A 56,824-nucleotide genomic window follows, 5' to 3' on the forward strand; every position below is an offset into this window, starting at 1 on the left:
TTTTTTTCTGTGCGTCTTTACTTGGTAGCTCGCCTTTTTCGTTTTCTAAAACACGTGAATAACCCGTATTCACTGGATTTACATAAACAATATCGGCTACATCAAGCACTGAGTAAGGGTTATCTTTTACGCCATAAGGTTGAATAGGGTAACCTTCATCATCAATCTTTAATACGCGTGGGCCAGTATAAGCAAGGTGCATCCATACCGATGCTGAACCTGGTCCGCCATTGAATGAAATTAGCAGTGGGCGCTTTGTTCTATCGTCAACTTTGTCGCGCTCATAATAAGTATATTGTAGCGTAGCGACTGCATCGCCTTTGTCATCCCATACAGGCTGGGTGCCAGTGGTTGCTGTGTAAGAAAAACGATCACCGTTAATGCGCGCTTTATGCTCAGTGACAACGGTACTGTCAACATCAATACGACGCTGATTTTCAGTTGCAAAGCTTGCATGCGATAGGCTAAGGGTTAGCGCTGCGACTGAAAGGCTGATGATACTTATTAGTTTCATAATGGATCCTTTTTTTATATTTCAGCTATTAAAGATAATTTTAGGTTAAATAACAAAGTTAATGAGACTAGGTGCAGATATTAGTCGGTAAGAGGTAGAAGTTAAGCTTAGTTAATTTTTAACTGCGTATGCTTTTTACCTAATTTAGTGGGTTTGGATTTTGATTCGTAAGGTTATCGAGTATATTACTCGCCTAATTTATATTTGAGTTAAGCTTTAATGTACAAGGTGCATTGGGCAAAACACCCTGTTAAAGGGTAACTGAGACGTTTATGCAAAGAGTTTTAATTGTCGAAGACAGTAAGGTAGTACAGCAAGTACTACGACACCTAACCGCACATTATTTAAATGTTGCCGTTGACTTTGCTTGGACGTTTGCAGAGGCCAGAGAGTTTGTAAGTATTCATGATTATACCCTTGCTTTAGTTGACTTAACGTTACCCGATGCCCCAGATGGCGAAGTGGTAAAATATACGCTCGACAAAAATGTGCCAACGGTGGTACTCACATCTAAAATTGATGAGTATAAGCGCCAGCAAATGCTTGAGTTAGGCGTAGTTGATTACGTTATTAAAGATAATCGTGACTCCTACCATTACGCCGTTAAGCTTGTTGCCCAGCTATTAAGAAACCAAGGGTGCAAAGCCTTGGTTGCCGATGACTCTATGCTTAGTCGCTCTTTGATGAAGCAAATGCTTGAAAGGCAACTATTTAGCGTACAAGACGCCAATGATGGTGAACACGCTTTAAAAATTCTTAAAGCAGATCCTGAAATAAAATTATTGCTTACCGATTACGCTATGCCAACCATGGATGGATTTGAGTTAGTGAAAGCGGTACGCAATTTTAGAGGTCGGGATGACTTAGCGATTATTGGTTTATCTGGTGCAGGTAAACACGGACTTTCAGCACGCTTTATAAAATACGGCGCAAATGATTTTTTAACTAAACCATTTATGAATGAAGAGTTTCATTGTCGTGTATTACAGACAATGGAACAATTAGCGCTAATTGCAGATATAAAAGAAAGTGCGTATCAAGATGACCTAACAGGTTTGTACAACCGACGTTATTTTTACCAGTTCGCTGAGAAGTTACTAAAAGAGACATCGCGTAAGAATTGCTTAGCTTTATTAGATATCGACTTTTTCAAAGTAATTAATGATAAGTTTGGACATGAGGCGGGCGATCAGGCGCTTAAACAAATTTCCTCTTTACTACGAAGCTCTTTTAAAGACTTTACAGTGTCACGAGTTGGCGGTGAAGAGTTTGCAGTTGTGTTAACCGATGTCAATATAGAACAAGCTTATGCTTTGATGGATGCGTTTAGAGCGCGTATTTCTGCTTATGACTTTGTTATTAATGGTCAATCTTTCACCATTACGGTGAGTGTAGGCCTAACACATTTTAATAATGTGACTTTAACGAGTGCAATGCGCCTAGCGGACAAGGCTCTGTATCAAGCAAAAGATCAAAAACGAGATTGTGTAATACAACACAGTGAGTAACTTGCACCAGTGAAGTAAAAATGTAAATAAAACGCACCTTAATGGTGCGTTTTTTGTTTCTTTTATTTAACTGTTTTGTTTAAGTTGTTGTTTTTAATTATTTTAAAATAGTGGCATAAAGGTTGGATTATCAAGTCTAACAGGATAACAATAAGCGTCCGAAGGGGGCCACTATGAAAATGATTAGTGCAATAATAAAGCCATTCAAACTTGATGATGTGCGTGAAGCGCTGGCTGATTTAGGCATTGAAGGGATGACCGTTGTTGACGTCAAAGGTTTTGGTCGTCAGCGTGGGCATACAGAGCTATACCGTGGTGCAGAATACCAAGTTGATTTTATTCCAAAAATAAAACTCGAAATTGCTACTCGTACAGAAAATTGTGAACGTGTTGTTGAAACCATCACTAAAATTGCCTCAACGGGCAAAATTGGCGACGGTAAAATTTTCGTTTACGACTTAGATCAGATTGTTCGTATTCGTACGGGCGAATTCGATGAAGAAGCAATTTAAGGGGACACATGATGGAAAACACGATAGTAGAATTAAAGTTTTCGTTAGATACATTTTATTTTTTAATCTCAGGTATTTTAGTTATGTGGATGGCAGCAGGCTTCGCCATGCTCGAAGCGGGCTTAGTTCGCTCAAAAAATACCACTGAAATCTTAACTAAAAACGTAGCACTGTACGCCATTGCGTGTACCATGTTTTTGCTCGTTGGCTACAACATCATGTATGTAGATAATGCTGAAGGTGGCTTAGTACCTTCTATAGGCGCTTTGATTGGCACCCAGGCCGCGGATGCTGATCACTCTTTAGAGTCAGACTTTTTCTTCCAAGTTGTATTTGTTGCAACCGCGATGTCGATTGTGTCAGGTGCAGTTGCCGAACGCATGAAATTATGGGCATTCCTTGCATTTGCAATCGTACTAACTGGTTTTATCTACCCAGTCGAAGGATATTGGACATGGGGCGGAGGCTTCCTATCTGAAATGGGCTTTGTTGATTTTGCAGGCTCTGCAATCGTGCATGGCACAGGTGCTGCCGCTGCGCTTGCTGGTGTATTAATGTTAGGTGCTCGTAAAGGTAAATACGGTAAAAATGGTGAAATTTACCCAATACCAGGTTCTAACTTACCACTTGCTACACTTGGTACATTTATTTTATGGATGGGTTGGTTCGGCTTTAACGGTGGTTCGCAGCTTCTCATTTCTGATGCTGAAAATGCAACTGCGGTAGGTCAAATTTTACTAAATACTAATGCCGCTGCGGCAACGGGCGCTATTGCAGCATTATTTGTATGTAAAGTTTTATGGGGTAAAGCAGATTTAACCATGGTACTAAATGGTGCACTTGCTGGCTTAGTTGTTATAACTGCTGACCCACTTTCTCCTTCACCTGTAATGGCTTGTGTATTGGGTATTTTAGGTGGCTCGTTGGTTGTGTTTAGTATCGTAGCACTGGACAAGGTTAAGATTGATGACCCAGTAGGTGCAATATCAGTGCACGGTGTGTGTGGTATCTTGGGTATTATTTTAGTGCCAGTATCAAACGCTGATGCCAGCTTTGTTAATCAAATTATTGGTCTAGTGTGTATTTTAGGTTTTGTATTTGTTGCTTCTTTAGCTGTCTGGGTTGTGCTGAAAAAGACTATGGGTATTCGTGTTACCGAAGAAGAAGAGTTAAACGGTATGGATCAGCATGATTGTGGTATTGATGCATATCCAGAGTTTGTTTCTGTACGCAGTAACTAATAGCTCAAAATTGTAAAACTTCATTGTGTGTTCGAACAAAGCCCTAACATCTGTTAGGGCTTTTTTTGTATTGGGTACTCAATTAGAAGGGCAATAAAATCAGAAGTATCAGATAGGAATAATGAGTAATAGAGGCTATGCTTTGGTAGCTTAATATAAAACAACAAAGGACATTTATGGATAACAAATTAATTCTTATTATTTTATCGCTATTGTTACCACCGGTGGCGGTACTTTTAAAAGCAGGTGTGGGCAAACATTTAGTCATCAATATTTTACTGTGCTTTGTTTTATTTATACCGGCGGTCATTCACTCTATTTGGTTATGTACTCGCTAAATTTTGGCTGACTTTTTTGTTGAAGTCAGCATGGTGAAGCTACTTTCAGTTTCAGTTAATTTTACAGGTGTTAGGGTGCATGCTATGTGCTAAGCTCGCACCTGTAAATTAATTTCTGGAATATATAGCAACGTAATGGCCGATAAAAAAGAACCACGAACATCTAAAACCCCACCAAAGCGCTCTACCAAAAAGACAGCTAGTAAGGCTGCAAATACTGCAAAAAAAACCACAAAAAAAAGCGCAGTTAAAACACCGAATAAGCGTAGTCTCAGTTTTAAAGTTTGGTCTGTACTTTGGAAGCTAACTCTTGCTGGCATTGTGGCAATGGCGCTTTATTTAATTTATTTAGATGCAAAAATAACACGCCAGTTCGAAGGTAATAAATGGCAGCTTCCTGCTCAAGTTTATGCACGTGCTATGAGCTTCTATCCTGGACAATTTTTGTCAGCTCAAGAAGTGATTTGGGAACTTGATAGGCTAAATTACTCATCGGTTAATAAATTAAGCCGCACCGGACAATATATAAAAGCGGGCGATAGCCTTAAAATTTATCGTCGTGAGTTTGAGTTTTTTGATGGTCTTGAAGGTTCACAAGTAATTGAACTACGATTTGCTGGGCAGAAGTTGGCGACAATCAAAGACAAATTTGGTCGACGTTTGAATAGTGCGCGTTTAGAGCCCGTACAAATTGCCCGAATTGGTAATGATTCGAAACAAGATAGAGAGTTTGTTCCCCTAGATAAATTTCCTCGCATGCTTAAAGACACTTTACTCGTTGTAGAAGATCAAAAGTTTTATGAGCACCATGGCGTATCTGTGTTATCAATTATGCGTGCATTATACAGCAACATTAAAGCTGGTCGCACGGTTCAGGGCGGCAGTACGCTAACTCAGCAGCTAGCAAAGAATATTTACTTAACCCGTGACCGCACACTTATTCGTAAGTTTAATGAAGCACTTATCGCGTTGATCCTTGATTATCGTTATTCTAAGGATCAAATCTTAGAAGCGTATTTGAATGAAGTATACCTTGGCCAATCGTACAACCAAGGGGTGCATGGCATGGGTTTGGCATCTGAGTTTTATTTTTCTAAACCCGTTGATGAGCTTGAGTACGATCAAATAGCCTTATTGGTGGCTATGGTTAAAGGACCTTCTTATTATAATCCGCGAAGGTACAGTGAGCGTACGATGGAACGCCGTGATCTTGTTCTACGTTTGATGGTAGATAATAAATTGATAAATACGCGAGAATATCGTGCTTCACTAAAGCGTCCTATTGATATCGCGCCAATGAAAGACAGTTTACCTAAGTCCTATCCTGGTTATTTAGAGCTGGTGGATCGTGAGTTGAAACAACTCCTACCTGATCAGGATGTGCTTGATGCCGGCGTTCGAGTCTTCACCTATTTTGATTTACAAAAACAATCCGCGATGGAAGATGCCATTACAAAGAGCATTCCTTACCTTGAAAAACGCGAAACCACAGAGCAATTAGAAGCGGCTATGGTTTCAGTAAACGTTGAAAAGGGCGGGATTTCTGCATTGGTAGCAGGCCGTGATCCACGCTTTTTAGGGTTTAACCGCGTATTAGATACCAAACGTAATATTGGCTCTTTAGTTAAGCCCGCAGTTTACTTAACGGCGCTTGAGTCTCCTAATTATAACCTTGCAACTTTACTTGATGATTCACCTGTACAGGTGACTAATGAGCAAGGTCAAGTGTGGCAACCAGAGAATTTTGATCGCCAATATCGTGGCATGATGCCCATGCACAAAGCGTTTAGTAAAAGTATTAATATTCCTGCGGTCAATCTCGGTTTAGATGTTGGCGTTGACAATGTTGCAGGTACGCTTACAAAGCTTGGTGCCAAAGGGCATATAGATCAGTATCCTTCATTGTTATTAGGCGCTGTTGAAATGTCGAGTTTAGAGGTTGCTCAGCTTTATACAACACTTGCTGCAGATGGTGAGTATAGAGAGCTTACATCAATTTCAGCATTAACCGACTCAGTCGGAAAAGTACTTTATCAACATCAGGTTATTTCTGAGCCTCGATTTGATAAAGCGTCTGTATACATGACTAAATATGCCATGAAGCGAGTGACTAAAGATGGCACCGCTAAGCGCTTAAATGCGCACTTTCCATCAATTCAGTTAGCCGGTAAAACAGGCACCAGTAACGATTTGCGTGATAGTTGGTTTGCAGGCTTTGATCAAAGCACTGTTACTGTTGCATGGCTTGGCCGTGATGATAATAAGAGCACCGGCTTGACGGGAAGTGTAGGGGCACTTGAGGCTTATATACGCTATCTTAAACCCCTAAATCCAGAATCAATAGCCGATACGCGCCCGCCGTCTATTCGCTGGGCTTTTGTGAGCGAAGAGACCGGTTTGCAAGCACCGCCAGGCTGTGGCAAAGTTATTCAGCTGCCACTTAGAGCGAGCGAATTTGAACCGAGGCCTCGGTGTCAGTATTAAACGCAGTTAATGTTATTTAGAGCATAAAAAAAAAGCCCTTACGGGCTTTTTTTATAGCAAAACAGGTGGATTAAAGTTTTGCAAATGCGCGTTCTGCAGCGGCGATAGTATCGGCAATTTCTTGCTCTGAGTGCTCAGAACAAACAAAGCCCGCTTCAAATGCTGAAGGGGCTAAATATACACCTTCTTCAAGCATCAAGTGGAAGAACTTTTTAAAACGCTCTAAATCACACTGAGTTGCTTGTTGGTAAGTGGTTACTTTTTCTTGCTCAGTAAAGAAGAAGCCATACATACCACCGGCGTAGTTAGTTGTCAGTGGAATGCCGGCTTTATTAGCAGCCGCTTCAAAGCCTTCACAAATTGCTTTGCTTTTTGCTTCAAGTGCATCATGTAGGCCATCAACATCTAATAATTCAAGCGCTTTTAAGCCAGCAGCCATCGCTATTGGGTTACCAGAAAGCGTGCCTGCTTGATATACAGGTCCTACTGGGGCAATGTAATCCATAATCTCAGTTTTACCGCCAAACGCGCCAACTGGCATGCCACCGCCAATCACTTTGCCTAAACACGTCAAGTCTGGCTTAATGTTGTAATACGCCTGTGCACCACCAAGGGCTACACGAAAACCAGTCATGACTTCATCAAAGATAAGTACTGATTTGTATTCGTCACACACTGTGCGCAGGCCTTCTAAAAAGCCTTCTACAGGAGGGATACAGTTCATGTTACCTGCTACGGGCTCTACGATAACACAAGCAATATCGTCAGCGTATTTTGCAAAAATAGCCTTAACTTCGTCTAGGTTATTAAACGATACAGTTAAAGTATGTTTAGCGAAGTCCTCAGGAATACCCGGAGAGTTTGGTACACCCATTGTTAACGCGCCAGAACCTGCTTTAACCAATAATGAGTCTGCATGACCGTGGTAGCAGCCTTCAAACTTAAGTATTTTGTCACGACCAGTGTAACCGCGAGCTAAACGAATCGCGCTCATGGTTGCTTCTGTGCCTGAGCTTACCATGCGTACTTTTTCAATAGATGGTACTAGCTGCTTTACTTTTTCTGCCATGAAAATTTCGGTTTCGGTTGGCGCCCCGTAGCTTAAACCATTTTCAACAGCGTCAAGTACCGCTTGTTTGATAGCAGGGTGGTTGTGACCCAAAATCATTGGTCCCCATGAACCAACGTAGTCAATATAACGGTTACCATCAGCGTCAAAAGTAAACGGACCTTGCGCTTTGGTAATGAATAGAGGCGTGCCGCCTACGCCGTTAAAGGCACGTACTGGAGAGTTAACGCCACCCGGGATTGATGCTTGGGCGCGGGCAAATAAATCTTGGCTAATTGTCATGAATATTCCTATTGAGTTTTCATGGTTTATTTTGAAATAAAGTATTGCTTAACTGTTACGTTTACGGCTAAACCAAGGTACTTCAACTTCATACTTTTCAACTTTGTCTGCAACATCTAATGTTAATGCAAATAACGCCATGCGAATTAGCACGCCATTTTGCACTTGACGGAAAATAGCAAGGTTATCATTACTATTTAAATCGTTGTCGAGCTCATTCGCTTCTAAGCGGCTGTCACGCGGTAACGGGTGCATTAACACTGAGCTTGGTTTACAGTGTGCGTTGTAAATTGATTGACTTATGCGGAAACCTCCGCGGTATTTATTGGCTTCTTCTTGCGATGGGAAGCGCTCTTCTTGGATACGTGTTTGATACACGATATCAGCTGCTAGGTTGCCTTCCATTTTATCAACGAGTTCAATCTTATGACCTGCATTATCAACAGCGTCTAAGATGTAACTTGGCATTTGTAAGCCATCAGGTGCAACCATTGAGAATTTTATATCTTTGTAATGACACAGCAGCTTAGACAGTGAATGAACGGTACGACCGTATTTTAAATCACCAACAAGCGCTATATGCATCCCATCTATACCTTGCTCAAAGCGATTTAGTTCACGCTCAATCGTTAATAAGTCGAGTAACGCTTGCGTTGGGTGCTCGTTAGGACCATCCCCTCCATTTATTACTGGAACAGAGCAGCCAGTTGCAAACTCAGCGACAGAGCCTGCATCTGGATGACGCATAGCTACTGCATCTGCGTAAGCCGAAATCACACGAGCAGTGTCGTAAAGTGACTCACCTTTAGCAAGGGCTGAGCTTTGCATACCTGTGGTTTCACGAACGAGCCCACCTAACAAATTAAAAGCCGTACCAAAGCTCACTCTAGTGCGCGTGCTTGGTTCAAAGAATAGGTTTGCTAAGATGGCGCCTTCTAATACATTGGTACGTTTTTGCTTTTTAGCATACGGTTCCATTTTTTTGGCTACTGCAAAAATACGTTCAATACAGTCTCTGTCGAGCTGATTAACAGAAAGAATATTTTCACCTTGGAAACTTAACATTGGGTTATTCCTATTACATTGAAATGGGGCGCGATCAACCATGAATCATGGGCACGCAATCGCGCGATATTATAACAAATTTTTTATAAACTGGGCTTAGTTACCGCTAAAAATACAATAACAAGTAGTAACAGTACTGGCAGCTCATTGAAAATACGATAAAAACGATCAGTGCGTCTATTTCTATCGTGTTTAAAGTCAGCCAATAACTTAAAGCAGTAGGCATGGTATGCATATAAAATTATCACCAGTACTAATTTGTAATGTAACCACATGCTGTATTTAAACCATTCGCGGCCATATTCTACAATCATCAGGACACCAAAAATAGTGGTTAAGAACGCAAAGGGAGTCACAAAAAACAGTAGTCGGCGTTCCATTATTTTAAGCATTGAGCTGCAGGATTTTTCTTCAGTCATTGCGTGGTAAACAAATAAACGAGGCAAGTAAAATATGCCCGCAAACCAGGCTATCATAAAAAAGACATGTAAAGCTTTATAGACAAGTAAGGCACTCATAGAGATCTCTTTAATTGATTATAATAGTGTATTTCGTATCGTTAGAATGTGGCGGATTTTATCCCAACGCATTATCCCCATAATTTGTTGGTTATCCATCAAATTATAAATGTAGACAGCGCCAGAACGCTTATCTTTTAACAGATCAAACGCATCAGCTAGTGTTGCTTGGCTGCTAAGCCCCTGAAGACTTATATAATTGATAGAGATGTTTTGATCTGACATTAAACTTAAATCATATTCGGCTAATCGATAGCCGTTTTCAGCGTCGTGTACAATCAGTGGAGTTTGGCTATCAAGGGCATCTAAGCTTGCTTTAATTTGTTCTTTATCATCGCTGTAAAGCAGCTTAAATTGCTCGTCCATTTCATCCATTACACCGACTTTTTGTAAGGCTTCTGTTGCTGGCGATATTTGATATTCTAGCCCTTGGAAATCTAACTGCTGCATGAAAATAGACCTGTTACCAAATACTTGCAGAGCAGTTACGTAGGCAGTTGAAATTACCAACATGGCAGGCACAATTATTTCAGGGCTCGATGTGAGCTCCATTACCGTGGTTAATGCCGCAAGAGGTGCATGTAATGTGGCAGCGAGTAAGCCTGCCATTCCTAATACGCTATAGGTGCCGGCAATATCTACACCTGGGCTTATAAATTGTGCGAAAAACGCCATAAGTGTACCCATTAAAACCCCAAGCCCAATGACTGGGCCAATGATCCCGCCAGGAATACCTAGGCCAATTGCAAATAAAGTTGCAAGAAGCTTGGCGATTAAGATGGTGGTTAAAAACTGCAGATCATCTGGAGACTCTATTGCTAGCGTAATTGCGCTCATACCGGAGCCCATCGCATGAGGCACTAAATAAGCAATTAACCCCGCAATAAGGCCTGCCAGTAATAGCCGAGGGAACATACTCAAAGGTTTAAAGGTACGAATGATCAGCATTAAGTTTTGATTAAAAGCAAATGCAACCGCGCCAAGTGCCATACCAAAAACGATGAGGAACGGATAGTGCCAACCAGAAAGGGGAGTAATGGTGATCAAGGCCAATTCTGATGCATTACCAAAAACAAACTGTGTAGCCAGAGCACCAGTTACTGCTGCCAGCATAATTGGGACAAAGATATGTACTTTGTACTCTCTGAGTACTACTTCCATAACAAAAATTACAGCAGCTAAAGGTGTGTTAAAGGAGGCCGCTATCCCAGCTGCAACCCCACAACCGCTTAGTGTACGCATTGAGTTATGAGGTAAATGTAGTCTGTCAGCGAGTAAACTTGCACCAGTCGCCCCTAAATGAACAGAAGGACCTTCTCGGCCAACAGAAAAACCACTGATCAGTGCTAAAGCTCCCCCAACAAATTGGTTCACGGTGTTATATAAAGGCATTTGACCGTAATGCTTTTTTATTCGGTGTATAACAAAAGGGATGCCCAAACGATAATGTTTAAAACCAGTAAGTGCTGCAAATGATGCGATTATTAATGCAGCTCCTATTGGAAGCAGCACACGTTCAAGAGTTGGCAGGGTGGTGAAATCATCAGGCGTACTCAGAAATAAACTCTGGAAAAACATGATGGTGAGGCGAAAGAATATTATTAAAATTGCGGCAATTAGCCCTGCGCACACGCCAAGCAAGCATAGTTGAACAGATGTCTTAGGCTTTGCTAGTTGACGCCTCAGCGTTTCGAGCCACATGCATATTTCCTCACAGCACATTTTGAGTGACAAGTTTACCAAATCAAACCTGTTAAGTCGTTGGCATTTTTAAAATATATTTCACATCGGAGTAGGTTTTTCTGACCTTTGATGATTGAACTTGTTTAACCCATGCTAAGCTCTTTGGCATTTATGCTGCGTTATCGCTAATTTATAAGAAGCAGCTATATTAGTCGGGTAAGCTTTGCTTAAGAACTTAACGCATGGTTGAAAAATGAGTCTTGGTAGATAAATAGAACCTAATGATGAGAAGATATTGGGCCTGTTTCATTTAGTTTTTCTGAAATTGCCTTTGATAGCTCAGGGATCAGAGGGGCGTGGATTTTATTCAATATTGTATTAACTTTAATGTCTCTGAGCTTAAAAAAATTAAATTCTTTTTTAAGCTGCAACTGCATGTGTTCGGTTGCGGGGTAAATAATATAATCGGCTCTGTTTTTTTTCAGCATATTAAGTGAGCCTTCTATGCTTTCGAGTTCAATTAGTTGGGCATTTATTGTGAATTCAGATAACAAAACTCGATTGTCTTGAGTACTTATAATTTTATTGCCGTGAGAGCTTAGTACATTGCTATTGCAGGGTAGGTTTTTTTTACACAATAAAGCGAGGCTGATAGTGCCAAGGCTAGGTTCGATTAACGCAATATTATCGTAATTTTGCATATTTTGGTTTGCTCGAACAACATCGCCGTCAACTATACCGGCATCAACTAGTAATAACCCACGTTTAGTCGGTGTTGTTTGAATCACTGTTTTGATACCTAAGTCTTTATAAATAGACTGCATAAACTCTGTAAATGGTTGTGCTGTAGGGACATCCACTTGTGTTAAAAGTAATTTTTTAGGTCTTCGATAATGAGTATGTTCATCATAAGAGGTTTGTAGAAATGTATTTAATTGATCAATTCGACTCAAGTTGTCTGGCGTATTTCGCAAAGCAAGTACCAGCGTCACATTACTAAATTGTGTGATTGTTTTTGGCAGTTTTAGTTGAAAACGTTGAGCCAAAAAGCGAATCACATTTGGCTCAACAATAGCAAGCTCAGAATTATTCTCATTGAGCCTTTTGAGTAATGCTAAATCACTATCAACGCTGATAACATTATTTGCATAGCTAGTAATTAATTCAAAAGCGGTTTTAGGATACTTATAGTTATCTACGGTAATAATTTGGCTATTTGAAAAGACAGTATCAAGATCACTTTGATGTTGGTGATAATTAGCTGCAACAACAGAAAGTTCAGATGTGGCTATTTTTTTAGATGAAACAAACCCTTCAGTTACTTCACTGGGCCAAGCAGGAAAGTAACCAACGTAGTTGGCGTTTCTAGCTAATCTTTGTGCTTCTAGCCACGGATGATATTCAACTTTGAGCGTGATATTGTTTTTCTTTAATAACGATCTTAGCTGAGCAATTGCATCACCGCCATTGGGCATGTTTTTGCTCGCATAGGGGGGCCATTCCAGTGAGGTAATAGTCCAGGTTTGCTGCTCACCACTGACATAAAAGGTAGGAAGTAACATTAATAAAAACAATAATAAAGTGGGTTTTGATAGTTGCATTTAAAACGAGAGTTTGTATTGAATATGCTTAGTATAGGGTACCTATAACAAATGGTTATTATTTTTTCCTTTTTGTTGAGTATCACTTTATAACTAATCAAATTAGTAAAGGTGGGTGGATACTTGATTAAAACACTCGGGTATTAGATAATCACCCTAATACAGGAATTGAGGGGTTGGGTATGTCAGAAGAATTACCGATTAAATTTAGTGACGCTGCGGCAATCCGCGTTAAGCAATTAATTGATGAAGAAGAGAATCCGGAACTTAAACTGCGTGTTTATGTGACAGGCGGTGGTTGTTCTGGTTTCCAATATGGCTTTACTTTTGACGAGAAAGCGAACCCAGGCGACTTAGAAATAGTGAAGAACGGGGTTACCTTAGTTGTTGATCCAATGAGTATTCAGTATTTAGTTGACGGTGAAGTTGATTATACAGAAGGGTTAGAAGGGGCAAGATTTTTTGTTTCTAATCCAAATGCAACGACTACCTGTGGTTGTGGCGCTAGTTTTAGCGTATAACTTCAAATAAATTAAGCCGCTAAGCAGCGGCTTTTTAATTTTAGACTTTTTTATTAACTTTTCTGCCTGTAATCTACTCTCACTTTTAATTCCTTCCTTTTGGTTAGCAATTCTTCCGTGATTTTTAAGTTCTATCACACTCTTTTGGCTACTAAATAGCACACAATTTTAGTTAGTGTTGTTTTGCGTAAATATATGTTCATTGGGTATTGTTGAGCTGTAAATTGTTGTGGATAACAATATAGTGTTATTCATAATTTAAACGATGTATTTATCTAAAGCGATTAATACAAATAGAAGACGAATTAAAATAAGTCCTAAACAATTGTTCATATATTCAGCATTACACCAAATCTATAAAAATTTAAATTAGTAGTGTTAGAGCCTAAAGGACACAAACCCAAACGAAATGCTCATTTTTTATAGTGAACCTCAGAGACTCTAAGCTCGGTGCTCGCGTATTGTGTTGTACAAAAAAACACCTTTAAGTATTAAAAATACCCAGCCTTAATTCTGTGTGACTTGAATCATTAGAATAAAAAAGCCTAAGACAAGCGCTGAAAACGCTAAAATGTATATAAAGCCTTTTTTACCTTGTTTAATAGGGACACCATTTTGTTTAAGAAAAAAGTACCAAATAATGCAAAGTACGACCGGTAATAAAAAGAGTAATCTAAACATAATTCCCTCAATTGGTTGAAACGTGTTCTTTTTCAATTTTAACTTATTGATTTTAAATTTAAAAAAAATTCATCGCAAAGTGAGTTTAAAAAAATAAATTATTTGATACATTAGTGTTATTCAAATAATTTAATATTTTATTTGTTGTTCTATTAACAATAGCTATTTTCATTCTTTAACTTTTAGTTTACCTTTTAGGTGAGCTTAAAGTTTTTTATTTCACATGCTTTTATATAGTATATAATGTATCCAAGAGTGAGACGGGCAAAATTTCATTCTTATTTTAATTTAACTCTAAATCATCTAGTAGGAGATGTTTTTTATGATGGGTAAAACAGTTTCTTCTGAAGAAAACTCAAAATTGACCAAGTGGCTTAAAGTAAAACGCCATGAGAAAGGCCATACAATGCGTAGCCTTGCACAAGTATTAGGTACGCCGCACTCTTTTATTGGTAAAATTGAAAATCAAGAACGTCGTTTAGATGTGATTGAGTTTTTACGCTATTGCGATGCATTAGAAGTAGACCCGTATGAAGGTCTAGGCTTATTAAAAGAAGATTAATCCGTTAATCATTTTTTTTTGCTAGTGCAAGGAAGCGCTTTCACACTTTACTATTATTGTGATAGTTATTTTCAAGCTCATAAAGCTTATGCCTAATTACATATAAAAATATCAAGGATGGTAGTACCATTAACGCAGTTAGAATAAAGAATAACGACCAGTTCCCACCTAGCCAGTCATCTATCACCACTCCACTGTAACTTGAAAGTAGTGTTCTTCCTAAATTACCTAATGAGGCTAATAATGCATAATGTGTAGCGCTAAACGCACGATCACACAACATAGAAATAAACGCAACCATAGCGACTAAAGACCATGCTTGTGTAAAACCATCGACTACGATTGCCATCGCATACAAATACTCCTCGGGACCTGCAAGAGCTATCCATGAGAACATTAAGTTGGATGCAGCCATTGCTACACCACTAATAAACAAACCTTTAACAATGCCGTACTTGTGATTAAATATACTCCCTAAAAATGCGAATATTATGGTGATTAGCCCTGTACCTAGTTTTGAGTAATTGGCAATTTGAGTATTTGAGAAGCCGACCTCTTTATAAAACACAATCGACATGCGTGCCAAAAAGGCCTCACCAATTTTAAATAGAAATATAAAGGCGAGCAGCGCTAAAGCTGTTTTTACACCGTTTCGCGCGAAGAATGTCTTAAATGGATCTAAAACAGTTACAGCTAGCCAAGCAACGACTTTTGCTGATTGTGAGTCAGTGGCATTGCTAGCAAGCTTTGCTTGATAGATACGCTCTAACTCTTCGTGGACCGCTTCACGATTTGAGACCGGCTCTTTTGCCCAAAAAACACAGCTCATTAGTAGTAGCATCAAACCCGCTAGAAAGTAATAAACTTGTGGCCAACCAACGCTGGGAATATCCGCCATATAAAAAGGAATAGCGCCCAGTAATGCATAACCGCTCCACCAACCTGAAGTCGCCATTGCAGCAGCAGCTGTGGCTTTATGGCTTTCGTTCTCCTCGAGGGTATCTATCCTAAACGCATCGATGGCAATATCTTGCGTGGCTGATGCGATAGCAATTAATAAGCATAGTGCAGCTGCGATAGCTAAATGTGCTGTTATATCTAAACCGGCTAGTAAAAGCACACCCAATAAGATAAAGCTTTGGCAAAAAAGTATCCAGCTGCGACGCTGGCCAAGCCATTTATACAACAAGGGCAGTTTGATGCGATCAACTAAAGGAGACCATAAAAAGTTGATGCTGTAAGCACCAAATACAATGCCAAATAGGCCAATCATACTGCGGCTCAAACCTTCGTCTTTTAGCCACGCAGACATAACTGAGCCAATCAATACCCATGGAAAACCACTACTCATACCAAATATGAAAACGTTAATTAACCGTTTGTCTTTAAAGTAAGAAAAATATTCAGTAATTGATAAGTTGTTTTTCATAGCGCCTTCATTGGCAAAGAGGGATACAAGGGGCTTTATTTTAAAGCCCCATAAATATTATAAAGGAGTCGGCTCTAATACAGCCATATTTAAAATCACAACCGGGGTTTTAGGCACAAAATCGTACCCAATCTTTTCGTTAAACCCAGTTTCTACCTGCATTATTTTATCTAAGGTTTCATATCCGTCCATTACCATACCAAATACCGCAAAGCCCCATTCACGGCCTGGGTTAAGGTGGTCATTGTCATCCATATTAAAAAAGAACTGGCGAGTACCAGAGTGTGGTTGACGGTCTTGATACGCCATAGCGATACTATACATATCATTTTTTGAGCCATTGCCACTTTCATTAAATATAGGATCGCCTTCGTAAACGCCATCGTATTCTTTGTCGTAACCTCCGCCTTGTATTACAAAATCTCGCTCGTTTTCCATATCGCGTTCAACACGGTGGAATACGGTACCATTGTAGCTGCCATCCATTACATACGTTAAAAAGTTATTGACGGTAATAGGGGCTTTAGAGCGATCCATTTCAACGATGATTTTACCCATTGTTGTACTGATTTCCACTCGTGGGAACATATTGTTTTTTTGTACAAAGCGCCCTTCAGTTGCAGCGGTTATGTTTTGGCTAATAAATAATAATGCAAAAAATAAAAAAATACGTTTCATATTTAACCTTCTAAAAATGCTAACAATTCTGAGTCTGATACCATGCGTGTTATTAACTGCTCAGTCAACTTATTGAGTTGACCTTCAATTTTTGCTCTATCGTGATTAAGTGGCGCTTCTAGACTGGCATTGCCACGGTACGTTTTACTAAAGTTGCTGGTACTTTTAATGACGCGCAGACCCAACTCGATTTTTGCATCACTGGTGTGAGTTAGCATTTTTTCAGTAACTATGGCCTGAAGTGTATGGATATCAACCTCAAATCTAGTCGTTGCTAGATTAGATATGCTGGCGCCGTTGCGACTCAACGCACTATCGATCACACTTTTAATTGATTCTGTTAAGCCTTGGCTCGCAATTGTCTGTGTTTTATCGTCGTTTATTAATTTAAGTGTGGCGCTGTCGCCCCTTAAGTCGATTACACTTGTGTTCAAGCTTTGGCTAATTGAGCTTATTTTTCCACCTTGGTATGAAGGATTAAGAATCATTTGATTAGGTTGGCTACTACATCCGCCAAGGGCTAATAAAATACAGCAAGGTAATAGGTAGTTTTTCATCGTTATAGCATCCCATTATTTTTAGTTGCACTTAAAACAACAAACTTTTTATTTGATCCAAGTAACCGACAATTGCCAAACATGCGCTTTAGTTTGTCATGATAGTCTAAATGACGGTTTCCAATAATACGTAGTTCACCACCATTTTTTAAGGTGTCTTTAGCTTGTTTAAACATCTGCCATGCAATATGGTCTGTGACGGCTTGTGCTTGGTGAAAAGGCGGATTACATAAAACTACATCAACACTTTCACGCTCAAAACCAGTTAAACAATCATTTTCGATAAATGAACACTGCTCAAATTTATCTTCCATATTGAGCTCAATATTTAGTCGTGCTGACTCAACCGCCATGTATGACTCGTCAACAAATGTCATTTCAGCATTGGGGCAACGCGATAATGTCATTAAACCAACCACACCATTACCACAGCCTAGATCAATAATTTTTTTTGTTTTAGTAGTTTGAGGTAAATAGTTAAAAAAGAACCGTGCACCAATATCTAACGAGTCTCGAGAAAACACATTTGCATGATTACTAATTGTATAGTCAGTGCCTTCAAGTGGCCAATTAACGGGAAAATCTGCGGCTTTGTATCCACCCTGAGCTTGGCTAATTATCAAACGTGATTTTTTTACCGCTAAGCTGGTTTTCGTTTCGCCAATATACTGCTCAAAGGCTTTAATCGTCGAATTATGAATATCTTTGGTTTTACCCGCTGCGATGACAGGCGTTCCTGGCTTAAGTACTTCACTTAACTCTGAAAGTTGGTATTGCAGAAAACCAAGCGTGCGCGGTACTTTTAAAATAACTAAATCAATGTCATCAGGCAATGCTGATAAGCTATCGAGCTGACTAAATGAATGAGTCGAGACTTTGTTTTCAGCTAAATTGTATGCAGCAGCTTGATGACTAATGTAAGAGTCATTAACTGAACAAGCTGTTAACCCTTGTTTAGAAAAGTAACATGATAAAGCACCAAAGCTATCATTAAAAATGAGTAAAGAGCGACAACTAGGATAATGTTCAGTAACATAGTCAATAAGGTATTCGTCAGCTGAATCCCAAGCTTGAAGGCTACGGTTTTTTTGATCTAATGGAAAACGTTCTAGAGTAAAGGTTGTTTCGCCGAGCTGTGCTTGCGTTGTCATAATAGTTAAGTGATCAGAATCAAATGATAGGTAAATTCTAACATGCAACGGCAAAACGCCAACCCCCAACAGCTACCAAATGGCTTTTCTTATCAAAGAAGTGCCCTCAGTGGGCAAAAAAGTCTCGATTTATTTTATTATTTACAGCAAAACCTACCATGGCAACAGCCAGTAACGACGGTTTATGGAAAGACGGGGCCTATTCCAAGGCTGCAATGCTTTATTAGTGATAGTAATATTGAATATGGATATTCGCAGAGCAAATTAACGGTAGAGCCCTGGCCAGATGTGTTATTAGCCATGCGAAAAAGGTTAGAGCGTCATTTACAGCAGCCTTTTAACTCTTTATTGATTAATTACTATCGTGATGGCAACGACACGATGGGGTGGCACAGTGATGATGAAATTGAACTTGGCGCACAACCCACCATAGTATGTATTTCTCTTGGCGCAGAGCGTGCGTTAAAAATAAAAAATAAAGCGAGTAATAAAGTAAGTGAAATAAAATTACACAGTGGTAGCTGTTTAGTTATGTATGGTAACAGTCAGCGCGACTACCAACATGCAATTACTAAAAGAACGACACTGCACCATCCACGTATGAGTTTAACCTTCAGATACATAAAACAAACTCGCTAGCTATAATTTTGTTAGCCAAGACACTTTGCAACTTGATATAGTTGATAAATTAGTTAGTTATGGGTTGGTCCTTTATGTCAATGCAAGAACAAATACAAAGCAAAATCGCAGATGCAATAGCTTGTAAACACCTCAATGTAGTCAATGAAAGCCATATGCACAGCCGTGGTGAAGATTCACACTTTAAAGTGGTTGTTGTTAGTGAAGAGTTTAGCGGCAAGCGTTTGTTGCAACGTCACCGTCAAATAAATGAAGTATTAAAAGATGAATTAGCAAATCATATTCATGCATTAGCAATTCACACATTTACACCCGAAGAGTTCAGTGAGCAAAGTGGTCAGATTGCTGACTCGCCAAGTTGTTTAGGTGGCTCTAAATTAGATTAATGGTCAGGTTTGACAGTTAACGTTACTGATCAGACCTGTGTTTTTACAATTAGCCTTTAAACTAGCGCTAATTTTTATTGAGATAGATATAGGATGATCAATGGTCATTAAGCCTAAAATTCGCGGATTTATCTGTACAAACGCCCACCCAGTAGGCTGTGCAGAGCATGTACAAGAACAAATTAACTATGTAAAACAACAAGGAGCATTAAAAAATGCACCTAAAAATGTATTAGTTATAGGTGCGTCTACAGGCTATGGCCTTGCCTCACGCATTACAGCTGCGTTTGGCGGCGGTGCTAAAACTCTAGGTATTTTCTTTGAAAAAGAAGGCACTGAGCGTAAAACAGGTTCAGCAGGTTGGTATAACACGGCAGCATTTCAAAATGCAGCAGATGAAGCAGGTTTATGGTCTAAAAATATTAATGGTGATGCGTTCTCAAACGAAATCAAACAAAAAGCGATTGATACAATTAAAGCTGACTTAGGTAAAGTCGATTTAGTTATCTACAGCTTGGCATCTCCTCGTCGTACAGATCCAAATACAGGTGAAACGTACTCTTCTACACTTAAGCCAATTGGCGATTCAGTTACGACTAAAAACCTTAATACGTCAAAGCGTGAAATTGATGAAATAACAGTAGAAGCAGCAAGCCAAGACGATATCGACAACACCATTAAAGTAATGGGCGGTGAAGATTGGGAAATGTGGATTGATGCGCTTAAAGAAGCTGACGTACTTGCTGATAACTTTAAGACCAGTGCTTATACTTACATCGGTAAAGAACTAACATGGCCAATTTACGGTCATGCAACAATTGGTAAAGCAAAAGAAGACTTAGACCGTGCCACTGTGGCTATTAAAGAGTCTACCAAAGCATTAAACGGTGAAGCGTATGTATCTTCACTTAACGCGGTTGTTACTCAAGCAAGTTCTGCAATTCCGATTATGCCTCTTTACATTTCAGCACTATTTAAAGTGATGAAAGCAGATGGTACCTATGAAGGTACGATTGAGCAGATCCATGCTTTATTTACCGAAAATCTCTATGGTGATTCACCACGCTTTGATGATGGCGGACATTTATTCCAAAACTACAAAGAGTTGGAAGATGATGTTCAAGCACGTATTCAAGCCGTATGGGACAGCGTAACCACAGAAACAATCGATGAACTAACAGATTATGTTGGTTACCATAATGAGTTCTTACGCTTATTTGGATTTGGTATCGACAGCGTTGATTACGACCAAGATGTAGAGTCTATAGCAAACATTACGAACATGATTGACTAATTTTGTTTGTTCATTAAAAAAGTCGCTGCGGCGACTTTTTTAATGCCTGTATTTTATTGTTAGGTTTATTTACAGCTATTTACTGTTTAATTCTTATCCTTACTCGCGAGCAATTGCACTTTGGTCTATATTGAATTTTATTCAAATGTGACTATTGAGCTAAATTACTGCTCCTGTCGTATAAATTTCATATTTCCACTCGCATAGTGCCCCTGATTGATGTTAAAATTCGGGCAATATATGTGAGGAGTTTTACTGCGTTGCTTGTTTTGTATCCTAAACAGGCAGTTCTTTGATACCTTGAATTTGCTCGGTAATCAAAATGGCGACGTGGTTGGTACGATTTTTCAGTTTCTTTCCGTTAATGTAGTGCAAGTGCGTATGATCAACATAAAAAAAGGTCTGGACTTACCCATAGAGGGCGCACCTCAGCAAGTTATTCATGATGGCTCTGCCGTCAAACGTGTAGCTGTGCTAGGTGAAGAGTTTATTGGTATGCGTCCAACCATGCATGTTCGTGTGGATGACCAAGTCAAAAAAGGCCAGGTACTTTTTGAAGATAAAAAGAACCCAGGCGTATTATTTACTGCCCCAGCTGCTGGTACAGTAAAAGAAATTAATCGTGGTGCAAAACGTGTGCTGCAATCTGTTGTTATTGAAATAAACGGCAGTGAGCAAATCACCTTTGACTCTTTCAAGGCAGATGAGCTTTCGAGCATCGACCGTGAAAAAGCCAAAGAAGTACTTATCCAGTCAGGTCAGTGGACGGCACTTCGTGTGCGCCCATTCAGCAAAGTAGCGGCTGTGGATGCAAATCCTAGTTCTATTTTTGTGACGGCTATCGACACAAACCCATTAGCTGCAGATCCTGCGGTTATTATTGCCGAAAATGCGCAAGCATTTGAAGCGGGTCTTGCTGTGGTATCTCGTTTGACTGATGGTAAAGTATTTGTTTGTAAACAAGCAGGCAGCCAAGTACCTAGTTCATCAATTCCTCAAGTAGAAGTACATGAGTTTGGTGGCGTACATCCGGCTGGCCTTGTTGGCACACATATCCATCACTTAGACGCTGTTTCTGCTAGCAAACAAGTTTGGCATATTGGTTACCAAGACGTTATTGCGTATGGTCACCTATTCCTTACTGGTGAAATCAGCACAGACCGTGTTATTTCTCTAGCGGGTCCTCGCGTTAAGAACCCTCGTTTAGTGAAAACTCAACTAGGTGCTTCGTTGGACGATTTAGTAGCGGGTGAATTAGAAGACGGCGATAACCGTGTTATCTCTGGTTCTGTTCTATCTGGTTCTACTTCTGCCGGTCCTCAAGCGTTTTTAGGTCGTTACCATGTTCAAGTATCTGTTTTACTTGAAGGTCGCGAAAAAGAACTGTTTGGTTGGATTCGCCCAGGTAGTGATAAATTCTCTGTAACACGCACTTTCTTGTCTCACCTTACACCAAGTCGTTTATTTAAAATGACTACGTCTACAGGTGGTTCAAAGCGTGCCATGGTGCCAATGGGTAACTATGAGCGTGTTATGCCGTTAGATATTCTTCCAACGCCTTTATTACGTGATCTAATTTCTCGTGATTTAGACGGTGCAATCACATTAGGTGCACTTGAGCTTGATGAAGAAGATTTAGCGTTATGTACCTTCGTTTGTCCAGGTAAATACGAGTATGGTTCAATCCTACGCGATTGCTTGACTACAATCGAGAAAGAGGGCTAGAGAGATGGGTTTAAAGAAATTTCTTGAAGATATCGAGCCGCATTTTGAAGCCGGTGGTAAACATGAAAAGTGGTATGCCCTGTATGAAGCAGCAGCAACTATTTTTTACACCCCTGGTTACGTAAATAAAGGCGCGACACACGTACGCGATAACATCGACCTAAAACGCATGATGATTTTAGTGTGGATGGCAACATTCCCAGCGATGTTTTTTGGTATGTTCAATATAGGTCATCAGGCCGCCGGTGCATTGGCACAAGGTTTTGAACTAGCAAATTCTTGGCAAGTTGGTTTGTTTCAGTTATTTGGTGGTGAATTAACCGCTAACTCAGGCTGGGGCGCTAAAATGTTCTACGGGGCATGTTTCTTCTTGCCTATATACGCAGTGACATTCGCCGTGGGTGGTTTCTGGGAAGTGTTGTTCGCTTCAGTGCGTAAGCACGAAGTAAACGAAGGTTTCTTCGTAACCTCTGTATTGTTTGCACTTATTCTTCCTGCAACTATCCCATTGTGGCAAGTTGCGCTGGGTATCACGTTCGGTGTTGTAATCGCTAAAGAAATCTTTGGTGGTACTGGCCGTAACTTCCTGAACCCTGCGCTTGCTGGTCGTGCGTTTTTATTCTTCGCATATCCTGCACAAATTTCAGGTGACACAGTATGGACAGCAGTAGATTCGTTCTCTGGTGCAACTATGCTAGGTCAAGCGTTTGTTGGTTCTCTTGATTACAGCAACATGGCTCTTTGGTGGAATGCTTTTTACGGCTTCATTCAAGGTTCAGTAGGTGAAACATCTACCCTTGCAGTGATGATCGGTGGCTTGTTCTTAATTTACGTTCGAATTGCTTCATGGCGCATCGTGCTAGGTGTATTCCTAGGTATGGTTGCAACTGCATTCTTATTAAATGCAATTGGTTCAAACACAAACCCTGTATTTGCAATGCCTTGGCATTGGCACTTAGTGTTGGGTGGTTTTGCCTTTGGTATGTTCTTCATGGCGACAGACCCTGTGTCTGCGGCATTTACAGACAAAGCAAAATTCGCGTATGGTGCACTTATTGGTGTGATGGTAGTAATGATTCGTGTAGTAAACCCAGCTTTCCCTGAAGGCATGATGCTAGCAATCTTGTTTGCTAACTTGTTTGCTCCATTATTCGATCACTTTGTAGTGCAAGCTAATATCAAGCGGAGGTTGGCACGTAATGTCTAGTAATAACGAATCAATCGGCAAAACGCTAACCGTTGTTGTTGCACTATGTTTAGTGTGTGCAATCATCGTATCGTTTGCTTCAGTTCAGCTTCGCCCTTTACAGCAAGCTAACAAAACGCAAGATATTCAAAAAAATATCTTGGCTGCAGCAGGTATCGACGCAGTTGAAAATATCTCTGATACGTTTAACGCTAAAATCGAAGCGCGTGTAGTCGATATGAACACGGGTGAGTTTGTTGCTACAGACCCAAATAGTTTTGATTTTGAGAAAAGTAAATTCGACCAAAAAATCAGTATTGCTTTGAAAGCTAACGGTATCAAAGATATCGCAGGTATTCAGCGTATGACTACTGAGTCACCAGTTTACATCTCTAAAAAAGCAGATGGCTCTACAGATGCTATCATTTTACCAATCCAAGGCTATGGTCTTTGGGGTGTAATGTATGGTTTCTTAGCGCTTGAAAGCGATGGCGAAACGGTTAAAGATATTAACTTTTACAAGCATAACGAAACACCAGGCTTGGGTGGCGAAATTCAAAACCCACAATGGACAGCAATGTGGAGCGGTAAAGAGTTACCAATCAATGTTGTTAAAAGTGGCGCTAAAAATGAGCATCAAGTTGATGGCTTATCAGGTGCAACTTTAACGTCTAACGGTGTTGATCACGCAGTTGATTTTTGGACTGGCGAAAACGGCTTTGGTCCTTTCCTTGCGAAAGTACGTGAAGGAGCGTTGAAATAATGGCTGATACTAAAGAAATGAAGTCGGTTCTATTTGGACCGGTATTCGCAAACAACCCAATAGCACTACAAGTACTTGGTGTTTGTTCTGCACTTGCAGTGACATCTAGCTTAAAAAATGCACTTATCATGTCAATCGCATTGACTTTGGTTACAGCGTTTTCAAGCTTATTCATCTCACTGATTCGTAACCAGATCCCATCATCTGTTCGTATTATTGTGCAAATGACTATTATTGCATCGTTAGTAATTGTTGTTGACCAAGTATTACAAGCATTCTCTTACGCTACGGCAAAAGAGTTGTCTGTATTTGTTGGCCTAATCATTACTAACTGTATCGTAATGGGTCGTGCAGAAGCATACGCGATGAAATCACCACCAGTTATGTCATTCCTTGATGGCATCGGTAATGGTCTTGGTTACTCAGTCGTGTTACTAACAGTTGGCTTTATTCGTGAGCTATTTGGTAAAGGTACACTGTTTGGCGCTGACATCATTCCGCTTGTGCAGGATGGCGGTTGGTATCAACCTATGGGTCTATTGATTTTACCACCTAGCGCATTCTTCATCATTGGTTTATTCATTTGGGTACTTCGTACTTATAAGAAAGACCAAGTAGAAGCGAAAGGATAAGGGGCAGACAATGGAACATTATATTAGTTTATTCGTAAAAGCGGTTTTCATTGAAAACTTAGCTTTGGCCTTCTTCCTAGGTATGTGTACTTTCCTTGCTGTATCAAAGAAAGTAACAACGTCTATCGGTCTAGGTGTGGCAGTTATTGTGGTATTGGGTATTTCAGTACCAGTTAATAATTTGGTTTATCATGCGGTTCTTGCACCCGGTGCACTAGAGTGGCTTGGTTACCCAGAAGCGGATCTTAGCTTCTTACGTTTCTTGACGTTTATCGGTGTTATTGCAGCATTGGTACAAATTCTTGAAATGGCATTAGATAAGTTCTTCCCTGCACTTTATAACGCGTTAGGTATTTTCTTGCCGTTGATCACAGTTAACTGTGCGATCTTTGGTGCGGTATCTTTCATGGTAGAACGTAACTATAACTTCACTGAATCAGTGGTGTATGGTATCGGTTCTGGTGTTGGTTGGGCGCTAGCAATTACTTTACTTGCTGGTATTCGTGAGAAAATGAAATATTCAGACGTGCCAGACGGCTTACGTGGTTTAGGTATTACCTTCATCACTGTTGGTCTAATGGGTCTTGGCTTTATGTCATTCTCTGGTATTTCACTTTAAAAGGTAGCGAGGATAAATCATGAGTAATGAGATTTTCTTAGGCGTTGGTGTTTTCATCGCTATCGTTGTACTACTAGTTTTAGTTATCATTGGTGCTAAATCTAAGTTAGTTGCAAGCGGTGACATCATCATCGGCGTAAATGGCGATCCAGATAAAGCCATTAAAACATCAGCAGGTAGTAAACTATTAGGTGCACTATCTGATTCAGGTATTTTCGTATCGTCTGCATGTGGTGGCGGTGGCTCTTGTGGTCAGTGTCGTGTTCACATTCATTCAGGTGGTGGTGATATCTTACCAACTGAACTTGACCATATCTCTAAAGGTGAAGCCCGTGAAGGCTGTCGTTTAGCGTGTCAGGTAAATGTTAAAAATGACATGGAAATTGAACTTGAAGAGTCAATTTTCGGTGTTAAAAAATGGGATTGTGAAGTTATCTCTAACGATAACAAAGCAACATTCATTAAAGAGCTTAAACTGCAAATACCTGATGGTGAATCAGTACCGTTCCGTGCTGGTGGTTACATTCAAATTGAAGCCCCTGCGCATCACGTTAAATACGCTGATTTCGATGTACCAGAAGAGTATCGTGGCGACTGGAACCATTTTGGTTTCTTCAAGCTGGAGTCAAAAGTAGACGAAGAAACTATTCGTGCTTACTCAATGGCTAACTATCCAGAAGAAGAAGGCATCATCATGCTTAACGTGCGTATTGCTACGCCGCCGCCAAGAGATTTAAGCTTACCTTGTGGTAAAATGTCATCGTACATTTGGTCACTTAAAGAAGGTGATAAAGTAACTATCTCAGGTCCATTCGGTGAGTTCTTCGCGAAAGAAACTGACGCTGAAATGGTATTTGTTGGTGGTGGTGCTGGTATGGCGCCAATGCGTTCACATATCTTTGACCAACTTAAGCGTTTAAACTCCAAGCGTAAGATGAGTTTCTGGTATGGTGCACGTTCTAAGCGTGAGATGTTCTACGTAGAAGACTTTGACGGCTTAGCGTCTGAAAACGATAACTTCGTATGGCACACTGCACTTTCAGATCCACAACCTGAAGATAACTGGGAAGGCTATACAGGCTTTATCCATAACGTGTTATTTGAGAACTATCTTAAAGATCACGAAGCGCCAGAAGATTGTGAGTTCTACATGTGTGGTCCTCCAATGATGAACGCTGCGGTTATCACTATGTTGAAAGACTTAGGTGTTGAAGACGAAAATATCTTACTAGATGATTTCGGTGGCTAACACTGATACCAAAACACGTTAGTTTTGGTTAGAATATAAGCCTCGTAACAATGTTTGTTACGAGGCTTTTTTTATTTCAAATTTTAAGTAGGCTGCCATGAATAAAGTATTTCACCCGCAGGCACTCGTTGCCTTTTTGTTTATTTTTCTCACTCTATTCATATCAGGTTGTGGTCAAAGTGATGAGCCTAAAGAGCTCTACCTTGAGGGCAGAACCATGGGGACGACTTATCACATCAAAGCATATGCAAAACAAGAAAAGTTGGACTCGCTTAATTTACTCCCAGAGGTCGAAAAATTGCTAAAAGGCGTGAATCAATCCATGTCGACCTATATTAAAGATTCAGAGATAAATAACTTTAATCGCATACCTGCAGGCCAAGTCATGCCGATTAGCGCTGATTTTAGAGCGGTTGTCGCAGAGTCTATTCGTTTAGGTGAGTCGACAAAAACATTAGATGTCACCATGGGGCCATTAATTGATTTATGGGGATTTGGTCCTGATAAAAAGCCAACTAAACGCCCAACGGACGAAGAATTAGCTAACATGATAGCTAAAATAGGTGTTGATAAATTAAAACTGACTGAGCAGGGGTTAGCAAAAACGATTGACGGCTTAGAGCTCTCGTTTTCTGCGACAGCAAAAGGATATGGTATTGATAAAGTAGCAGAGCTACTTGAAAGCCACGGCATAACTGATTACATGGTTGAAATAGGTGGTGAGCTGCGTATTTCTGGTAAAAAGCCGAATGCTAAAGAGTGGCGTATCGCTATTGAGCAACCTGACGCCGAGCCGGGTACGCGAAAGGTACACCGTATTTTAGCGCCAGGTAATAATGGTATGGCTACATCGGGTGATTATCGCATTTTTTATGAAATGGATGGTGTGACTTACAGCCACTTAATTGACCCTGTCACAGGTATGCCAACCCGACATGATTTGGTATCGGTTACTGTATTGCACCCCTCAGCGATGACAGCTGATGGGCTTGCTACTGCATTGACTATTATGGGCATGGATAAAGCCCAAGCGTATGCAGAAAAAAATGATTTAGCGGTCTATCTTATTGCTAAATCGAAGGATGGTTTAGTGACTTATTCGAGCCCTGCTTTTAAACCCTATTTGTAGCCAAGCGCAAAGCGGTTTATAATACACACAGCTCAATATTGATTGAGCGTTATTTTATTGCTGAACAACAGGGGCTAAGCAATGTCACTTTTTCTTCTTACTTTTGGTTTACTTATATTAATTGTCGCAGCAATGGCAATTGGCATGATAATGCAGAAAAAATCTATGGCTAGTAGCTGTGGTGGTCTAGGCTCAGTAGGTATTGATAAAGCCTGCGATTGTGATGACCCATGTGATAAGCGTAAAAAGCGCATGGCAAAAGAGCAAGTTTGGAAAGAAAACCAAATTTTATAAGCTCAGAATTATTTTATAAAAAGCGCCTTTTTAAAACAGGCGCTTTTTTTGTCCTTTTTAAAGTGATAATCCATGCAGCCTTTTTCAGCTAAAGTATATTTTTTACGTCACGGCGAGCTTGAGCAGCAAAATGTATTAGCGGGGCGTAGCGACTTTGAGTTGAGCAAAAAGGGTGTTCAGCAGTTAGAAGATGCAGTTGTTGGGCTTTGCGATATCACCACTGTAACAAGCTCTCCCTTGAAGCGTTGTAAACTATTTGCTCAACAGTTAGCAAATACTCGCCAACTCCCACTCAATATAGACATTACAATTGCAGAGTATGATTTTGGTGATTGGGATGGGCAAAGCTATGAAGCACTTTGGCAGCAAGCCAGCTCACCGACAATTGGAGACTTTTGGCAAAATCCTTGGCAAGTTACCCCACCTAATGGCGAGCCAATGAGCGTGTTTTATAACCGAGTTGAAACGTGGTGGCAGCAATTGTTAGCGACAATAACGACACAAAATGCAGGTGCACATTTGGTAATAACCCACGCTGGCGTTATGAAACAAATATTAGCATTTGTTTGTCAGCTCCCGCGTGAATCTCTTATTAGCCAAAATGTGTTTTCAATCCCTTATGCTGGTCTTATTTGTGTTGATGTTTTCATTGATGAACAAGGTGAAGCTTGGCCTAAAATTGTTTTTTAGTATGATTTTAGCCATCTAGAAAGATATTAATTGAAATATAAACTCACCCGCCCATAATAGGGGGGTATTTAGGAATGAGGTGTAAGTCCTCAACTGTTCCCGCAACTGTAAGTCACAACCGTGATAAGTCAGATACTAAATACGTATAACTTATTTTATTCATTGAGCGGGTAAACTCACTTTTTTCACATGCATTTTGCGTGTGTCTATTGTATTGGGTTTTGCGCGTGCTAGCAGAGATTAACATTGCAGACACCAATACCACTTCTTACAGTCAATAAACTATCTTGGGCTGTTGCTAATATACCCATTTTAAAAAATATAAATATCAGCATTGAACAAGGTAAATTTATAGGATTACTTGGGCCTAATGGTGCGGGTAAGTCGAGTTTATTGCGCTGTCTGTATCGGTTTAACAAACCAACCACTGGTCAAGTGCTCCTTGGCTCGCATGATATTTGGCAATTAAGTGCGGATAATTTTGCAAAGCAAGTTGCCGTGGTTTTACAAGAAACCCCCTCACAATTTAACCTATCTTTGTATGATGTAGTGAGTCTAGGGTTAACCCCGCATAAACGCCTTTTTAGTGGTACTACACAAAGTGATAAGCAGCTAATTCACCAAGCGATAAAACAAGTAGGATTAACTGAGCACACTAACCAAACATTTGATTCGCTCTCTGGTGGTGAAAAACAGCGAGCTTTAATTGCTCGTGCCATAGTGCAAAGGCCGCAGCTTTTGATCATGGATGAGCCTACCAGCCACCTTGATGTAAAATATCAAATTCAATTAATGGAATTAGCTAAATCACTCGGGGTAACCGTGTTGGCGTCGTTTCATGATTTAAATTTGGCGGCCAGCTTGTGTGATGAACTATTAGTTATAGATCACGGCGAAATAGTGGCTTCTGGCACACCGGAGCAGGTCATAACAGAGAGCATGCTGAGCGATGTATTTGGTGTCTGCGCGCAAGTTACTGCGCATCCGCAAAGTAAAGCGCAATCCATTCCGCATATAACGTATTTCTATGGTTATCAATCAGGAGCGCAGCATGCCACTGAAAAATAACCTAGCATTACTATTCACCATTGTATTAAGCGTACTGAGTATTTTTGCAGCGTTGAGCTTTGGTGCTGCCCCCAGTAAGTTTATTGATGTGTACCACAGTGTAATTGGTCAGTGGTTTGGCCAAGGAAGTGACTCGTTCATGGAGCGGATCATTTGGCAGTTACGTTTTCCGCGTACTTTATTAGCTTTCCTGGCTGGCTCAGGACTCGCAATTGCAGGGCTTATTTTGCAAACTGTGACTCGTAATCCATTAGCTGATCCTTATTTATTTGGTATTTCATCTGGGGCTTCATTTGGGGTGGTGTGTTTTATTACCTTCACTGGTATCAGTGCTGGATTTTCAATGTCGCTAGCTGCCTTTGTGGGTAGCATGTTGACCATGTGCTTATTGATATTTGTTGCAGGGCGTAGAGGCTCAGCTCAGGTTGAAACCATGTTATTAGCAGGGGTTGCATTGTCATTTTTATTTAGTGCGTTCACTAGTCTGCTGCTTTATTTTAGCGATCCACAAGCTATCACCGCAATTTTATTTTGGACCTTAGGTAGCTTTGCAGGAGCGCAATGGCAAGCTCTTTGGTTGCCAGCTTTAGTCATCATCAGCTGTATGGTTTTATTAATGAGTTTTAGGCGTCAACTCAATGCCATGTTGTTGGGTGATGAAAGCGCCGCGACCTTGGGTATTCCTGTGCAGCGCTTTCGCTTATTAATGTTGCTGTTAAGTTCATTGATCACTGCAGTGCTAGTCGCATTATGCGGTGGAATTGGATTTGTAGGCTTAATGATCCCACACATAGTGCGATTTTTTGTATCTCAAGGAACCTTAACAGGCCTTGCGATGACTGCACTCGTTGGCGGTACATTTATGGTCTGGGTAGATGTGCTCTCGCGTATTGTGATGAGCAACCAAGAGCTACCAATCGGGGTGATCACCTCAGCTATCGGCAGTGTGTTCTTTTTATCTTTACTATGCTTTCGTAAAAAGGTGTATCAATAATGCATTCTATTAAAGCACTCAACACGCAATTTGATACGCTGATCAGCGATAAAATAAATCAAAAAACTAAACCGCTAGGGGCACTGGGTTTACTTGAACCACTTGCACTGCAATTGGTGAGTATTTTTAGCCAAGGTATTACTACACAAAGTGCGTTTTTAGATTTTCAACCAGCGATAAATCAGCCCACATTAATTGTGTTTGCCGGCGACCATGGTGTTGCAGCGCAAGGAGTGTCAATTGCCCCTAGTGAAGTTACTGCACAAATGGTCGCTAATTTTGCTGCGGGTGGCGCGGCAATTAATGTGTTTTGCAATCAGCTAGGCTGGCAGCTAGAAGTGGTTGATTGCGGTACTTTAACTAAACTACCTAATGCGGGTATTCGTGATTGCCGTTTAGGGGATATAACCGAGCCGCTGAATCAACACATGGCTATGAGTATCGATCAGGTACAGCAAGGGTTTAGTAATGCAAAACAACTAGTATTAGAGCTGAGCAAGAATGGCTGTAATACTCTAGCCTTAGGTGAGATGGGCATAGGTAATACCACTAGTGCAGCCGCGATTATGGCGGCGATGCTAAAACTCCCTGCCAGCGAATGCGTGGGTAAAGGTACCGGCGTAAGCGATGAGGTGATTGCACGCAAAGTAAAGGTTGTGGAGCAAGCACTGCTGTTACACAAAACTCAGCTAGATGATCCAATCACATTACTTGCAGCTGTTGGTGGCTTTGAAATAGTGCATATTGTCGGGGCTATGCTCAGTGGCGCAGAGCAACAAATGGCAGTGCTGGTTGATGGCTTTATTTGTACCGCTGCAGCTTTAGTTGCGATTGCAATTAACCCCAATGTAAAAGCCTATTTAATATTTACGCATAGCTCAAACGAGCAAGGTCATAGCAAAATGTTGGCCCATTTAAAAATTAGGCCTTTGCAGCAACTCGATTTGCGTTTAGGCGAAGGTACTGGCGCCGCATTAAGCTTACCCTTGTTACAAAGTGCACTGGGTTTTTATAATAAAATGGCAAGTTTCGCCGACGCGGCTGTAGATGATGTGGTGTGAGTGATGATCCAAGCACAAGCACGTATCACGCAATGGCAATTGCTCCAATTAGCGGTTAGCTTTTTAACCCGCATCCCGGTAAAGCTTCGTTTTGAGGTAACATCTCAGCACTTAAATCAAGCCAGCCGCTACTTTGCGTTAGTAGGTTTAGGGCTTGGTTTAGTACATGCTTTGTTGTTTTACTGCCTGCAATTTATATTACCTGTATCAATATGTGTGCTGTTAGTAATGGCACTTAGCTTACTCATCACAAGCGCATTTCATGAAGATGGCTGGGCTGATGTATGGGATGGTTTTGGTGGTGGTTGGCAGGTATCGCAAAAGCTTAATATTATGAAAGACAGCCGTTTAGGTTCATACGGCGCGGCGGCACTTATTATTATATTGATGCTGAAATATCAAAGTTTAGTGATATTAAGTGAACACAGTGGTGTGTTGTTATTTGCTATCATTGCAGGGCAATGCTTAAGCCGTGTTGTTGCGACCAGTATCATTTTTAGCATGGATTATGTCAGCGAAGATGCCAGCGCAAAAGTAAAACCATTGGCTATGCACTTATCTAAAACCAGCTTAGTCACTTTACTATTAACGGCAGCACTTTTATTTGCCGCTACGTTGATTTTCCAGCTTGTCACGTGGCAGGCATTAGTAATTATAACCCTGACTTTAGTATTCGTACGTTTGATGGTTATGCATTGGTTTAAACGCCAACTAGGCGGTTATACCGGTGATTGCTTAGGGGCAGCGCAGCAACTTAGTGAGGTGAGTATTTATATATCCCTCATTAGTATAATGACGAGTAGCGCTCAATGAACGCTAAGCATACCTTAATTCTCGGTGGTGCCCGCAGTGGTAAAAGTCGCTTTGCTGAGCAATTAGCAGCAAGCACTGAAAAACCCGTAATATACATCGCTACCGCACAAAGCCATGATGATGAAATGCAAGCGCGTATTCATCGTCATCAGCAGCAGCGCCCAGCACACTGGCAGCTAATTGAAGAGCCAATAGCGCTTGCAGACACCTTACTTGCCTACAGCAAAGCTGATAACTGTATTTTAGTTGATTGCCTTACACTGTGGCTCAGTAACTGTTTATGCCATGATGATAACTGCTGGGCGCAGCAAAAACAGGCCTTGCTTGGCGTGCTGAGCGAGCTCCCAGGACAGGTTATTTTTGTTAGTAACGAAGTCGGGCATGGCATTGTGCCGCTTGGGCAATTAAGCCGAGACTTTGTTGATCAGTCAGGCTGGTTACACCAGGCAATGGCTGCAGAGGTTGCTCGGGTTGAATTTATAATGGCAGGCTTGCCGCTCACTTTAAAAAGTAGCTAATAATGAAAACAATAATGATCCAAGGCACCACATCAGATGCCGGTAAAAGTACATTGGTTGCAGCTTTGTGCCGAGTGTTTGCCGAGCAAGGTGTAAGTGTTGCGCCGTTTAAGCCACAAAACATGGCACTTAATAGCGCAGTAACCGAAGACGGTGGCGAAATAGGCCGTGCTCAAGCGTTACAAGCAATCGCGGCAAAGGTTGCCCCAAGAATCGATTTTAATCCGGTACTGCTTAAACCTAATAGTGATACGGGTGCCCAAGTGATCATTCATGGCAAAGCAATTAGTAATATGGAAGCGGGTGCTTATCACGATTATAAAAAAGTCGCGATGGATGCTGTGCTCACCTCACAAAAAAGATTAAGTCAAGAGTTTGAACTACTGGTTGTGGAAGGCGCAGGGAGCCCCGCAGAAATCAACCTACGTGCAGGCGATATTGCTAATATGGGTTACGCTGAAGCGGTGGATTGCCCAGTCATTATTATTGCCGATATTGATAAAGGCGGGGTATTTGCGCACTTAGTGGGGACCTTGGCATTGCTGAGCGAGTCAGAGCAAGCGCGAGTACAAGGCTTTGTCATCAATCGTTTTCGTGGCGATATTGCACTGCTTCAAGGTGGCCTTGATTGGCTCGAAGAGTACACGGGCAAACCCGTGCTTGGCGTATTACCTTATTTGCATGATCTGGCCTTAGATGCGGAAGACGCGGTTGCTATTGATAACACAGTAACGCAAGCCAAAGTCAGCATTGCGGTGTTATTGTTGCCGCATATTAGTAATCATACCGACTTTGATGCGCTGCGGTTAAACCCACAAATAGATATAAATTACGTGCGCCACACACAGCCTATTCCCAATGTTGATCTAATTATTATCCCGGGCAGTAAAAATGTGATCAGTGATTTAGCCTTTTTAAAAAATGAAGGCTGGGAGGAGCAAATTAAGCGCCACCTTCGCTATGGCGGAAAAGTGCTGGGTATTTGCGGCGGCTTGCAAATGTTAGGCACCGATATTTACGACACAGCGGGGGTGGAGTCAAGCACCCAGCATTGTAAAGGGTTAGCGCTGGGTGATTTTACTACTCAATTAGGTGTTGAAAAAGTACTGACGCAAGCATCGGCTGTTATCCACTTAAATGGCGGTGAAGCCCAAGTAACAGGGTATGAAATTCACGCAGGACAAAGCCGTGGCCCTGCACTTGAACAGCCTTTACTAAAATTTACCACACACCCGCAAAATGTGACTCATGATGGTTTTATATCAGAAGATAACAGCATAGCAGGCACTTACTTACATGGCCTATTTGATAGCAGTGCAGCAAGCCAATTAATACTCGACTGGGTGCTACCAAACAGTGATATTGAGCAACAAATAGATATAAACACACATCGTGAGCAGCAACTAACGCGTTTGGCAGATATGTGCAAACAACATTTAGATATTCCACAAATTACTAAAATTTACCAAAGCTGGTAAGGAGCAAGCAGATGAGCGATACAAATAACGACAAACACCAACAGCGCCAACAAAAAGTAAAAGACAAAGTGGACGAGCGTATTGCTGCGGCGCAAACAGAAAAAGGCATTTTTCAGGTGATCACTGGCAATGGCAAAGGCAAGTCTACCTCAGGGTTTGGCACAGTAACTCGCTGTGTTGGCCATGGAATGAAAGCCGCTGTGTGCCAATTTATAAAAGGCACATGGCCGTGTGGTGAGCGCAACTTATTACAAGGTGCGGGCGTTGAATTTGCCATTATGAACACCGGATTTACTTGGGAAACACAAAATAAAGAGTCGGATACCGCTGCCGCTCAAGCTACATGGCAAGAAGCAAAACGTATGTTAAACGACGAATCAATTAACCTGGTTTTACTTGATGAAATAACTTACATGATCACTTATGGCTACATTGATTTAGAAGAAGCGCTAGAGGTCATAGCCAATCGTCCGCCGATGCAGTCATTGATAGTAACAGGGCGTGGCGCACACCGTAAATTAACAGATCTTGCAGACACTGTAAGCGAAGTGCGTAATGTTAAACACGCATTTGACGCAGGCGTAAAAGCGCAAATAGGGTTTGATTACTAATGTGGGTATTAAGGCTCGCATTATTTGTTGTACTAGGCTTGGTAAGTACCAAGCTTTTGGCTAAACCTAATAAGCAACAACTAAGAATCGTAGCCCTTGCTCCGCATATCGTTGAAAACCTTTATACCATTGGCGCCGGCGAGCAAATAGTGGGAACAGTTGAGTATGCTGACTTTCCAAAGTCGGCGAACGCAATCCCCCGTTTAGGGGGCCATCAAGGGATTCAAATTGAAAAGCTGTTAGCGCTTAAACCTGATTTGGTTCTGGCATGGAAAACAGGCAGTAAAGCAAACGATTTAGCCTTGATAGAACGTATGGGTGTTAAGGTCTTGTACAGTGAAGCCAATGAAGTCGATGAAGTGCCACAGGAGCTGCTACGACTAGGTAAGTTAACTGGCCGCGAAAAGGCGGCAGAACTTGCCGCGCATGAATTTCAGCAACAGCTAGGCGCTATTAAAGCCAAACAACAAGGCAAAGCCAGTGTTGCTGTGTTTTATCAATTATGGCCAGAGCCGATGATGACGGTGAGTAAAAATACTTGGATTAATCAACTTATTGAGATTTGCCATGGCAGTAACGTGTTTGCCAATAGCCGCACCGACTATCCGCTTATAAGTATTGAAAACGTTATCGTTGCTAAGCCTGAGGTGATTATTCTTCCAGAAGAAAAATCAAAAACTAAACAGCCGGTTATTGATTGGCAGCAATGGCCTGAAGTGCCTGCAGTGAAGCATAATCAATTTATTCAAGTAAATGCAGATTTACTACACAGATTCACTACCCGCATGCTTGATGGGCTAGATGAACTCTGTGATAAAATAGACCAAACAAGAGCCGTTTTAAAGGATGTACAATGAGTCAGTGGCAAACATTTCTACAAACCGAGTGCGCCAAATCTTATATGCAAGACACGCTTGCCTATGTTGCTCAAAGGCGTAGTGAAGGAATTGCAGTCTACCCACCAGAGCAGCAGGTTTTTAGTGCCTTTGAAGCAACTGAGCTTGACGATATTAAAGTGGTTATTTTAGGGCAAGACCCATACCACGGTGAAGGACAAGCTCATGGGTTGTGTTTTTCAGTTCTGCCAGAAGTAACTAAACTGCCACCATCACTGAAAAATATCTATAAAGAGCTCGCCACTGATATTACAGGTTTCACAGTACCGCAACATGGTCACTTGCAAAGCTGGGCTAAGCAAGGCGTATTTTTATTAAATACCGTACTGACAGTGGAACAAGGGCAAGCGCACTCTCATAAGCATTTAGGGTGGGAGCAATTTACCGATAACGTGATTAATCATATTAATAATCATACCACTGGTGTGGTGTTTATTTTGTGGGGCGCGCATGCGCAAAAGAAGGGCAAAGGCATAGATGCTGCCAAGCACTTTGTGTTAAATGGCCCACACCCATCACCGCTTTCAGCACATCGGGGCTTTTTTGGCTGTCAGCACTTTTCTAAAACGAATAAGTTACTTGAGCAGCAAGGTAAAGCCGCTATTAACTGGCAAGTGTAAGAATTAAAAAAGGCCGTTAGCTATAAAGCATGCGGCCTTTATTAATATTAAAAGTCTAACTCATCAACTGCAATATCGTCTGCAAAATAGTCTAACTCCTGTAGTTCTTTGCGTAAACGTTGCTTATCTTTCAATGCTTCGATCTCACGCCATTTTCTCTTTTTATTTTTTTGAGAGGTCTTTTTTGTTGTACTAGGACCTTCTAATATTTCTAAAATATCATCTAGGCTATCCATGAACTTCTCCTATTGAATTTTGAACCTCGGAAATACCTATACCACAGGCCTAACTAAAATAGAATAAAAAAGTGACATTAATGTTACAGTAATGTGATGCCTATATTAATTAAATTAATTTAAAAAATAAAAAAACGCCACAAAGGTGGCATTTTTTAAAGTAAGTATTTATTCACTTACATGGTAATTAATTACATTGCTTTAAAACGGGCTTCTAGCTGTTCCTGAGCATCAGCAAATGAGCGAATTCCTTCAGCTAACTTTTCAGTCGCCATGGCATCTTGGTTATGTAACCAACGGAATTGCGTTTCTGTTAGGGGCTCAGGTTTTGGCTCTTTAGGAATATCACTTTCAAGCAAGTATTCTTGTGCACCTTCAAGGTTGCCTAAATCTTCTAAAAGGTTAGGGCTAATAGTAAGCTTATCACAACCTGTTAGGGCAATAATTTCGCCGGTGTTACGGAAGCTTGCGCCCATAACTACGGTTTTATAATCATGGCGTTTGTAAAATTCAAAAATGCTACGCACAGATTGCACACCTGGATCTTGCAATGGATCTGTTGGTTTTTCCATGCCATTAGCAACGTGCCAATCTAAAATACGGCCCACGAACGGCGAGATTAAAAATACGTTTGCATCGGCACATGCGCGGGCTTGGGCGTCGCTAAACAATAAAGTAAGGTTACATTTAGTGCCTTCTTTTTCTAATTGCTCAGCGGCTTTAATACCTTCCCATGTAGAAGCGACTTTAATTAAAATTTTATCTTTGCTCACACCTTCTTTTTCATACAAGCTAAGTAAAGTGTGTGCTTTATTAATTGTTGCTTGGGTGTCAAACGAAAGGCGCGCATCTACTTCAGTAGAGATATAACCTGGTACAATTTCGCTGATTTCCTTACCAAGTAATACGGCAAAGTAATCACATGCTAACTCAAGTTGTTGAGCGGCATCTTGCTCGGTTTCTTTTGCATAGCTCCACGCTTTATCTAAATAAGGTTTATAAGCTTCAATCTCGCTCGCTTTTAATAAAAGCGATGGGTTTGTGGTGGCATCTTCTGGTTGATGCTTTTTGATCGCTTCAATATCGCCAGTGTCGGCTACAATAGATGAATGTTGTTTTAGCCTTTGTAGAGCTGAAGTCATTTGCTTTCCTCATTCCAAGCAAGTTAAAAGAAAATCTACACCCTTAATATACTTTGTTCATACTGCAACAGTGTGACAATGCTTGATAGGTCTTATGTCCTTATCAATTAAAAAACGGCGGCGTATGAATTTTTTAAGGGAGGATTTATTTAAACAAAACGTGCTTTTCGTTTCATTTAATGTTGAAATTGACATTAAATAATTTACAAGTCAATAGCTAACTATGATCACTGTTATTTCACCTGCAAAAAATCTTGATTACGACACGCCACCGGCAACCGATAAGTTCACTCAGCCTGAATTACTCGAGCACAGCGAAGAGCTTATGAAAGTATGCCGTAAACTAACACCGGCACAAATTGGTAGCTTAATGAAAATTAGCGATAAGCTCTCAGGGCTAAACGCAGCGCGTTTTAGCGAATGGTCGCAACCATTTACCACTGGTAACGCTAAACAAGCTGTACTGGCTTTCAATGGTGATGTATACGGCGGCTTAGACGCTGGTACTTTAAATGAAGGCGAGCTTGATTATGCACAAAGCCACTTACGTATATTGTCCGGACTATATGGCCTATTAAAGCCGTTAGATTTAATGCAAGCGTACCGTTTAGAAATGGGCACTAAGCTTGAAAATACTCGCGGTAAAAACTTATATGAGTTTTGGGGCAGTGTTATTGCGCAAAAACTAAATACAGTTTTAGCTGAGCAAGATAGCCAGTACTTAGTTAACCTTGCGTCTAATGAGTACTTTAAAGCGGTTGATAAAAAAACCTTAAACACACAAATCATCACGCCACATTTTAAAGACTGCAAAAATGGCCAATATAAAATAATTAGCTTTTACGCTAAAAAGGCGCGAGGTTTAATGGCACGCTACATCATTGAAAATAAAGTAACGCAATTAAGCCAGCTCAAAGAGTTTACCGTTGATGGTTACTACTTCAGTGAAGAGGCAACACAAAAAGAGCTTGAACCTGTATTTTTACGCGACGAGCAAAGTTAGCTTTAATGACGATATTAATTTAAAACCACGCTATTGCGTGGTTTTTTCATTTTTGGCGCTTATTTTGCAATCACCTAATTATTATTAAAGAACTTTCAGGACTTAGGCATGCTAAAAATACCGTCAATCAGTGAAGCAGAGAAACTCATCGAAGAGAAGCTTGGGGGGTGGGTTGATATTGTAATCAGTCATATTCCTAATTTTATAGTCGCAGTCATCATCGCGATTATCTTTTCTATTTTGGCCCGCTTTTTAGGGTCTATGATGCGCAATTTATTACGTCGCTCATTGGACTCAAATCAAATAGCAGATTTAATGGCCTCTATTTTTAAGATGATTATCTTGTGCGTAGGTTTGTTTGTTGCGCTGGATTTTGTAGGACTCAAAGGCACGGTTACGTCTTTACTTGCAGGTGCCGGTATTGTTGGCTTAGCTATTGGTTTTGCATTTCAAGATATGACCGAAAACTTGATTGCAGGTATTGCAATGGGGATACGTAAGCCCTTTAAAACTGGGGATGTAATCAAGACTGATGATGTGTTTGGCACAGTAAAAGCAATTAACTTACGTAATACCTTAGTTGAGAATTTTTATGGGCAATTAAATTTAGTGCCTAACAAAATATTGTTTCGCAATGTTTTACTTAATTACAGTACGTTGGGGGTTAGGCGTATAGAGGTACCTGTCGGGATTTCATACGGTGATGACCCAGAACACGCCGCTGAAGTTATTGTTAAAAAGATTAACGAGTTCGACTTTGTAATAAAACAAGATGAAACTGCTGTTTATGCATCTGGATTCGGTGATAGCAGTGTGAATTTATTACTTTGGTTTTGGATAAAATACCCTGGTGAAGCTGACTTTATGACAGTTAGACACAAAGCAATTGTCGCTGTAAAACAAGCATTAGGAGAGGCTGATATAAGTATTCCATTCCCAATTCGAACTTTGGATTTTGGTATCAAAGGGGGTGAAAAGCTCGATGCCATGATCAGTGAAAAGTGCCTGAACTCAGAATAATAAATGGCTTTAGGCTTATTGTACTAACAGGTAATATTTACCTGCCAATAGTGCTAATTTACACGTGGTAATACTTATGGTAAAGCATCAGCACAATTAATTGCTTAGGTCATAGTAAAGTTGTTGCTAGTTGATTATAAACTACAATCATAAGACACGGGCTAAAACTAAAGCTAGTGTCTAATTATAAAAGTCGAAGGTTACAATCAATGAATAATATTAAAGCGAGCAATGGAGAACCAAGTAGCGTATGTATTCGCATTGTTGTTTAGATAAAAATGATATATGTATTGGTTGCTTTAGAACCCTTGATGAAATCTTGGCTTGGCACAGTGCCAGCTCTGAAGAAAAACAGCAAATTCTTAATGCATGCCAAAATCGCAAAAAAGCCCAAAATAAATAGTGTAAGTAGCTGTCTATCCGAATGTTCGATTTGCTTTAAATTTCTTTTGTGTATTCCTCACAGGCTTAGCCATCATGTCTTTTTGTTAACGCTTCACTCATTGCTCTTTGCACAACACGAATATTACTGCTGATAAACTGGTCAGAAACAATGTTGTAACGTCACCTAAAAATGACACTAGCAAATGAAAAGTTAATTATTAAACGTTTGAATAAAATAGAAACGTGGCTATGGTTATTATAGCGATGAAAATAAATTAAAACGAGTAACTCTAAAGACTCGTTACAAGTATTTATATTATTTGAAGGGAGTTCACTCGTGAAAACACAGTTTAATCAAATCAGCCAGCACAGCTTTAAAGCGAAAGTTGTCTTGGCTAGCTTTATTCTATGTAGTTTGTTATCTGGCTGTGAAAAAAAAGAACAGCACCATAGCCTATCCAATCAAGCAGAAAATCCCAGTATATATTTTAATGGCGATATATTAACGATGGAGAGTGCTCAGCCTTCATATGCTGAGGCAATAGTTGTAGCAGGAGGCAAAGTCATTTTTGTCGGCTCTGAAACACAAGCAAAGCATGCCGCTGGTAATAAAGCTGAACTGATTGATTTAAAAGGAAGCACGCTTTTACCTGCGTTTTTAGACCCCCATAGTCATTATTATAGCTCTTTGAGTGTGGCAAACCAGGTTAATGTTTTCCCGCCACCAGCTGGCCCAGGGAACAACGCACAAAGTATTATTGAGGAACTAAAAAACTTTAAAGTGGCTAATAATATTGCTGATGGTGAATTAATCCAAGCTTATGGCTATGATGACAATGAAATGCCAAAAGGACAATTACTGGATTGTGACGATCTAGATGCCGCTTTTCCAAATAATCCAGTATTGGTTGGTCATGTATCCATGCATGGGGCAGTATTGAATACACCAGCACTTAAAAAATGGGGCATAGACGCTTCAACCGAAACACCAGCGGGTGGCATTATTGTTCGTAAAGAAGGCACTAATCAGCCCTGTGGCTTGATAATGGAAACAGCATTCCTGCCAATATTTGCATCCTTACCAGCACCCACCCAAGAACAAGAAATTGAGTGGTCCCGCGCAGGGCAAATGTTGTATGCCGCAGCGGGTATTACAACAGCTCATGAAGGTGTAACGCATGCCAAAGATCTTAAAGTAATGCAGCGTGCAGCTAAAGCAGGCGCGAATATTATTGATATTATCGCTTACCCATTTATCACAGACCTGGATGAAGTTTTAGCTGACAATCCAGTATCTACTTGGGGTAAATACTCAGACAGATTAAAAATTGGTGGTGCGAAAATTACTGCGGATGGATCACCACAAGGAAAGACCGCTTATTTTTCAACACCCTACTTAACAGGTGGTCCGAGTGGTGAAGAAAATTGGCAAGGCGAGCCAACATTTGATTCTGTCACACTACAGAAAATGTTGAAAAAGGTTTATGACTTAGGTGTACCGCTTAATTACCACGCTAATGGCGATGGCGCGATTGATATGCTTTTGCAATCTCACGAAGCAATTGCGGCAAACGATCTAACTAAGGATAGAAAGGTTACCATCATACACTCTCAATTTGTGCGTAAAGAGCAGCTTGAAAAATACGTAAAATATAAAATGAGACCTTCATTTTATACCTTACATACTTACTATTTTTCCGAGGCTCATATTGCCAATCGTGGTACCGAGCAAGCTATGTATATCAGCCCCATGCGTGACGCGATAGATATGGGCATAGTACCTACCAATCATACCGATTTTGTTGTAGCACCGTTGGATCAAATGTTTGTTGTTTGGTCGGCTGTTAACCGTATATCTCGTGGTGGTCAAGTTATTGGTGAGGGACAACGCATAACGCCTTACGAAGCACTACAAGCCATAACCATAAACGCAGCATTGCAATACGGTGAAGAGGCATCCAAAGGTACCATTACAACAGGCAAATTAGCTGATTTAGTTATTTTGGATAAAAATCCTTTAAAAGTTGACGCTGATGCGATTAAAGATATTCGAGTCCTTAAAACAATTAAAGAAGGCAAAGTGATTTTTAAAAATGAGAATATTTAGTTTTTACAAAATGTCTTTAGTAGCGAAAGGATTAACGATTCAATGACCCTGATGAAATTAAGTTTAAAGTTAATTGGTACCTCTATATTGTTGTCCATACTGCTTATTAAACACGTTTTTGCAGCCGATGCGGCTGTTGTTGATAACGGAACAGATCCGACTAAATTTTCTAAAATAGCCGAAGCAAAGTACGAACAGTTAGCTTTAAATGGCGGTATAGATAGTAATACCTTGCGGCTAAGTTATACCCAACCGCTAGGGGAAAATAAAGACTACAGCATACGCTTACAGGCACCTATAACGTCGATTGATGGCTTTGGTAGTGATGGTTACGCACTGGGTGACGTTGCTGTGCAGGTTGCCCAAGTTTTCGGATTGACGCGTAAACATGGCTTTGTTGCGCAGGGAGAGATAATATTTGATACGGCTAGTCGGCCAGAACTAGGTACAGGGAAAAACGTATTTAAGGGGACGTTTATCTACGCGCTTTTTCTCAAAAATGGGGGAGTATTTGCCCCAGCATTTGTGCAAAGTAACAGTCTCTCAGGTGATAAATTGCGCAGTGATGTTAATATGACAACTTTTGATTTTTATTACGTTCCTAAATTTACAGACCCTCGGAATTTAATGACCATTGATCCCGCATTTAATTTTGATTGGGAAAATAATAAAAAATTCGCTAGTTTAGCAGTAACTATGGGACGCGTTATTGGACCTGCATTTGGAGGAAATGGCATTTTGTTTATTAAGCCATCGCTTTTTTTAGGCAAAGATAGACCGAGTTCATGGGGCATCGAAATTGGTTATAAAGTACTTGGATTTTAATTCGAATATTTATACAAAGTAGACGTCGCATAAACCAACTTTTTATTTATAACAAAAATAGAGCATTAATGTAATAAGTTGTTGTTAGTGATGAATAAACTGAAGCTGGAACGGCTAACAGTAAGGGCAATTATAGTTCATACAAAGTAAATAAACTGAGAGGGAAATAACTTCCCACTCGCAGCGCGTTTTCACATCACCAGCTGAGCAGCACTTCTTTGTGTAAGCCACCATTAAATTTATTTTTATGCAGGTATTTATTTTCTCAATAAAAAACGCAGCGTGTTTATGTACTCTTCGCGCTTGATAAAAATTTAACCTACGAGAATTAACTCTTAAATAATAGCAATATAATTTTTAATGCGTTTAACCCCATCCATATTTTCTAAAAACTTTTGTGCTAGAGTAAGTTAAAAACCGTTATTAGCTTTGCCTTTGAGTTCAACGTCACCATTATTTACTTGTACGTTTAAATTTTCTAATTCTAAATTTGGATTAGTACGTAACTCATGAGTAATAGATTGTTGTAAATTAGGTTGTGTGGCCACATAACTCACTACTGCTAAATGCTTTGCTGCACTAACTTTAAAAGCAGAGACTAATAAAAATAAACAACAAAACGAAATAAAACCGATAGTAAATTTAATGCGACTCATAACTCTATCCTTAGTGTTTATAAGCCACAAAAAAGCTGACAAACGTCGGCTCAATCAATGTATTAAAGCTAAAGCTATTTTTTCTTCGTTTTCATTTTTACTGGATCTTTACGCTTTTTAACTGGTGGCTTAGCTTCTTTATGTTTTGGCTCTAATCCTTTATATACACGGCGTTTTAGCTTCTTCGCAGATGAGCATCATTTCTTTACGAAAGCCCATGTCGAGTATGCGGTCTGCTTCATCTAAAATAAGCATCTCAACATTTTAGTATGAAAATTTTCGGTTTCTAAGTATTCCATTCCCAATTCGAACTTTGGATTTTGGTATCAAAGGTGATGAAAAGCTCGATGCCATGATCAGCGATAAACAAAAGGATGATTAATACCCCAAAGAGCTAACTGTAATGTAAAAACGCGTGTTAAATAACACGCGTTTTTTGTATTTTTTACGAGTAAGTATGACTAATTTACACAGCTTTAAAAGCAGTACTTTTGCTGGCAGCTTTATAAAAGCTATCTACAGTTAAAGTAATCTATTTTGATACGGAGTATATATATGGTTAAAAGATTCCTAAATGAGCCAAGTACTCCTTGTATCAGTCGCTGCTGCCTTGATGCTGATGATACGTGCATAGGTTGCTTTAGAACGCTCGAAGAAATACTTAGTTGGCGAAGTTTAAGTGAAGCCCAAAAGAAACAAGTGATGGCAGAGTGTGAGGTTCGTAAACTACAGCGAAAGAAGTGTGATTGAATATATTGCCATATAGAAGTCGAATAAACTTAATGCTTGGTAACACTTATGAAATTGAGGATATAAAAAAGAGCGCCAATGACGCTCTGAAGGGGAGGGTGCGTAATAAGTTATGTATTATTGTGTGGCTTTTATTCTTATTTTATTTTCAATAATTTTAATGCCTTGGGTGTTTTCTAAAAACTTTTGTGCAAGGGCGCGTTCAAAGCCATTACGGGCAAAGCCATTTAATTCAATTTTATCTTTTGTGATAACGACGTTTAACTGAGATAAATGCAAGTTAGGGTTGGTGCTTAATTTATTAACAGCAAGTTGTTGTAGCGTTGGTTGCGTGGTTGCACTGCTGATCATAATGTTGCTAGGTGCGGCCATTACTTTCGTGGTACAAGCGAGTAAAAAAATACAACAAAAAGATATAAGTGATACTGTTAATTTAAAGCGGTTCATAGTTCCCTCAACTTATTTAGTTAATCTTATTCCATTCAATACAAGTTCTAAGCCAAGTTTAAGTTGCTGAAATTAAAGCTTTTAATTCACATGCTAAAATTAAGGTACGTAGTTTTTACACTTTACTGGGTAAAAAGCTCAGTGTTTCATAGGTAGGTTTGGAATTCTTTATCGATACAAGTATTTTAACTTTTTATTTACACTGTTTTTAATGTTAATTTTGGTATTTAACTGACTGAAAATTAAGCGGTTAAAATTCAACTCATTGTTTTATCTGGCTTGTTACTTGATGCAAGACAAAAAAATAACAGGTATTCCATCATAAAAGCTTTGTTGACAGCGTTGTCTTTGCGTGTTTCTATAAAGGGGTTGTGAATTAAATGTTAATTTACAGTCATTAAATTTAACATCCAAGGAATTTAAAAATGAGCGTGTCTAAACTACCTAGCTTTAAAATCTCTGCTTTAGCGAGTGCGGTTTTACTATCTACAGTGCCAGCGGCAATGGCTGAACAAATTGAGTCAGAACGATTTATTGTACATTTGTCAGAAAAAACAACAGCAGTACACACAACATTTGCGCGCAGCCAAGCGCAAGTGAACGACATGAAACGCAGTTTAATGAATAACATTGCAACGAACGCGAGCGTTGAGGTTATTCAAGCATTACCTGACATTAATGCCATGGCCGTGGTATTAACAGCTGAACAAAAATCACGTTTGGAGCAAAGTGCTGATGTAGTGAATATCGAAGTGGATCCTAAGCGCTATTTGATGGCTGAATCGACGCCTTATGGAATCACCATGGTGCAAGCAGCACAGCTTTCTGACAACCTTACAGGGAATCAGAAGGTGTGTATTATGGATACTGGTTACACGTTAAATCATCCTGATTTACCTAACACTGGTGTGACTGGCAGTGATGGTTATGGCGCTAACAACACAGGTAACTGGTATAACGATGGTAATGGCCATGGTACGCATGTTGCCGGTACTATCGCTGCTCTCGGAGGCAATGGTCAAGGTGTGATTGGGGTTAACTCATCGGGTCAATTAGGGTTGCATATCGTTAAAGTATTTAACGATCAAGGTCGCTGGGCTTACGGCTCAGATCTTGTTGCTGCAATTGGTCAATGCCAAAGTGCTGGTGCGACTGTAACTAGCATGAGTCTAGGTGGCCCTCAGTCATCGAATGCAGAGCGCCAAGCTTTTGCTAGCAGTTATGCCCAAGGTATGTTGCACATAGCGGCAGCAGGTAATGATGCGAACAGCTCACTAAGTTACCCAGCATCATACAATGAGGTTGTATCGGTGGCTGCAGTTGATCGTAATGGCACTAAAGCGTCTTTCTCGCAATACAACGCACAGGTAGAAATAGCAGCACCGGGGGTCGGCACTAACTCAACGTGGAACAATGGCGGATATAAAAGCATTAGTGGTACGTCAATGGCAACCCCACATGTATCAGGTGTTGCAGCATTGGTGTGGAGCCACTTTCCACAGTGTTCGAATCAACAGATTCGTGATGCATTAAATGCCACTGCGCAAGATAAAGGTGCACCTGGACGTGATACTTCGTATGGTTTTGGTATTGTTAAGGCGAAAGATGCCTATGACTATTTAGCTCAATCAGAGTGTGGTGGGGGGAGTGGTGTGGATAATGCACCTGTGGCACGTTTTAGCGCGGCGGTGAATGATAAACAAGTTACATTTTCTAACGCTTCAACTGATGATAAAGGCATAAGTGGTTACTATTGGAACTTTGGTGATGGTAACTCAGCCACCAGTGAAAACCCCATTCATACCTATGCTGTTGATGGTAACTATTCAGTTACGCTAGAAGTGACTGATACGGCAGGTCAAACAAATCAACGTAGTCAAACCGTTAAAGTAACATCGGTGGTTGGCGGTGAATGTGATGGTATTGCAGCATGGAATGCCAGCAAAGCATACCGCATTGGTGATTTAGTTGAATTTAATCAAGCTAAGTACAAAGCGACTTGGTGGTCAACAGGTGCAAGCCCAGCAGTATTTTCAAATGTATGGTCTCGCCAAGGTGACTGTAAAACCGGTGGAGGCACAGTTAATCAAGCGCCTAAAGCGAATTTTGATTTTAGTGTAAATGGCTTGGCAGTGAATTTTACTAATGCTTCAACTGATGATGTTGCTGTGACTGCATATAATTGGACCTTTGGTGATGGCAATGCTGCAAACACTAAAACCCCAGCGCATACATATCAAGCCGCTGGTAGCTACAAAGTTAAGCTGACGGTAAGTGACGCACAAGGACTAAACCATAGCTTAACAAAAACCATTACGGTGAGTGACGCCGTGACACCGCCTAATGGCTGTAATGATCTGGCTGTGTGGTCTGCATCAGCTGTTTATAACCAAGGTCAAGAAGTTGCATTTGATGGCCGCCGTTACAGTGCGAAGTGGTGGACTCAAGGTGCGAATCCTGCGGATAATTCATCAGCATGGGCTGTATGGAAAGACTTAGGCGTATGCCAATAACACTAAGTAACCAGAGTTCAGGTTAAAAAGTAAAAAGCCGAGGCTCAGTTTAATGAGGCTCGGCTTTTTTAATAATCTTGAAAGGTCAACAGACCCTAAATTACTATTTCTTTTTCTTCACTTTTGTTTTTGCTTTTTTGCGTGCTTTAATTTTAGCTGGGTCTTTCACTTTTTTAATCGGCATTTTCGCTTCTTTATGCTGCGGCTCAATCCCTTTGATTACACGGCGTTTTAGCTTTTGCTCAGTGTAACGTTCAACTTTAGATAAAACAGCAATATCATGTGCTTCAACGAGTGAAATCGCGATGCCTTTTTTGCCTGCGCGGCCTGTACGACCAATACGGTGAACATACACGTCGGCAGTACGCGGCATATCAAAGTTTATTACATGGCTAATGTCAGCAACATCAATACCACGGGCAGCAACATCGGTTGCAACTAAAATTTTAGTGCGTCCACTGTGGAAGTTTTCCATCGCTTTCATGCGCTTGTCTTGTGGCATTTCACCGCGCAACCACGCGGCTTTTACACCGTTGTTAGTTAGTTCACCAATTAAGGTTTCAAGACGCTCACGGGTTTTTACAAACACAATAGCTTTGGTGACATCGGGTGCATTTAAGGTATTCACTAATAGCTCTAGCTTGTGGTGATAGTCATCAGCTAAATGCACCCACTGGTGGATTTTGGCTTTTTCTTTACGCGATGATTCTGCCTCAAGCAGTGCTGGGTCATTTAATATTTGTTCTGCAAATCTCTCAACACTGTCGCCTTCAAGTGTTGCTGAGAATAAAAAGCACTGACGGCGGTTTTTAGCTTCTTCACAGATACGCATCATTTCTTTACGAAAGCCCATGTCGAGCATGCGGTCTGCTTCATCTAAAATAAGCATCTCAACATTTTCAGCATGAAAATTTTCGGTTTCTAAATATTCCATCAAACGCCCAGGCGTAGCGATAAGAATATCGTTGTTTTTTTCAAAAATTTCTTTATGTGTGCCGTAATTTATACCGCCTGTAACCACACCTATTTTTAAGTGTGTTTGTTTGGCAAGTAACTCACATTGTTCATGAATTTGATAAGCAAGCTCGCGGGTTGGTGTCATAATTAACACTCGCGCAAAGCCAGGTTCGCGGCGCGGGAAATCCAATAAGTATTGAATTGCTGGAATTAAAAATGCAGCGGTTTTACCTGTACCCGTTGGCGCAGATGCTAAAATATCACGCCCTTGCAGCGCTTCAGGAATAGCTTGTTGCTGAATGCTGGTTGGGGTTTCATAACCCATTTTAGCGACGGCGTTTAGTAACTTGTTATCGATATCAAAATCAGAAAATTGCATAGAGTGTCAAAAATAGAGGACAATGCAGATAATTATACGCGCTATACAGCGGTTGGTGAATGAAAAGGTGAAAAAATGTCAGGGTTTGTGTTTAAACAATTTAAAGTTGAGCATGACCAGTGCGCTATGAAGGTCTCGACCGATGGCATTTTATTGGGGGCCTGGGCGAAATTAACTAACGGCCAACGAGCGCTCGATATAGGTACAGGCACAGGGTTATTGGCTTTGATGTGTAAACAGCGAGCTGTGGACTTAGCCATCACAGCCGTCGAAATTGATGAGGCCGCTTATCATCAAGCTAAGCAAAATATTGCACAAAGCCCGTGGCCCGATATTGCACTGCATCACCAACGTATCCAAGAATTTGAAGCCGATGCGCCATTTGATATGGTAATTAGTAACCCGCCTTATTTTAACAATAGCTTAAAAGGGGATGATGCAGGGCGAAACACAGCACGCCATACAGATGGTTTAAGTTTTACCCAGTTAATTGCTGCATTTAAGCGCCTAGCAAATGCCAGTGCGCTTTTTAATGTGATATTGCCCTGCGAAGAGGCGAAATTGTTTATAGCTGATGCATTATCACAAGGGCTTTATTTGCAGCATCATTGTTTAGTACAAACTAAAAAAACTAAGCCTGCAACGCGTAGCTTAATGTGCTTTGGCTACCAAGAGGTTGATTACAAACCTCAGCACTTAATTATTCATAATAAAGGCGGTCAGTACAGTGATGATTTCGTTAACCTATGTAAAGACTTTTACTTAAAGATGTAAGCTTTATTGAAGAATAGGTACAAATAGCGCGCACTGACAAAAATGACTCTAAGTAGATAGATATGGATAATCAATTACCTAAATCATTCATGATACTGTTAGCAGTGTTGCAAGGGGTTGCTTTAACACTGCTATATCGCAGTCTTGAAGGGGCAACATGGCCCGCCTCAGACCCGATTTGGTTTACCTCTTTGGCTACATTTGTAATCAGTTTTCCTTTACTGACATTACTCGCAGTAGAACAAGGTAATATTAAAAAGTTACTTATTTACTTGCTGCCTTTTTGCTTATTGTTGTCACTGTTAGGTGGATACATTGGGTCTGAACATTACCCGTTAGCGCTGGTCGATAATGATTTGCTAACCGCTACTTTTGTGATTACCTCCTTGGTCGCAAGCTTTAAAGCCTTAATGTATATCCAGCAGTTTATAGATAAAGAGGCGATTCATTATACTCAGTTGTTTAAACTGTCATGGCAAAATTTTCTTTTATTCATCGAATGCTGGTTATTTGTATTAATCTTCTGGGGCATTTTGAATTTAGGCGCTGCCTTATTTGATGCGCTGGACATTGAGTTTTTCACAGCGCTATTAAGAAAAGAATGGTTTTGGATCCCTACAATTACCTTAGCGTTTGCTTTTGCGAGTATTGTATTTAGAAGCTTGTTAAATGTAGAGCAAAACATAGCCACATTACTGCAAGTTCTAATTAAGTTTTTACTGCCTGTTTTAACTATTGTTTCTTTGGGCTTTTTAGCGACTTTACCCTTTGCTGGGCTTGAAAAATTATGGCAAACAGGCAGTGGCACTTCGTTGGTTTTATGGCTGCAATTGCTAACACTCTTTTTTGTAAATACAGTATATCAGCAAGCGTCTTTGCAGCGTCCTTATAGTATTGTTTTGCACAGGTTAATTATTATAGGTGTTGGGTTATTACCTATTTATAGCTTAATTGCGTCTTATGGGCTGTGGCTACGTGTTGACCAATATGGTTTAAGTGTTGCCAGATGCTGGGCCATTTTAATGTGCTTTTTACTGGCGTGTTTTTCGTTTGGCTATTTAGTGGGTATTATTAAAAAACGAGATGCGTGGCTCGAGGTGCAAAACAAGGTCAATATTGTCATGGGCCTCATTGTGCTAGTAAGTATGCTGTTGGTAAATTCCCCCATTTTAAATTTTCAACGTATCGCGAGTGATAGCCAGATTGCGCGCTTAAATGATGGAAAAGTCACACTTAAAGAGTTTGATTATAATTACTTTGCATCAAATCTGGGGCGCCAAGGTTACCTTGCAATGCAAGATCTGAAAGCGAAAATACAAAACTCGCACCCAGAGCAAGTAGCAATCATTGAGCGAATGTACTTAAACCCTGATTTTGAGACTGTCAAAGAGCTTGAAACACTCTCAGAGTTTATTGCGCACAGTGTATTTTGGCCGCAGCAAGAAGCGGTTCCAGATGATTTAATCGAGTCTATCTTCGATACGGTGCATTTTAGCAACTGGGCACCTTTGAACAGCCACTCTTTTTATTTTATTGCAATTGATTTGAATAACGACGAAAAGCTAGAGTATGTATTTATTGATGAAACTAATCACTTTACAGAGGCTAAGCTTTGGTTTGAAAGAGACGGTGAGTGGCAACAAAAATACATGAATACGGATAACCCAGCGCAAATAAAGCTACTAAAAACTTTATTAGACGCAGGCAAAGTCGAAGTAGAAAAACCGAGTTATAATCATTTAAAGGTAGGCGATGTTGTGTTCAAAGTAACCAACGATGTGCCAGATTAGCCTTAAAGGCGATTTATTTATGGCGTTTACAGTAGTAAACGTCACTGTTTAATAAGGATGTTACACATTAGGAAATATCGTAATTAAGGGGGGGCTCCCCCTTTTTTCAGCTCCCAGCACTCTAAGAGTTTGAAATACTTTTGACTGTTACAAAGTCTCGCTGTATTCAGTCATTATTTGCTCAACCCAATTGGCAATTCGCTCATCACTGTGCTCGTATTGACTGTCTTCATCAAGGGCGAGACCAACAAAGTTTTTGCCGTCAGGGGTGAGTGCTTTTGATGCTTCAAATTCATAGTTGGCATCATTTGGCCATAAACCTAGCAAGGTAAATTCTTGACTGCTGATTTCATCATGTAGCATACCAAGGGCATCTTGAAACCATTGGCCGTAACCTTGTTGGTCACCCATGCCAAATAAGGCGATAGTTTTTCCTGTTAGATTAACGTCTTTGATGTCATCCCAGATTGATTCCCAATCTTCTTGTAGCTCACCAAAGTCCCATGTTGAAATACCAAAGATGATAAAGTCGTAATTCTCTGCATTTTTTAGTGGCTCATCTTTGATGTTATGTAAGCTAACAATGTCTTGCCCAATGATATCGCGGATTTTTTCTGCTGCTATTTCCGTATAGCAAGTTGTAGAGCCATAAAATAAACCAATTTGCATCGTATTTATCACTGTGTGTTTGCTTGATATGATAGGCTCAAGTTTACCGTAAGGTATTACTAATTGATACCTTGATTACATGGGAATAACTGTGACATCGTTAAACAAAAACAAGCCATTAGAAACACTTAATGACTCTGATAATGAGGTATTAACTAATATCGATTATTTAGAATCGTTTTTAGACAATCTCTACCTTGAACAGCATGTCAGTGATAATACCTTATCAGCGTATCGCAGTGACTTAGATAAATTTTGTTTATTTCTTGAAGGGCAAGATTTACTCACAGTATCCGCCTTAGACATTGAAAGTTATTTAGCCCATCGAGTTGATTTAGGTTTAAAGCCACGAAGTACAGCGCGAAGCATTAGTGCCTTAAAACGCTTTTATCAGTATTTAGTGCGCGAAAAGTATTTAACCGAATCACCTATGGTAAATATTGCGCAACCCAAAGCGGGGCAATCGCTGCCAAAAACACTTTCAGAAAATGAAGTTGAAGCGTTGCTAGCAGCACCCAATACAGATGAGCCAATGGGGCTGCGCGATAAAGCCATGTTAGAGCTTTTATATGCAACGGGCTTGCGGGTAAGTGAACTGGTAGGTTTGCGTATGGAGCAAATAAACCTTCGCCAGTCTGTTGTGTTTGTAAAAGGTAAAGGCAATAAAGAACGCTTAGTGCCTTTGGGCGAAGAAGCAATGTATTGGCTTGAGCAATTTTTAAAAGTAGGCCGCGGGCAAATGATCAAGCATGCCACCGATTTTGTGTTTCCGTCTAAACGCGGAGTGGGTATGACGCGACAAACTTTTTGGCATCGGATTAAACACTATGCTATTTTGGCATCGGTTGAGTCGCCTTTATCACCCCATACGCTGCGTCATGCTTTTGCAACGCATTTACTTAATCATGGTGCAGACCTGAGAGTTGTACAAATGATGTTAGGGCATAGCGATTTATCGACTACACAAATTTATACCCATGTTGCCAATGAACGGTTAAAATCGGTACATCAGCAGCATCACCCGCGCGCTTAATGAAATTTTTTAGTGCAATAGCGGTCATAGTAAAGACGAATTATCAGGATATAGAGAACATGATGAAAAAGTTAGTATTAGCCGGTGCAATGTTAGGCACCAGTTTAAGTGCGTTTGCAAATGGTGTATTAGCCGTACCTGATGCCAATGACCCGATTGTGACTAAGTTTGCAGAGCTTGGAGTGACTGTAAAGCACATAAATCCAAGCCCTGTGGCTGGTTTAAAAGAATTAATCACTGATAAAGGTGTGCTTTACGCAAGCCCTGATGGTCAATTTTTAATGCAAGGTACATTAATTGATTTAAGTAATCGCAGTAATTTGACCGAGCAAGCATTAAATGGTGTTCGCAAAGAAGGGTTGTCAGATTACGAAGAATCAATGATTGTCTACAAAGCAAAAGATGAAAAACACAGCATTACTGTTTTTACCGATATAAGCTGTGGTTACTGTCGTAAGTTACACCGTGAACTGGACGACTTGCTTGAAGCGGGTATTACGGTTAAGTATTTAGCGTTCCCACGTGGTGGCTTACAAGGTTCTGGTTATGCTGATTTAATGAATGTTTGGTGTGCCAAAGATCAACAATCAGCACTTACTGAGGCAAAAGCCGGTGCTGAAACAATGGCAGTACAAGGCTGTGCTGCACCAATCGCTGAGCACTATCAGTTAGGGCAAAGTTTTGGTATTAGCGGCACACCAGCCATTATCTTAGAAGACGGTACTATGATCCCAGGATATCAACCTGCGGCAGCGCTTAGTGCTGCGCTTGAAGCGAAAAAGTCTTCATAATTAAATAAAACGTTTTAAAAAGGCCGTTTTAGGCCTTTTTTTGTTAGCTCTCCTAGCTTAAAAGTATCGCCTGCTGCATGAAAAAAATAATTCAAGCTCGACAAACTGTTGATGATTCACACCTACCTAGTAATTTACATCCTGTTATTAAACAAATTTACGCCACTCGCCAAGTAAGCCATGCCGATGAATTAAATAATAGCGCAGCCACATTGCATGACTTTAGGTTGTTTAAAGATATCGATAAAGCCACTGAGTTATTAATTTGGGCGTTGCAAACTCAAAGTAAAATTCTTATTGTTGGTGATTTTGATGCTGATGGTGCTACCAGTACTGCAACATTAATGCACGGCCTGACCATGTTTGGTTTTGCGCATTTAGATTACCTTATTCCTGACCGATTTAGCCTCGGGTACGGCTTAAGCCCTGCGCTTGCTGAGCAAATAGTCACCATAGCACCCGACTTAGTAATCACTGTGGACAATGGCATTTCGTGTATCGCAGGTATTGATATTGTTAAAGCCGCTGGCATAAAAGTACTGGTAACTGACCACCACCTTCAAGGCGAACAACTGCCAAATGCTGATGCGATAGTTAACCCAAACCGCCACGACTGTGAATTTCCATCTAAATCAATAGCTGGCGTTGGTGTCGCGTTTTATTTATTAATTGCACTGAGAAGTGCATTGCGGGACTTAGGTCACTTTGCGCAATCATCACCGCCCAATTTAGCCGAGTTACTTGATATTGTTGCGCTTGGTACTGTTGCTGATGTGGTCGCGCTGGATGCGAATAATCGTACTTTAGTGCATCAAGGTTTAGCACGTATCCGCAGTGGTAATACACGCCCAGGGGTCACTGCATTAATTGAAGTTGCAAATCGCAATGCTGCACGCTTAAGTGCCAGTGACTTTGGCTTTTCATTAGCGCCACGCTTGAACGCAGCAGGGCGCTTAGATGATATGAGCTTAGGGATAGCGTGTTTACTTAGTGCTGATATTAATCAAGCAAGGCGCATCGCTGGCGAGCTCGATAGCCTAAATCATGAGCGCCGTGAAATAGAGCAAGGCATGCAAACAGAGGCACAAGCGGTACTCGACCGCCTAGCTTTTAGTAATGATACCGTACCAGATGCCATTTGTTTATATCAGCAAGATTGGCATCAAGGTGTAATTGGTATTTTAGCGGGACGCTTAAAAGAAAAGTATCACAGACCCACCGTTATATTCGCTGGTGGCGATAATGGCGAAATCAAAGGCTCTTGCCGCTCGATTGAGGGGTTGCACATGCGCGACCTGCTAGAGCGTTTAAATACCTTACATCCGCACTTAATTAGTAAATTTGGTGGCCATGCAATGGCTGCGGGGTTAAGCATTAACGAGCAACACTTTAGTGAATTTAAACAAGCTTTTGAGCACGCAGTAACAGCACAACTAAGCGAAGAGCATAAACAATGCATTATTCTGACCGACGGCGAATTACCCAGCGATTGTTTTAATATGGATTTTGCGCAGTTAATTAAACAAGCAGGGCCGTGGGGGCAGCAGTTTCCTGAGCCTGTGTTTGAACACACCTTTGAACTTGTTCAACAGCGGATTGTTGGTGAAAAGCATCTAAAGCTGGTGCTTAAACATCAATCTGGCCGCTTGGTAGATGCGATTGCGTTTGGCGTTGATGTTAAAGCATGGCCTGACACTGAAGTACGTTTTGTTGATGTTGCTTATCAGCTCGATATAAATGAATTTAGGGGTAAATTTAGTTTGCAATTAATTGTCCGTGAGCTGCAAAAGAGCTCTTAAAAAATATCGCTCTTGGGTGTATAAAATACTAATAAAACGCGCGGTTTTTTGTTAAAATCGGGCGTTTTTATTATTTAAAGAAATTTATAGGGCAAATTGCCGTGTAAATCAGCCATTTTGGAGTAACGTAGATGTTTGAAGTGAATCCTGTGATTAATCAAATCAAGGAAATTCGCGAACGTACCGAGCTGCTTCGGGGGTACCTTTGACTACGCTCACAAACAAGAGCGCCTAGAAGAAGTTAACGCCGAACTTGAAGACTCAGCGGTATGGAATGAGCCCGAACGCGCGCAAGCGCTTGGCCGTGAAAAATCAGCACTCGAGGCCGTTGTTGAAACGATTGACAACCTTGTTGCAGGTGCTGACGATGTTGAAGGTTTACTTGAACTGGCAGTAGAAGCTGAAGACGAAGAAACTTTTAACGAGGCGCAAAGCGAGCTGGGTGACTTAAACGAGCAGCTCGAAGGTTTAGAGTTCCGTCGTATGTTCT

The 56,824-nt window shown here is 40.6% G+C and carries 57 protein-coding genes, 1 pseudogene and 1 riboswitch (2 of these 59 only partly in view); of the genes and pseudogenes, 41 read left to right on the forward strand and 17 right to left on the reverse strand.

The window, feature by feature from the left end; genetic code table 11:
- Positions 1-514: the start of a S10 family peptidase gene (locus ACFI4Z_RS06820; protein ID WP_462669928.1), read on the reverse strand. 1,007 nt of this gene lie to the left of the window's left edge; only the first 514 of its 1,521 coding nucleotides appear in the window; its start codon is at positions 512-514; the stop codon falls past the left edge of the window.
- A 272-nt stretch (positions 515-786) separates the two neighbouring features.
- Here ACFI4Z_RS06820 and ACFI4Z_RS06825 point away from each other — a divergent pair, with 272 nt between their 5' ends.
- The 5 genes from ACFI4Z_RS06825 (at position 787) to mrcB (ending at position 6,597) form a co-directional block, all read left to right on the forward strand.
- The gene (locus tag ACFI4Z_RS06825; protein ID WP_462669929.1) at positions 787-2,022 is read left to right on the forward strand and encodes a diguanylate cyclase; all 1,236 of its coding nucleotides are present in this window, start codon (positions 787-789) and stop codon (positions 2,020-2,022) included.
- A 173-nt stretch (positions 2,023-2,195) separates the two neighbouring features.
- Positions 2,196-2,534: a P-II family nitrogen regulator gene (locus ACFI4Z_RS06830; RefSeq protein ID WP_058560161.1), complete on the forward strand. Its 339-nt coding sequence runs from the start codon at positions 2,196-2,198 to the stop codon at positions 2,532-2,534.
- Positions 2,535-2,545: 11 nt separating this feature from the next.
- On the forward strand, positions 2,546-3,775 hold the full coding sequence (locus ACFI4Z_RS06835; protein WP_462669930.1) for an ammonium transporter: 1,230 nt from the start codon (positions 2,546-2,548) through the stop codon (positions 3,773-3,775).
- 176 nt (positions 3,776-3,951) lie between these two features.
- Positions 3,952-4,113, forward strand: a complete 162-nt coding sequence (locus ACFI4Z_RS06840) for a YqaE/Pmp3 family membrane protein (RefSeq protein ID WP_462669931.1) — start codon at positions 3,952-3,954, stop codon at positions 4,111-4,113.
- Between the two features lie 135 nt (positions 4,114-4,248).
- Positions 4,249-6,597: a penicillin-binding protein 1B gene (mrcB, locus tag ACFI4Z_RS06845; protein ID WP_462669932.1), complete on the forward strand. Its 2,349-nt coding sequence runs from the start codon at positions 4,249-4,251 to the stop codon at positions 6,595-6,597.
- A 70-nt stretch (positions 6,598-6,667) separates the two neighbouring features.
- Here mrcB and hemL read toward each other — a convergent pair whose 3' ends face one another.
- The 5 genes from hemL to ACFI4Z_RS06870 form a co-directional block, all read right to left on the reverse strand.
- A complete protein-coding gene (gene hemL / locus ACFI4Z_RS06850) occupies positions 6,668-7,948 on the reverse strand; it encodes a glutamate-1-semialdehyde 2,1-aminomutase (RefSeq protein ID WP_462669933.1) in 1,281 nt (426 codons plus the stop codon).
- A gap of 48 nt (positions 7,949-7,996) precedes the next feature.
- The gene (locus tag ACFI4Z_RS06855; protein ID WP_394192285.1) at positions 7,997-9,013 is read right to left on the reverse strand and encodes an aspartate carbamoyltransferase; all 1,017 of its coding nucleotides are present in this window, start codon (positions 9,011-9,013) and stop codon (positions 7,997-7,999) included.
- A gap of 83 nt (positions 9,014-9,096) precedes the next feature.
- Positions 9,097-9,531, reverse strand: a complete 435-nt coding sequence (locus tag ACFI4Z_RS06860) for a CopD family protein (protein WP_462669934.1) — start codon at positions 9,529-9,531, stop codon at positions 9,097-9,099.
- Between the two features lie 18 nt (positions 9,532-9,549).
- The gene (locus ACFI4Z_RS06865) at positions 9,550-11,232 is read right to left on the reverse strand and encodes a chloride channel protein (RefSeq protein ID WP_462669935.1); all 1,683 of its coding nucleotides are present in this window, start codon (positions 11,230-11,232) and stop codon (positions 9,550-9,552) included.
- Between the two features lie 260 nt (positions 11,233-11,492).
- Positions 11,493-12,776: a type 2 periplasmic-binding domain-containing protein gene (locus ACFI4Z_RS06870; protein WP_462669936.1), complete on the reverse strand. Its 1,284-nt coding sequence runs from the start codon at positions 12,774-12,776 to the stop codon at positions 11,493-11,495.
- Positions 12,777-12,997: 221 nt separating this feature from the next.
- On the opposite strand from ACFI4Z_RS06870, the gene erpA reads away from it, so the two are divergent.
- Together erpA and ACFI4Z_RS06880 are read left to right on the forward strand one after the other, a co-directional pair.
- Positions 12,998-13,336 carry an iron-sulfur cluster insertion protein ErpA gene (gene erpA / locus ACFI4Z_RS06875; protein ID WP_099294890.1) on the forward strand — a complete coding sequence of 113 codons (339 nt, stop codon included), beginning with the start codon at positions 12,998-13,000 and terminating at the stop codon, positions 13,334-13,336.
- Between the two features lie 1,003 nt (positions 13,337-14,339).
- Positions 14,340-14,579: a helix-turn-helix domain-containing protein gene (locus ACFI4Z_RS06880; protein ID WP_058560149.1), complete on the forward strand. Its 240-nt coding sequence runs from the start codon at positions 14,340-14,342 to the stop codon at positions 14,577-14,579.
- Between the two features lie 40 nt (positions 14,580-14,619).
- Here ACFI4Z_RS06880 and ACFI4Z_RS06885 read toward each other — a convergent pair whose 3' ends face one another.
- Genes ACFI4Z_RS06885 through ACFI4Z_RS06900 form a run of 4 tightly spaced genes read right to left on the reverse strand, consistent with a single transcriptional unit; the run spans position 14,620 to position 18,394 of the window.
- Positions 14,620-16,008: an AmpG family muropeptide MFS transporter gene (locus ACFI4Z_RS06885; protein ID WP_462669937.1), complete on the reverse strand. Its 1,389-nt coding sequence runs from the start codon at positions 16,006-16,008 to the stop codon at positions 14,620-14,622.
- A gap of 57 nt (positions 16,009-16,065) precedes the next feature.
- On the reverse strand, positions 16,066-16,686 hold the full coding sequence (locus ACFI4Z_RS06890; RefSeq protein WP_462669938.1) for a peptidylprolyl isomerase: 621 nt from the start codon (positions 16,684-16,686) through the stop codon (positions 16,066-16,068).
- 2 nt (positions 16,687-16,688) lie between these two features.
- Positions 16,689-17,243 carry a YajG family lipoprotein gene (locus ACFI4Z_RS06895; RefSeq protein ID WP_462669939.1) on the reverse strand — a complete coding sequence of 185 codons (555 nt, stop codon included), beginning with the start codon at positions 17,241-17,243 and terminating at the stop codon, positions 16,689-16,691.
- Between the two features lie 2 nt (positions 17,244-17,245).
- Positions 17,246-18,394, reverse strand: a complete 1,149-nt coding sequence (locus tag ACFI4Z_RS06900; protein WP_462670015.1) for a methyltransferase — start codon at positions 18,392-18,394, stop codon at positions 17,246-17,248.
- Positions 18,395-18,436: 42 nt separating this feature from the next.
- On the opposite strand from ACFI4Z_RS06900, the gene ACFI4Z_RS06905 reads away from it, so the two are divergent.
- From ACFI4Z_RS06905 to ung, 21 genes are all read left to right on the forward strand, one after another.
- Positions 18,437-19,033, forward strand: a complete 597-nt coding sequence (locus ACFI4Z_RS06905) for an alpha-ketoglutarate-dependent dioxygenase AlkB family protein (protein WP_462669940.1) — start codon at positions 18,437-18,439, stop codon at positions 19,031-19,033.
- Positions 19,034-19,107: 74 nt separating this feature from the next.
- Positions 19,108-19,419 (forward strand): BolA family protein, encoded by a 312-nt coding sequence (locus tag ACFI4Z_RS06910; protein WP_462669941.1) that lies wholly within the window; start codon positions 19,108-19,110, stop codon positions 19,417-19,419.
- Positions 19,420-19,519: 100 nt separating this feature from the next.
- Positions 19,520-20,713, forward strand: a complete 1,194-nt coding sequence (fabV, locus tag ACFI4Z_RS06915) for an enoyl-ACP reductase FabV (protein ID WP_462669942.1) — start codon at positions 19,520-19,522, stop codon at positions 20,711-20,713.
- Between the two features lie 381 nt (positions 20,714-21,094).
- A complete protein-coding gene (locus ACFI4Z_RS06920; RefSeq protein WP_394192275.1) occupies positions 21,095-22,438 on the forward strand; it encodes a Na(+)-translocating NADH-quinone reductase subunit A in 1,344 nt (447 codons plus the stop codon).
- A 4-nt stretch (positions 22,439-22,442) separates the two neighbouring features.
- Entirely contained in the window at positions 22,443-23,645 is a 1,203-nt protein-coding gene (locus tag ACFI4Z_RS06925; RefSeq protein ID WP_462669943.1) for an NADH:ubiquinone reductase (Na(+)-transporting) subunit B, read from the forward strand.
- Complete coding sequence (locus ACFI4Z_RS06930; protein ID WP_462669944.1) at positions 23,638-24,387, forward strand: Na(+)-translocating NADH-quinone reductase subunit C; 750 nt, start codon at positions 23,638-23,640, stop codon at positions 24,385-24,387. Before ACFI4Z_RS06925 ends, ACFI4Z_RS06930 begins: the two co-directional genes overlap by 8 nt.
- Entirely contained in the window at positions 24,387-25,019 is a 633-nt protein-coding gene (locus tag ACFI4Z_RS06935) for an NADH:ubiquinone reductase (Na(+)-transporting) subunit D (protein ID WP_462669945.1), read from the forward strand. Before ACFI4Z_RS06930 ends, ACFI4Z_RS06935 begins: the two co-directional genes overlap by 1 nt.
- Before the next feature lie 10 nt (positions 25,020-25,029).
- Positions 25,030-25,638, forward strand: a complete 609-nt coding sequence (nqrE, locus tag ACFI4Z_RS06940; protein WP_054205555.1) for an NADH:ubiquinone reductase (Na(+)-transporting) subunit E — start codon at positions 25,030-25,032, stop codon at positions 25,636-25,638.
- Between the two features lie 19 nt (positions 25,639-25,657).
- Complete coding sequence (gene nqrF / locus ACFI4Z_RS06945; RefSeq protein WP_462669946.1) at positions 25,658-26,887, forward strand: NADH:ubiquinone reductase (Na(+)-transporting) subunit F; 1,230 nt, start codon at positions 25,658-25,660, stop codon at positions 26,885-26,887.
- Between the two features lie 97 nt (positions 26,888-26,984).
- Positions 26,985-28,016, forward strand: a complete 1,032-nt coding sequence (locus tag ACFI4Z_RS06950) for an FAD:protein FMN transferase (RefSeq protein WP_462669947.1) — start codon at positions 26,985-26,987, stop codon at positions 28,014-28,016.
- A gap of 81 nt (positions 28,017-28,097) precedes the next feature.
- Positions 28,098-28,310, forward strand: coding sequence for a (Na+)-NQR maturation NqrM (gene nqrM / locus ACFI4Z_RS06955; RefSeq protein WP_135473143.1), 213 nt, complete (start codon positions 28,098-28,100; stop codon positions 28,308-28,310).
- A gap of 72 nt (positions 28,311-28,382) precedes the next feature.
- Positions 28,383-29,000, forward strand: coding sequence for a histidine phosphatase family protein (locus tag ACFI4Z_RS06960; RefSeq protein WP_462669948.1), 618 nt, complete (start codon positions 28,383-28,385; stop codon positions 28,998-29,000).
- 27 nt (positions 29,001-29,027) lie between these two features.
- Positions 29,028-29,154, forward strand: a riboswitch (cobalamin riboswitch).
- 92 nt (positions 29,155-29,246) lie between these two features.
- Positions 29,247-30,068, forward strand: coding sequence for an ABC transporter ATP-binding protein (locus ACFI4Z_RS06965; protein WP_462669949.1), 822 nt, complete (start codon positions 29,247-29,249; stop codon positions 30,066-30,068).
- Entirely contained in the window at positions 30,052-31,062 is a 1,011-nt protein-coding gene (locus ACFI4Z_RS06970) for a FecCD family ABC transporter permease (protein WP_462669950.1), read from the forward strand. The genes ACFI4Z_RS06965 and ACFI4Z_RS06970 overlap by 17 nt, the downstream gene beginning before the upstream one ends.
- Positions 31,062-32,123: a nicotinate-nucleotide--dimethylbenzimidazole phosphoribosyltransferase gene (gene cobT / locus ACFI4Z_RS06975; RefSeq protein WP_462669951.1), complete on the forward strand. Its 1,062-nt coding sequence runs from the start codon at positions 31,062-31,064 to the stop codon at positions 32,121-32,123. The genes ACFI4Z_RS06970 and cobT overlap by 1 nt, the downstream gene beginning before the upstream one ends.
- A 3-nt stretch (positions 32,124-32,126) precedes the next feature.
- Positions 32,127-32,936 (forward strand): adenosylcobinamide-GDP ribazoletransferase, encoded by an 810-nt coding sequence (locus ACFI4Z_RS06980; RefSeq protein ID WP_462669952.1) that lies wholly within the window; start codon positions 32,127-32,129, stop codon positions 32,934-32,936.
- Positions 32,933-33,454 carry a bifunctional adenosylcobinamide kinase/adenosylcobinamide-phosphate guanylyltransferase gene (gene cobU / locus ACFI4Z_RS06985; RefSeq protein WP_462669953.1) on the forward strand — a complete coding sequence of 174 codons (522 nt, stop codon included), beginning with the start codon at positions 32,933-32,935 and terminating at the stop codon, positions 33,452-33,454. The genes ACFI4Z_RS06980 and cobU overlap by 4 nt, the downstream gene beginning before the upstream one ends.
- A 2-nt stretch (positions 33,455-33,456) precedes the next feature.
- The gene (locus ACFI4Z_RS06990) at positions 33,457-34,932 is read left to right on the forward strand and encodes a cobyric acid synthase (protein ID WP_462669954.1); all 1,476 of its coding nucleotides are present in this window, start codon (positions 33,457-33,459) and stop codon (positions 34,930-34,932) included.
- An 11-nt stretch (positions 34,933-34,943) separates the two neighbouring features.
- Positions 34,944-35,543, forward strand: a complete 600-nt coding sequence (cobO, locus tag ACFI4Z_RS06995) for a cob(I)yrinic acid a,c-diamide adenosyltransferase (RefSeq protein ID WP_462669955.1) — start codon at positions 34,944-34,946, stop codon at positions 35,541-35,543.
- Entirely contained in the window at positions 35,543-36,400 is an 858-nt protein-coding gene (locus ACFI4Z_RS07000; RefSeq protein WP_462669956.1) for a cobalamin-binding protein, read from the forward strand. The genes cobO and ACFI4Z_RS07000 overlap by 1 nt, the downstream gene beginning before the upstream one ends.
- Entirely contained in the window at positions 36,397-37,059 is a 663-nt protein-coding gene (gene ung / locus ACFI4Z_RS07005) for a uracil-DNA glycosylase (RefSeq protein WP_462669957.1), read from the forward strand. The genes ACFI4Z_RS07000 and ung overlap by 4 nt, the downstream gene beginning before the upstream one ends.
- Before the next feature lie 47 nt (positions 37,060-37,106).
- Here ung and ACFI4Z_RS07010 read toward each other — a convergent pair whose 3' ends face one another.
- Together ACFI4Z_RS07010 and tal are read right to left on the reverse strand one after the other, a co-directional pair.
- Positions 37,107-37,295, reverse strand: coding sequence for a DUF3545 family protein (locus ACFI4Z_RS07010; protein ID WP_099294866.1), 189 nt, complete (start codon positions 37,293-37,295; stop codon positions 37,107-37,109).
- Between the two features lie 191 nt (positions 37,296-37,486).
- Positions 37,487-38,437 (reverse strand): transaldolase, encoded by a 951-nt coding sequence (tal, locus tag ACFI4Z_RS07015; protein WP_462669958.1) that lies wholly within the window; start codon positions 38,435-38,437, stop codon positions 37,487-37,489.
- Between the two features lie 223 nt (positions 38,438-38,660).
- Here tal and yaaA point away from each other — a divergent pair, with 223 nt between their 5' ends.
- The 5 genes from yaaA to ACFI4Z_RS07040 all read left to right on the forward strand — a co-directional run bounded on the left by yaaA (position 38,661) and on the right by ACFI4Z_RS07040 (position 43,776).
- Complete coding sequence (gene yaaA / locus ACFI4Z_RS07020) at positions 38,661-39,440, forward strand: peroxide stress protein YaaA (protein WP_462669959.1); 780 nt, start codon at positions 38,661-38,663, stop codon at positions 39,438-39,440.
- A gap of 108 nt (positions 39,441-39,548) precedes the next feature.
- Entirely contained in the window at positions 39,549-40,460 is a 912-nt protein-coding gene (locus tag ACFI4Z_RS07025) for a mechanosensitive ion channel family protein (protein ID WP_462669960.1), read from the forward strand.
- Between the two features lie 250 nt (positions 40,461-40,710).
- Positions 40,711-40,863, forward strand: a complete 153-nt coding sequence (locus ACFI4Z_RS07030; protein ID WP_462669961.1) for a DUF1289 domain-containing protein — start codon at positions 40,711-40,713, stop codon at positions 40,861-40,863.
- Between the two features lie 318 nt (positions 40,864-41,181).
- The gene (locus ACFI4Z_RS07035; RefSeq protein WP_462669962.1) at positions 41,182-42,951 is read left to right on the forward strand and encodes an amidohydrolase; all 1,770 of its coding nucleotides are present in this window, start codon (positions 41,182-41,184) and stop codon (positions 42,949-42,951) included.
- A gap of 51 nt (positions 42,952-43,002) precedes the next feature.
- A complete protein-coding gene (locus tag ACFI4Z_RS07040) occupies positions 43,003-43,776 on the forward strand; it encodes a hypothetical protein (RefSeq protein ID WP_462669963.1) in 774 nt (257 codons plus the stop codon).
- Between the two features lie 410 nt (positions 43,777-44,186).
- On the opposite strand, the gene ACFI4Z_RS07045 is transcribed toward ACFI4Z_RS07040, so the two are convergent.
- Together ACFI4Z_RS07045 and ACFI4Z_RS07050 are read right to left on the reverse strand one after the other, a co-directional pair.
- A complete protein-coding gene (locus ACFI4Z_RS07045; RefSeq protein WP_462669964.1) occupies positions 44,187-44,432 on the reverse strand; it encodes a BON domain-containing protein in 246 nt (81 codons plus the stop codon).
- A gap of 174 nt (positions 44,433-44,606) precedes the next feature.
- Positions 44,607-44,731, reverse strand: a pseudogene (locus ACFI4Z_RS07050) (DEAD/DEAH box helicase); the annotation flags it as partial.
- Between the two features lie 256 nt (positions 44,732-44,987).
- Here ACFI4Z_RS07050 and ACFI4Z_RS07055 point away from each other — a divergent pair.
- Positions 44,988-45,182 carry a DUF1289 domain-containing protein gene (locus tag ACFI4Z_RS07055; protein WP_462669965.1) on the forward strand — a complete coding sequence of 65 codons (195 nt, stop codon included), beginning with the start codon at positions 44,988-44,990 and terminating at the stop codon, positions 45,180-45,182.
- A gap of 117 nt (positions 45,183-45,299) precedes the next feature.
- On the opposite strand, the gene ACFI4Z_RS07060 is transcribed toward ACFI4Z_RS07055, so the two are convergent.
- Positions 45,300-45,629, reverse strand: a complete 330-nt coding sequence (locus ACFI4Z_RS07060) for a BON domain-containing protein (protein ID WP_394192258.1) — start codon at positions 45,627-45,629, stop codon at positions 45,300-45,302.
- 425 nt (positions 45,630-46,054) lie between these two features.
- Between ACFI4Z_RS07060 and ACFI4Z_RS07065 the strand changes: the two genes are divergently transcribed.
- Positions 46,055-48,142 (forward strand): S8 family serine peptidase, encoded by a 2,088-nt coding sequence (locus tag ACFI4Z_RS07065; protein ID WP_462669966.1) that lies wholly within the window; start codon positions 46,055-46,057, stop codon positions 48,140-48,142.
- Positions 48,143-48,245: 103 nt separating this feature from the next.
- On the opposite strand, the gene srmB is transcribed toward ACFI4Z_RS07065, so the two are convergent.
- A complete protein-coding gene (srmB, locus tag ACFI4Z_RS07070) occupies positions 48,246-49,478 on the reverse strand; it encodes an ATP-dependent RNA helicase SrmB (protein ID WP_099294859.1) in 1,233 nt (410 codons plus the stop codon).
- Positions 49,479-49,553: 75 nt separating this feature from the next.
- Between srmB and ACFI4Z_RS07075 the strand changes: the two genes are divergently transcribed.
- Positions 49,554-50,252: a tRNA1(Val) (adenine(37)-N6)-methyltransferase gene (locus tag ACFI4Z_RS07075; RefSeq protein ID WP_462669967.1), complete on the forward strand. Its 699-nt coding sequence runs from the start codon at positions 49,554-49,556 to the stop codon at positions 50,250-50,252.
- Positions 50,253-50,314: 62 nt separating this feature from the next.
- A complete protein-coding gene (locus ACFI4Z_RS07080; RefSeq protein ID WP_462669968.1) occupies positions 50,315-52,042 on the forward strand; it encodes a DUF4153 domain-containing protein in 1,728 nt (575 codons plus the stop codon).
- A 147-nt stretch (positions 52,043-52,189) separates the two neighbouring features.
- Here ACFI4Z_RS07080 and fldB read toward each other — a convergent pair whose 3' ends face one another.
- Positions 52,190-52,711 carry a flavodoxin FldB gene (fldB, locus tag ACFI4Z_RS07085; RefSeq protein WP_462669969.1) on the reverse strand — a complete coding sequence of 174 codons (522 nt, stop codon included), beginning with the start codon at positions 52,709-52,711 and terminating at the stop codon, positions 52,190-52,192.
- 79 nt (positions 52,712-52,790) lie between these two features.
- Between fldB and xerD the strand changes: the two genes are divergently transcribed.
- From xerD to prfB, 4 genes are all read left to right on the forward strand, one after another.
- Complete coding sequence (xerD, locus tag ACFI4Z_RS07090; RefSeq protein WP_462669970.1) at positions 52,791-53,744, forward strand: site-specific tyrosine recombinase XerD; 954 nt, start codon at positions 52,791-52,793, stop codon at positions 53,742-53,744.
- A 62-nt stretch (positions 53,745-53,806) separates the two neighbouring features.
- Complete coding sequence (gene dsbC, locus ACFI4Z_RS07095; protein ID WP_462670016.1) at positions 53,807-54,535, forward strand: bifunctional protein-disulfide isomerase/oxidoreductase DsbC; 729 nt, start codon at positions 53,807-53,809, stop codon at positions 54,533-54,535.
- Positions 54,536-54,612: 77 nt separating this feature from the next.
- Complete coding sequence (gene recJ, locus ACFI4Z_RS07100; RefSeq protein WP_462669971.1) at positions 54,613-56,334, forward strand: single-stranded-DNA-specific exonuclease RecJ; 1,722 nt, start codon at positions 54,613-54,615, stop codon at positions 56,332-56,334.
- A gap of 131 nt (positions 56,335-56,465) precedes the next feature.
- Positions 56,466-56,824 (forward strand): peptide chain release factor 2 gene (gene prfB, locus ACFI4Z_RS07105; protein ID WP_462669972.1). Its coding sequence is split into 2 segments (ribosomal slippage): positions 56,466-56,540 and positions 56,542-56,824, totalling 1,098 coding nucleotides; it runs 740 nt beyond the window's last position; the frame shifts between segments, so codons are not numbered across the junction.

It is taken from the genome of Pseudoalteromonas sp. RWi3, from assembly GCF_054960735.1.

Excerpts from the sequence above, each read along its gene's own strand:
- ACFI4Z_RS06825 (WP_462669929.1), top strand. The coding sequence starts at position 787 with ATGCAAAGAGTTTTAATTGTCGAAGACAGTAAGGTAGTACAGCAAGTA.
- ACFI4Z_RS06830 (WP_058560161.1), top strand. The coding sequence starts at position 2,196 with ATGAAAATGATTAGTGCAATAATAAAGCCATTCAAACTTGATGATGTG.
- ACFI4Z_RS06835 (WP_462669930.1), top strand. The coding sequence starts at position 2,546 with ATGGAAAACACGATAGTAGAATTAAAGTTTTCGTTAGATACATTTTAT.
- ACFI4Z_RS06840 (WP_462669931.1), top strand. The coding sequence starts at position 3,952 with ATGGATAACAAATTAATTCTTATTATTTTATCGCTATTGTTACCACCG.
- mrcB (WP_462669932.1), top strand. The coding sequence starts at position 4,249 with ATGGCCGATAAAAAAGAACCACGAACATCTAAAACCCCACCAAAGCGC.
- hemL (WP_462669933.1), bottom strand. The coding sequence starts at position 7,948 with ATGACAATTAGCCAAGATTTATTTGCCCGCGCCCAAGCATCAATCCCG.
- ACFI4Z_RS06855 (WP_394192285.1), bottom strand. The coding sequence starts at position 9,013 with ATGTTAAGTTTCCAAGGTGAAAATATTCTTTCTGTTAATCAGCTCGAC.
- ACFI4Z_RS06860 (WP_462669934.1), bottom strand. The coding sequence starts at position 9,531 with ATGAGTGCCTTACTTGTCTATAAAGCTTTACATGTCTTTTTTATGATA.
- ACFI4Z_RS06865 (WP_462669935.1), bottom strand. The coding sequence starts at position 11,232 with ATGTGGCTCGAAACGCTGAGGCGTCAACTAGCAAAGCCTAAGACATCT.
- ACFI4Z_RS06870 (WP_462669936.1), bottom strand. The coding sequence starts at position 12,776 with ATGTTACTTCCTACCTTTTATGTCAGTGGTGAGCAGCAAACCTGGACT.
- erpA (WP_099294890.1), top strand. The coding sequence starts at position 12,998 with ATGTCAGAAGAATTACCGATTAAATTTAGTGACGCTGCGGCAATCCGC.
- ACFI4Z_RS06880 (WP_058560149.1), top strand. The coding sequence starts at position 14,340 with ATGATGGGTAAAACAGTTTCTTCTGAAGAAAACTCAAAATTGACCAAG.
- ACFI4Z_RS06885 (WP_462669937.1), bottom strand. The coding sequence starts at position 16,008 with ATGAAAAACAACTTATCAATTACTGAATATTTTTCTTACTTTAAAGAC.
- ACFI4Z_RS06890 (WP_462669938.1), bottom strand. The coding sequence starts at position 16,686 with ATGAAACGTATTTTTTTATTTTTTGCATTATTATTTATTAGCCAAAAC.
- ACFI4Z_RS06895 (WP_462669939.1), bottom strand. The coding sequence starts at position 17,243 with ATGAAAAACTACCTATTACCTTGCTGTATTTTATTAGCCCTTGGCGGA.
- ACFI4Z_RS06900 (WP_462670015.1), bottom strand. The coding sequence starts at position 18,394 with ATGACAACGCAAGCACAGCTCGGCGAAACAACCTTTACTCTAGAACGT.
- ACFI4Z_RS06905 (WP_462669940.1), top strand. The coding sequence starts at position 18,437 with ATGCAACGGCAAAACGCCAACCCCCAACAGCTACCAAATGGCTTTTCT.
- ACFI4Z_RS06910 (WP_462669941.1), top strand. The coding sequence starts at position 19,108 with ATGTCAATGCAAGAACAAATACAAAGCAAAATCGCAGATGCAATAGCT.
- fabV (WP_462669942.1), top strand. The coding sequence starts at position 19,520 with ATGGTCATTAAGCCTAAAATTCGCGGATTTATCTGTACAAACGCCCAC.
- ACFI4Z_RS06920 (WP_394192275.1), top strand. The coding sequence starts at position 21,095 with ATGATCAACATAAAAAAAGGTCTGGACTTACCCATAGAGGGCGCACCT.
- ACFI4Z_RS06925 (WP_462669943.1), top strand. The coding sequence starts at position 22,443 with ATGGGTTTAAAGAAATTTCTTGAAGATATCGAGCCGCATTTTGAAGCC.
- ACFI4Z_RS06930 (WP_462669944.1), top strand. The coding sequence starts at position 23,638 with ATGTCTAGTAATAACGAATCAATCGGCAAAACGCTAACCGTTGTTGTT.
- ACFI4Z_RS06935 (WP_462669945.1), top strand. The coding sequence starts at position 24,387 with ATGGCTGATACTAAAGAAATGAAGTCGGTTCTATTTGGACCGGTATTC.
- nqrE (WP_054205555.1), top strand. The coding sequence starts at position 25,030 with ATGGAACATTATATTAGTTTATTCGTAAAAGCGGTTTTCATTGAAAAC.
- nqrF (WP_462669946.1), top strand. The coding sequence starts at position 25,658 with ATGAGTAATGAGATTTTCTTAGGCGTTGGTGTTTTCATCGCTATCGTT.
- ACFI4Z_RS06950 (WP_462669947.1), top strand. The coding sequence starts at position 26,985 with ATGAATAAAGTATTTCACCCGCAGGCACTCGTTGCCTTTTTGTTTATT.
- nqrM (WP_135473143.1), top strand. The coding sequence starts at position 28,098 with ATGTCACTTTTTCTTCTTACTTTTGGTTTACTTATATTAATTGTCGCA.
- ACFI4Z_RS06960 (WP_462669948.1), top strand. The coding sequence starts at position 28,383 with ATGCAGCCTTTTTCAGCTAAAGTATATTTTTTACGTCACGGCGAGCTT.
- ACFI4Z_RS06970 (WP_462669950.1), top strand. The coding sequence starts at position 30,052 with ATGCCACTGAAAAATAACCTAGCATTACTATTCACCATTGTATTAAGC.
- cobT (WP_462669951.1), top strand. The coding sequence starts at position 31,062 with ATGCATTCTATTAAAGCACTCAACACGCAATTTGATACGCTGATCAGC.
- ACFI4Z_RS06980 (WP_462669952.1), top strand. The coding sequence starts at position 32,127 with ATGATCCAAGCACAAGCACGTATCACGCAATGGCAATTGCTCCAATTA.
- cobU (WP_462669953.1), top strand. The coding sequence starts at position 32,933 with ATGAACGCTAAGCATACCTTAATTCTCGGTGGTGCCCGCAGTGGTAAA.
- ACFI4Z_RS06990 (WP_462669954.1), top strand. The coding sequence starts at position 33,457 with ATGAAAACAATAATGATCCAAGGCACCACATCAGATGCCGGTAAAAGT.
- cobO (WP_462669955.1), top strand. The coding sequence starts at position 34,944 with ATGAGCGATACAAATAACGACAAACACCAACAGCGCCAACAAAAAGTA.
- ACFI4Z_RS07000 (WP_462669956.1), top strand. The coding sequence starts at position 35,543 with ATGTGGGTATTAAGGCTCGCATTATTTGTTGTACTAGGCTTGGTAAGT.
- ung (WP_462669957.1), top strand. The coding sequence starts at position 36,397 with ATGAGTCAGTGGCAAACATTTCTACAAACCGAGTGCGCCAAATCTTAT.
- ACFI4Z_RS07010 (WP_099294866.1), bottom strand. The coding sequence starts at position 37,295 with ATGGATAGCCTAGATGATATTTTAGAAATATTAGAAGGTCCTAGTACA.
- tal (WP_462669958.1), bottom strand. The coding sequence starts at position 38,437 with ATGACTTCAGCTCTACAAAGGCTAAAACAACATTCATCTATTGTAGCC.
- yaaA (WP_462669959.1), top strand. The coding sequence starts at position 38,661 with ATGATCACTGTTATTTCACCTGCAAAAAATCTTGATTACGACACGCCA.
- ACFI4Z_RS07025 (WP_462669960.1), top strand. The coding sequence starts at position 39,549 with ATGCTAAAAATACCGTCAATCAGTGAAGCAGAGAAACTCATCGAAGAG.
- ACFI4Z_RS07030 (WP_462669961.1), top strand. The coding sequence starts at position 40,711 with ATGTATTCGCATTGTTGTTTAGATAAAAATGATATATGTATTGGTTGC.
- ACFI4Z_RS07040 (WP_462669963.1), top strand. The coding sequence starts at position 43,003 with ATGAAATTAAGTTTAAAGTTAATTGGTACCTCTATATTGTTGTCCATA.
- ACFI4Z_RS07045 (WP_462669964.1), bottom strand. The coding sequence starts at position 44,432 with ATGAGTCGCATTAAATTTACTATCGGTTTTATTTCGTTTTGTTGTTTA.
- ACFI4Z_RS07055 (WP_462669965.1), top strand. The coding sequence starts at position 44,988 with ATGGTTAAAAGATTCCTAAATGAGCCAAGTACTCCTTGTATCAGTCGC.
- ACFI4Z_RS07060 (WP_394192258.1), bottom strand. The coding sequence starts at position 45,629 with ATGAACCGCTTTAAATTAACAGTATCACTTATATCTTTTTGTTGTATT.
- ACFI4Z_RS07065 (WP_462669966.1), top strand. The coding sequence starts at position 46,055 with ATGAGCGTGTCTAAACTACCTAGCTTTAAAATCTCTGCTTTAGCGAGT.
- srmB (WP_099294859.1), bottom strand. The coding sequence starts at position 49,478 with ATGCAATTTTCTGATTTTGATATCGATAACAAGTTACTAAACGCCGTC.
- ACFI4Z_RS07075 (WP_462669967.1), top strand. The coding sequence starts at position 49,554 with ATGTCAGGGTTTGTGTTTAAACAATTTAAAGTTGAGCATGACCAGTGC.
- ACFI4Z_RS07080 (WP_462669968.1), top strand. The coding sequence starts at position 50,315 with ATGGATAATCAATTACCTAAATCATTCATGATACTGTTAGCAGTGTTG.
- fldB (WP_462669969.1), bottom strand. The coding sequence starts at position 52,711 with ATGCAAATTGGTTTATTTTATGGCTCTACAACTTGCTATACGGAAATA.
- xerD (WP_462669970.1), top strand. The coding sequence starts at position 52,791 with ATGGGAATAACTGTGACATCGTTAAACAAAAACAAGCCATTAGAAACA.
- dsbC (WP_462670016.1), top strand. The coding sequence starts at position 53,807 with ATGAAAAAGTTAGTATTAGCCGGTGCAATGTTAGGCACCAGTTTAAGT.
- recJ (WP_462669971.1), top strand. The coding sequence starts at position 54,613 with ATGAAAAAAATAATTCAAGCTCGACAAACTGTTGATGATTCACACCTA.